Raw genomic sequence first — 57485 nt, 5'->3', positions numbered from 1 at the left:
ATTAAAGTTCTGAAAAGATCTCGGTCTTCTGCCTGCTGAATTGCTGACAGCTTAGTACCTAAAATCTCCACATCATTTTCTTCAAGGACACCTGATTGGGATAATTCAACAGCCAGGTTTAGTGCGGTTTGACCTCCCAATGTCGGAAGAAGCGCATCCGGACGTTCTTTTCGGATTATTTGACTGATAAATTCAACAGTGAGCGGCTCCATATAAACTTTATCTGCAATTTCTGTATCTGTCATAATTGTAGCAGGATTCGAGTTCACTAAAATGACTCTGTATCCTTCTTCCCGAAGCGCCAGACAGGCTTGAGTACCTGCATAGTCAAATTCTGCTGCCTGACCGATAATAATAGGTCCTGATCCGATAACAAGAATGGTTTTAATGTCTGTTCGTTTAGGCATGAATGGCTTCCTCCTTTGTAAACTGTTCCATCATCATCATAAATTGATCAAATAATCCATTTGCATCGTCAGGTCCCGGTGAAGCCTCAGGATGATACTGTACGGAAAATGCAGGTGCTGTTTTATGCTGCAGCCCCTCTACCGTACCGTCGTTTAAAGCGGTATGAGTAATTTCAAGAAATGTGCCATGTAGTGACGCCGGATCCACTGTATATCCGTGATTTTGAGCTGTTATATGAACCGTATTGGTGTGAAGATTTTTTACCGGATGATTCGACCCGCGATGTCCGAATTTCAGTTTAAATGTATCTCCACCACAGGCAAGCGCGAATAACTGATGTCCAAGGCAGATCCCAAACACCGGCACTTTACCGAGCAGACAACGAACCATCTCGATGGATTCCGGGACGTCTTTTGGATCTCCGGGTCCGTTTGACAGCATGACGCCATCCGGATGAAGAGACAGGATTGTATTGACGGATGTATTGTAAGGTACGACGATGACGTCGCAATCCCTCCGGTTCAGTTCTCGTAAGATTCCATGCTTCATACCGAAATCAACGAGCACCACTCTTTTTCCTCTTCCGGGACTCGGATACGGACTGGGAGTCGATACCCTTTTCACTTGATCTCTTGGAAGCACCGTTTCCCGCAGTCCGGTCACAACTTCATCCACGTCCACTTCTAAGGATGTTAATTTCCCTTTTAAAGTTCCGTGCTTTCTGATTAAACGAGTCAGCTTTCGCGTATCAATTCCTGAAAGCCCCGGGATGTTCTTTTCGATCAATAACTCATCAATGGTTGATTCACTGCGAAAGTTGGAAGGAAGATCAGTTGCTTCACGAACGATTAATGCTTTGATTGAAGGCTGAATGGATTCAAAATCATCCCGGTTGATCCCGTAATTTCCGATTAATGGGTAGGTTAGCGTCACCATTTGTCCGCAGTATGAAGGATCTGATAAAATTTCCTGATAACCTGTCATCCCCGTGTTAAAAACGACTTCTCCCACTGTCTCCTCTGCGCTTCCAAACCCTTCTCCTGTAAAGATCGTGCCATCTTCCAAAATTAATTGCCTCTTCATTGTGCATTCTCCTCCCAGACTTTCCGGCCGCCAACGATCGTTGCCACTGGCCATCCTATCGTTTTTAATCCATTGAAAGGTGTATTTTTTCCTTTAGACAAAAATTCGTTTGAATCAATTACTTTCTCTTTTTCCAAATCAATCAGCACCAGATCGGCATCATTCCCTGCCTCTATTTTTCCTGATGAAAGATTGAATGTCTGAGCCGGTTTTATCGTCAGCCAATCCAAGAGCTGAGCAAGCGTCCACCTCTCCGTTTTTACAAAGCGGGTGTGCAGCAGTGTAAAAGCCGTTTCAAGGCCAACAATCCCAAACGGGGCAAGCTGCATGCCTTCCGCTTTTTCCTCCATCGAATGAGGTGCATGGTCAGTTGCAATAAAGTCAATCGTTCCGTCTTCCAATCCTTCTAGTAGAGCTTTTTGATCTTCAATTGAGCGCAGCGGCGGATTCATTTTAAACATTGCATCCGGTTCTGTAATATCCTGCTCATTTAACAGCAGATGATGGGGAGTGACTTCTGCTGTAACTCGAATCCCGGCATTTTTCGCATCACGTATGACTCTGACGGATTCTTTTGTAGATACATGACAGACATGGTAATGACAGCCCGATGCTTCTGCCAGAAGTACATCTCTTGCAATTTGAACGGATTCACATACAGCCGGAATCCCGGGAAGGCCCAGCGCTCTTGATTTTTCTCCCTCGTGCATGCAGCCCCCGTGAATAAGTGTATTTTCTTCACAGTGGGCAACAATGGCTTTATTTACGGCCGCTGCTTTTTTCATCGCCTCAAGCATCATGTCCGCATTTTGCACCCCCACCCCATCATCCGTGAAGGCAAACACACCAAGGTCAGCAAGCGTGCTCATATCCACTAATTCTTGTCCAGTCTGCCGTTCAGTTATGGAAGCATAAGGAAGCACCTTCACAACTGCCGATTCTTCAATCCGTTGAAATAAATTTTCTACATGCTCCACCCGATCCGGAACAGGACGTGTGTTGGGCATCGAACAAATTGTTGTAAAGCCTCCGCGTGCTGCAGATTGTGTGCCTGTTTGAATCGTCTCTTTATGCTCACCGCCTGGTTCTCTTAAATGAACATGTACATCTACAAAGCCTGGAGCTAAAAACAACCCTTTAGCATCCATGACGTCCTCCCCTGTTTCAGACAGAACAGATTGAATTTCATCGATTTTTCCGTTTTTAATTCTTACATCCACGGTTTCTTTCAGGCTTTCTTCTATGTAGACATTTCTAATTAACAAATTCATGTTTGAGTTCCTCCCTTTTTTGTAATACAAATTGGAGCATCGCCATACGGACAAACACACCATTAGTCATTTGCTTAAATATTCTTGATCGCTCGCACTCGACTATTTCGTCTGCTATTTCGACTCCTCTATTCACTGGGGCAGGATGCATAATAATGCTTTTTGATGGCATTCTCTTTACTCGTTCCTCTGTTAATCCATATAAAGCATGGTACTCATTCTTTTCAAAAGACACGCCGAATGTATGTCTTTCATGCTGGACTCTTAACATCATCAGAACATCACTCGTTTCAACTGCCTGATCAAATTCTATATAATTTCCGGTTTCGAGAAGTTCTTCATCCATCCATTCCTTCGGTCCTGAAAACTGGACAATGGCTCCAAGCCTGCGCAATGCTGCGGCGTTGGACCGCGCAACTCTGCTGTGCCTGATATCCCCCACAATGGTAATGGCAAGACCCTCAAAGGAGGTGAACTCCTGCTGAATCGTCATCAAATCGAGCAGACATTGCGAAGGATGATGACCCATTCCATCTCCTCCGTTTATAATGGAGAGCTTAACCCTGCCTGCAAGCTGATCAAAGTACCTATCTTCACCGTGGCGGATCACAACGACATCAACTCCGATAGCTTCGAGCGTTTTCACCGTATCGTATAGTGATTCGCCCTTTTGAATGGAAGCGGTCTGGGCATCAAAAGAGAGAACATCGAGGCCCAGCTTTTTTTGAGCCATTTCAAAGCTGCTTTTCGTTCTTGTACTGTTTTCAAAAAATAAGTTCGCTGCATAACAGGGATCCGTTATTTTTGTAATGGAATGCTGAAAATTCTCTGCCTGACGCAAGATCTGAAGCATTTCTTCATTGGTTAAATCATCCATCGTTAAAATATGCACAGTTTCTGCCTCCTCATAAAAAAACACCTTTTGAGAGAAGCCTCAAAAGGTGTTAAAAGATGGACTGCGCCTGATAGCTGCAGCTTATCTTCCCTTTTGAAAGCCTCTCTGGACTTTGATTAAAAAGGTTTCTTATGCAATTTCTTTTTCTTCATTAAAAAGCGTTTCTTCCTCTTTTTTGCGGCCGGGAAGAATCAGGTTTAACAAAATGCCGACGATCGCAGCAAGAGCCATGCCGGGAAGAGTGAAAGTAGGGGTGAACTCAAGGAATGCCCCTCCGACTCCAATAATCATAATCACGGATGCAATAATTAAATTTCTTTTATATGAAAAATCCACTTTCGCTTCTATCAGCATTCTCAGACCGCTTGAAGCAATTATCCCAAACAACAGGATCGATACGCCTCCCATTACGGCGGTCGGGATCGAGCTGATCAGAGCAGATATTTTCCCTACAAATCCAAAGGAGATCGCAAGTACAGCCGCTCCTCCGATAACAAAAACACTGTACACTCTGGTGATGGCAAGGACTCCGATGTTTTCACCATACGTTGTATTGGGAGGTCCTCCTATCATTGAAGCAATAATCGTTGCCACACCATCTCCAAGAATGGAGCGGTGAAGACCCGGCTTCTCCAAAAAATTTCTGCCGACAACTTTACTGACAACCATTTGATGGCCAGTGTGTTCGGACAGGGTAACGACTGCGATCGGCACCATTAAGGCAAGTGCACCAAGAGAAAAGCCTGGGGTATAATCCACAAACGGGATTAAAAAGTCCGGCATCGCAAACCATTTTGCATCAAGCACAGGCTGGAAATCGACCAGACCTGCAAAGAGCCCCGCAATATAACCGCCTGTAATACCAATTAAAATCGGAATCAGACCAAAGAATTTTTTAAAGTAGATCGAACCGATAATCGTAATAGCCAGTGTGATGAGGGCGACTGTGATATGCCTTATGCTATAAACAAGATCAAGCGGATTTTGAGCAAGCGGATTTTCATACATTGCCATGTTTACCGCGGTTCCGGCCAGACCCAGTCCGATGACAATGATGACTGGTCCCACCACTACTGGAGGCAGAATTCTGGTCAGCCAGTTAATACCAAATTTATAAATAAGAAGTGAAACAAGTCCGTAGGCAAGCCCCGCAAAAAATGCTCCAAACATTGCAGCCTGAGGGCCTCCCAGTTCTGTTGCCGCTATAATAGGTGCGATAAAAGCAAAGGATGATCCAAGATAAGCTGGTATCTGTCCTTTTGTAATCAATAAATAGGCAAGTGTTCCAAGTCCACTCGATATCAGAGCCACTCCCGGACTCAGCCCGACCAGCATCGGGACGAGCACCGTTGCTCCGAACATCGCGAATAAATGCTGAAGACTTAATGTCAACCACTGGTTTGCTTTAGGTACTTCCTGAACATCCAATACCGGTTTCTTAGTTTCTGCTGCCATCGTTTGGCCTCCTTATATACAAAAACCCTCTTCGTTCCAGAGGGATGCAAAGAGGGCATGCAGCGAGGTCTTCGATTCGCTTACAGTTCCTTTGTCAGCCTCTCTGGACTGCTATTAAAAGGGATATTTATTTGTGTATAGATACTAAATCTTTTTTATCTACTTCGATCAATTCCACTTTAATCTGTTCTTCACTGGATGTAGGAATATTTTTCCCAACAAAATCTGCCCGGATGGGAAGCTCCCGGTGTCCCCGGTCTATTAGGACAGCCAGTTGTATTTGTTTGGGTCTTCCCTGATCCATTATGGCGTCCATTGCTGCCCGTACTGTCCTTCCCGTATACAGTACATCATCAATGACAATAACTTTTTTATCGTCAATCGCTTCAGCCAGATCTACTTCATTCACGACTGGTTCTCCGTTTTCATGCTTAGCTTCTAAATCATCCCGGTACATGGTGATATCCAGCTCTCCAACAGGAACATTAACACCTTCGATTGCTTCAATGCGTTCTTTTAACCGGTTCGCGAGGTATATGCCTCTTGTTTTGATTCCAACCAGTACACACTGCTCAACACCTTTATTCCGTTCAATAATTTCATGTGCAATTCTTGTCAGCGCTCTTTTCATCATTTGGTCATCCATTACCGTGTTCTGCTGGCCCATTTTCTGCCCCTCTCCCATGCAAAAACCCTCTCAGTCAGCAGACTGAGAGGGCATAGGTGCACCAAAAAAAGCGCAGCAAGTTCCTTCCCAGCCTCTCTGGACTGATTTAAAGGGTCCGTTCATTTAAGTTGTTTACATTGTATAGCCGAAATCAAATTTTGTCAACGGTCGTTTCGAAGCTGTGTTAAAAGCTCTTCAAAATCTTCAGGAAGCGGTGCTGTAAATTCAATATATTCTTCCGTTCTTGGGTGAATAAAACCAAGCACCCCCGCATGAAGGGCCTGTCCGCCTATATCAAGTGTTTTTCTCGGTCCATACTTTGGATCTCCCGCTAATGGAAAGCCTATATACTTCATATGAACTCTAATCTGATGTGTTCTGCCTGTTTCAAGTTCACATTCCACAAAAGAAAATTCCTTGAAGCGGTCAAGCACCCGAAAATGAGTGACTGCGTTTTTTCCATTGTTAACAATGGCCATACTTTGCCGGTCTTTTTGATCTCTCCCGACAGGAGCATCTATCGTACCGTATTCATGGGGAATTAAGCCATGAACAATGGCACGGTATTTCCGGGTCACCGTTTTATTCACCAGCTGCTGGACAAGTTTTTCATGGGCCATATCATTTTTTGCAACCATCAGCAGACCTGAAGTATCCTTGTCAATCCGGTGAACAATACCCGGCCGCAGAACTCCATTAATGCCTGAAAGATCCCTGCAGTGAGCCATTAGACCATTGACGAGGGTGCCTCTTAAATGACCTGGCGCAGGATGAACCACCATCCCTTTTGGTTTGTTTACTACCAGGACATCCTCATCTTCATAATAAATTTCAAGATTCATTTCTTCTGCTTCAACATCCAGCGGCTCGGGATCGGGAATTTGAATGTCAATTTCATCCCCCAAAGCACTTTTGTAATTTGGTTTTGAGACAGAACCGTTAACGGTTACGATTCCATCCTTAATCCATTGCTGCACTTGTGAACGGGACCAGTCTTCTTTAAGACCCGCTATAACCATATCGAGTCTGTTCCCTTTTTCATTTTCCTGTATGATGTGTTGAATGCTTTCCATTCTTTTTCCTCTTTTCCTGCACTTCTTCCAAAATCATTTGAACAAATAACAGTACTACTCCTAAAGTAAGAGCAGCATCAGCAATATTAAAAATGAAATTAAAGAATGTAAATTGAATAAAGTCCACGACTTCCTGTCTGGTGATCCGGTCTATAAAATTTCCTATTGCTCCGCCGAGCAGAATCATCAGGCTCAAGCTGAACAAATGGTTTCCTTTTGCGTGACGGTAATAATAAAACAGGATCCCGAAAATAACCAGAATTGTTACAATATAAAACAGCCACATTTGGCCTTCAAGCATGCCCCATGCAGCTCCTGTATTACGATGGGAAGTAATGTAAAATACGTTATCGATTACACTGATCGATTCTCCCAGCTCCATGTTTCGAACGACTAGATATTTGGTCAGCTGGTCAAAAACGATAATAAAAAGAGCAATTAAATAATAGATCACAGGTCTACCTCCGAAGTTATGATGCCATACCTTATCGTATTGTAGCATAATTTAAATGGATATACATCAAACCTTTATCAAAGGGCAAAGAAAATCCCGGGAAAGGTTTCGATATTTTCCCGGGATCTTTTTTATTCAGCTGTTAAATGAGTATAGTTTTCCTTTACAACCTGTGCACATCTTGGACACAGAGCCGGATGATCGGAATCTTTACCAACCTCAGGAGAGATAATCCAGCATCTTTCGCATGTTTCACCTTCAGCTTTGGCAACCATTACAGCGTGGCCGTCAAATTGAACTGCTTCAGCTGGCGCATCTGCCTCTCCTTCTCTAATAGTCAACTTCGAGACGATGAATAGCTGCTTTAGGTCTTCATTGATTGAACTTAAGAGAGAATGCGTTTGCTCTCCAGTGTAAATAGTGAGTTCAGCTGCCAGGGATTTCCCAATTGTTTTGGCGTTTCTGGCTTCTTCAAGCGCTTTTAGCACATCATCACGCAAGTCTAAAAAGGCTTCCCATTTTGCTGTTAGTTCCTTATCTTTTTCGTACTCTTTTACCTCAGGCATATCCGTCAGCTGAACACTTTCTTCTTGTACGCCCGGGATAAATGCCCATACTTCATCTGCAGTATGTGAAAGAATGGGTGAAATCAATTTGGTCAGAGAAGTCAGCGTTTCATACATCACAGTCTGCATGGCTCTTCTCGACAGATCATCCTCTGCTTCGATATACAAAATGTCCTTTCCAAAATCCATATAGAAGGAGCTCAGTTCAAATGTACAGAAATTGCTTACTGTATGATAGACATCAGCAAATTCGTACTGATCATAAGCTGCTTTTACGTTGCTGATTACCTGGTTTAAGCGGACCATCATAAATTGATCGACTTCCCGAAGCTCGTTAAATGAAACCGAATGCTTTGCTGGATGGAAGTCCGAAAGATTCGCCAATAAAAAGCGCAGTGTATTACGGATTTTTCTGTAGACTTCAGCTACCTGCTTTAAAATTGGATCAGAAACCCTTACATCTGCCTGATAGTCCACTGAAGCTACCCACAAACGGAGAATATCTGCACCAAGCTGATTGATTACCTTAGAAGGTACGACGACATTGCCAAGGGATTTACTCATTTTACGGCCGTTTCCATCAAGTGCAAATCCGTGGCTCAGCACTCCTTTGTAAGGAGCTTTCCCCGTAACAGCCACTCCTGTAGTCAGGGATGAGTTGAACCAGCCGCGGTATTGATCTGATCCTTCTAAATAAAGATCAGCGGGACGCTGAAGGTCCTCTCTTGCTTCAAGAACAGATTGATGGGATGAGCCGCTGTCAAACCAGACATCCATAATGTCCTGTTCTTTTGTAAAGCGACCATTAGGGCTTCCCTCGTGTTCAAAGCCTTCAGGCAGCAATTCCTTGGCGTCTTTTTCAAACCAGATATTTGAACCGTGTTCTTCAAACAGCGCTGAAACGTGTTCGATCGTTTCTTCTGTTATAATTTCCTGTCCATTTTCAGCATAGAACACGGGGATTGGAACTCCCCAGGCACGCTGACGCGAAATACACCAGTCACCGCGGTCCCTCACCATGTTAAATAATCGGGTTTCTCCCCACACCGGGACCCACTTTGTATCTCGTACTGCCTGCATTAATTCATCCCGGAATTTATCAATGGAAGCAAACCATTGTGCTGTAGCACGGAAAATAATCGGTTTTTTTGTGCGCCAATCGTGAGGATAGCTGTGCGTGAAAAATTCCAGCTTCAGCAGGGCCCCTGCCTCTTCTAATTTCTCTGTAATCGGTTTATTGGCTTTGTCATAGAATAGTCCTTCAAAACCAGGTGCTTCATCGGTGAAAACACCGCGGTCGTCAACCGGACAAAGTACGTCCAGATTATATTTTTTCCCTACCTGGAAGTCATCTTCACCGTGGCCAGGTGCCGTATGGACGCACCCTGTTCCTGCATCAGTTGTAACATGTTCACCTAGTACGACTAGAGAAGACCGGTCGTAAAGAGGATGCTGAGCTTTTATATGTTCAAGCTCTGCTCCTTTGACTTCTTTAACGATTTTTGGAGAAGTCCATTCCATTGTTTCGGTCACTTTTCCGAGAAGTTCTTTAGCTACCACATAGCTGCTGCCCTGTTCTTCAACTACCACGTAATCGAGTTCAGGATGAAGAGCGATGGCTAAATTAGCAGGAATTGTCCAAGGTGTAGTGGTCCAAATAACAAATTTCACTCCCGCATCAAGAACGCCTTTTCCGTCTGTTACATCAAAGCTAACATAAATAGATGCTGATCGTTTATCCTGATATTCAATTTCTGCTTCTGCAAGGGCAGACTCACTTGAAGGAGACCAGTAAACCGGTTTTTTGCCTTTGTAAATATATCCCTTTTTCGCCATTTCACCAAAAACTTTAATCTGCTGTGCTTCGTATTTAGGTTCAAGAGTAATATAGGGGTGATCCCAGTCGCCGCGAACGCCAATTCTTTTAAACTGCTCCCGCTGGCTGTTCACTTGGCTATATGCGTATTCAGCACATTTTTCTCTGAACTGGGCAACTGTCATCTCTTTTCTCTTCACGCCTTTATTCGTCAATGCCTGTTCAATCGGCAATCCATGTGTATCCCAGCCCGGCACATAAGGAGCCTGATAGCCATTCATGGATTTAAAGCGAACAATAAAATCCTTTAGCACTTTATTTAACGCATGGCCCATATGAAGGTCTCCATTTGCATAAGGGGGACCATCATGTAGAACAAATAAAGGCCTGCCTTCCGTACGTTTTTGAACTTGATCATAAATATTCATGTCTTCCCATTTTTGCTGAATTTCCGGCTCGCGGTTAGGCAGGTTGCCCCGCATTGGAAATTCAGTTTTAGGCATTAATAAAGTATTTTTGTATTCCATTGTGTACCTCCCAAAATCTTTTCTGTTACAAAGAGCAAATAGTTGAGTCATCATCTTAAAGTAAGCAGGCTCAAAGCGAAAAAAAGCCCTCCTGTCCCAATAAAAGGGACGAGAGAGCATTGCTTCACGCGGTACCACCCTTATAGAAAAAAAGACTTTTTCCACTCAAAGGAGCCTGTAACGGACGCCAGCCGCTGATGCTTACTTTTTTCAGCATCAGAACTCAAGGATGATGTTCTCCGGCAATTCTTCATCAGGCTTTCACCGTCCCCGACTCGCTGCAAAAAGTGTATTTGCCAGATACTGTTCCCATCAACGTTTATTCCTGCATTTTCATTGTTGATTGTACAAAATATTATATTTTAGTCCCTGTTGTTTCGTCAACTAGTAGTCATTTTCCTTCTCTGGCTGAAGGCTTTTTAAATCAGTTGTATCCAGATCATATTCCATCAGATCATCCCAGTCCCCGTTTGTTATTAATTCAAGCTGAGCTTCAATCAGCATTTTGAAGCGGGTTCGGAACACTTTTGACTGCTTTTTCAGTTCTTCGATTTCAATGGCTATCTTTCTTGCTTTTGTTAATGAATCATTGACGATCCGATCGGCATTCTTTTCTGCTTCCTTAACAATCAGCTTTGATTCTTTGAGAGAATTGCGTCTTACTTCTTCTGCTGCTTCCTGTGCGACCACAATAGACTTATTTAGTGTTTCCTCGATTGTAGTAAAATGACCTAAGCGTTCACTGTTGTTTGACAGCTTTTCTTCAAGCTCTTTTTTCTCCCGAAGCAAAATTTCATAGTCCTTAATAATCTGGTCCAGAAATTCATTTACCTCATCTTCATCATACCCTCGAAACCCGCGATTAAATTCTTTATTATGTATATCCAATGGTGATAGCGGCATACTGGCACCTCCAACCTCTCTTATGCTTTTCATTTCTATTATACTGATGATTACCTATTTTGTGGGCAATTCTCTGTAATTCACATCATTTTTTTTCTAATTTCGTCAAATAGCCGTAAAAATTAATTGCCCATTGAAAAAATGGTCAGACGCCATTTATCTTTTTTTGTTTTGCCTTCAATTTCACCTATCCTCAGTCTTCCATACCCTCTGACGGAAATAATATCCCCTTGCGCGCAATCAAAGGATGGCTGTTCTTCCTCCTTAAAATTCACTTTAATTTTACCAGCCTGAATCAAAAGCTGAGCTTTCTGCCTGGATAATGCAAGCGCTCCTGCAAGTACTGCATCCAGTCGAAGCGAACTTAAAGTAGTAAAACGCTCTTTCCACTGTTCATTTGAAGGTGTGTACTTTTCCCACTCGACCTCATTTATCAATACAGAATGCCTTCCAATATGAGTAAGATTCAGGGTGAAAAATGAGGCAAACTCTTTTGCTGCAACTAAATAGATATGTTCATCTGTAATAATGATATCTCCGAATTTTTCTCTTTTTATCCCAAGGCCCATTAATGAACCCAGCACATGCTTATGTTCAACAGAAATAAATTTAGAAGGGTAGCTGATTTCAAGCAGCTGCAAATCAAAATCCTTTAAATCAGGCTCTAAATAATCAGGGTAAATCAATGCCCTTTTTCTTTCAGCCCCTTCCCCTCCTTCAAAAGACACTTTCACTTCCCCTGCCGTGCCAATTAAAGACTGCACGATAAAAACCTGACGGGGATCCAGAAAATCTGTGAGCTTTGGTGCGTATGATTGCTCCACCTGATCTTTCCAGCTTAATACTCGATCAATAAAGCCCTGTTCTTCTTTTCGAAAATGCTGATATACTGACGTCACTTTCATTCACCTCTTAAGAGAAAATGCCTCTATCCTCTTAGGATAAAGGCAATAATCTGATTTTACGCAATCATAGTCGATAACGTTTGGAGACCATTTCTGGCAATATTCAGCACTAATATGGCTACGAGCGGTGATATATCAATCATGCCCAGAGGAGGGATGATCTTTCGGAATGGTTCAAGATATGGCTCGCAAATCCTGGCCAAAGTCTGACCGAAGCTGCTTTCTTTAGCATTAGGAAACCATGAAAGTAAAATATATATAATCAATGCGTAGCTGTAAAACGTCATGAGAAGACCGATAATATAGAAAATTGTATCTACTAGCATTTATTCTGAACCACCTATCTATCCTTGTTAAGGATTAATCTTCCTGTATAAAATCTGTTATATTTCCGCTCACTTCAATATTGTCCGGAGTGACCAGAAAAATATCTGTACCAACACGCTGAATATCTCCGCCGATTGCATACACTGTGCCGCTAAGGAAATCAACGATCCGTTTTGCCTGGTCTTTGTTAATGCGCTGCAGATTCACGACAACTGCTCTGTGACTTTTCAGGTGATCTGCTATATCCTGGGCTTCAGCATACATTCTCGGTTCAAGTAAAACCATTTTAGAGGACTTTTGAATGCTTTGCAAGCTGACGACATTTTGTTTATTGGGAGTTAGCTTTTTATTTGTACGGATTGTGTCCGTTTCCTCTTTTGGTTCTTCTGTGTATTCTTCGATATACTCCTCTTCATCTTCTACGAAGAAAAAGTTTTTAAATTTTGATTTCATCCCCATGGCATTATACCTCCTTTATTCACCTACGAGTGCCGTGCCGATCCGTATAAAAGTTGAACCTTCTTCAATGGCAATTTCATAATCATTGGACATGCCCATAGAAAGTTCTGTACAAGGAGCATTGGGCATTTGACGTGTATGTATTTTGTTTTGAATTTGAGCTAAATCACTAAAGCATTTTCTTATTATTTCTTCATCCTTTGTATGAGGAGCCATAGTCATTAATCCTTCAATTACTATTTTATCATATTTCGACAGCTGTTCGATAAAATCCAATACTTTTTCAGGCTCAATACCATGTTTTTGTCCTTCTCCTGACACATTTACCTGAATAAAACAACGGATCTTTTTCTCTGCGCGCTTTTGAATTTCCTTTGCCAGGGATATTCTGTCAAGCGAATGAAGATAGTCTATTTTATTTATAACATCCTTCACTTTTCTCGACTGAAGAGAACCAATAAAATGCCATGTTGCTTCACCTTGAAGATATTCCTGTTTTTCAAGCAATCCTTCTAGTCTGTTTTCTCCAAGATGACGATACCCGGCTTGTACTGCTTCTTTAGCCCGCTCGTTAGTTACGTATTTTGTGACCGCCACTACCTGTATGTTGTCAGCTGAACGTCCTGAGCGTTCAGCTGCCTGCTTAATCCTTGATTCAATCGTTTGCGCCTTTTCTGCTACATCCATTAGTTATTCCCTCCACCCTAAAACCGCTGAATTTCTTCCAGTTTTCCCACGATCTCTTCGATGTGAAAAAAACAACTCTTCTTCACACGAGGTACAGCTTGAAGACAGCGAAATTTGATCTTTTTTTATTCCTGCATCAAGCAGGAGTTGTTTATTGAGCTGTTTTAAATCCAGGTTATATTTACCATTCCCCTTGCTTGTCAGACAGCTGTGCTCTTTCCTGTTTAAACAAAACTGGACCTGATCTGCAACTGCGTCGTTGACTTCATAGCAGCATTTTCCGATAGAAGGTCCAATGTAAATCTGAATCTGCGATGGATCCACGTTATTTTCGCTTGCCTGCTGAATCATTTTTCCTGCTATATTCTGAACGGTCCCTTTCCATCCTGCATGAGCAACTCCAATAAATTTAGAATTGGGTTCTGCAAAATAGAGAGGAACACAATCAGCAAAACAAAGGGATAAAAACAAATTCGTTTCGCATGTCCATAATCCGTCAGTACCGGGAATGGCATCGAAGTAATTTGTTGAGCCTCTGCTCTTATCATTGCTAAACACTTTTTTAATGACAGACCCATGGACCTGTTCTGCACAAACCCAGTTTTCGATTGGAGCATGAGCATGTATTCCTAATTTGTTCCTGTTTTGGATTACATGGTTGTCATTATCCTGTACATGCAGTCCGGTATTTAAGGAGGCGAATTCTTTTTCACTGAACCCTCCATTTTTTGTTGAAAAGACAGCCGTCAGTCCGGGTAGTTGCTCTTTCCATTTTTTTATAGACAAAAATGTTTCTGAACGTTCCCTGATCATAGTCAATTGAGGCCCCACCCATACATTTTTTTAAAGTGTATCACATCCCCTGCGATTATGGATAATGAAACTTAAGCTCAAATTGTATCTATGGTCTCCTGAAGAATTTGTCCTCTTACTAAAATGACATCATTGCCAATTTTCACTAAGTCCTTCCATGGGATCGTCACTTCTCCGCCTTTGCTGAACCAGCCCTTCCAATTTCCATTCCCCTGAATAATAATCGCTTCAATCATCCCTGTTTTAACATTGATATCAATATCTGAAATGGGGCCTAGTCTTTTTCCATCAGAAACAGATACAACATCTTTTTGCTGCAATTCCGATATCCTCATGTGAAACGCCTCCTCTATGCACCTATTTTATGCAAAAAAAAGAGAGGAGAACACTTATCTCCCCTCTAATGCACATATCTATTCATTTGTTTAATGGCGCCTTTTTCTAATCTGGAAACCTGAGCCTGTGAAATGCCGATTTCATCTGCAACTTCCATCTGAGTTTTTCCATAAAAGAATCGGTTTTGAATAATCATTTTTTCTCTGTCATTTAAATGGTGCATGCCTTCTTTAATTGAAAGATCTTCCACCCACTGTTCATCGCTCGTACGGTCATCTTTCACCTGATCGAGAACATAAATGGGATCACCACCATCCTGATAAATCGGTTCAAACAGTGAAACCGGGTCCTGAATGGCATCCAGTGCAAAGAGAATATCTTCTTTAGGCATGTCAATCCGTGCTGCTATTTCCTCAATCGTGGGTTCTTTAGAGGTTTCGCTGATTAATTGTTCTTTTGCCTGAAGAGACTTATACGCAATATCCCTTAGCGACCGCGATACACGTATTGGATTGTTGTCTCTTAGGTATCTTCTGATTTCCCCGATAATCATCGGTACTGCATACGTTGAAAATCGGACATTTTGTCCAAGATCAAAGTTATCAATGGACTTTAACAATCCAATGCAGCCAACCTGAAATAAATCATCCGGGTTTTCATTTCTATGAGAAAATCGCTGAATGACACTCAGGACCAGCCGCATATTCCCATACACTAATTTTTCTCTCGCATATTCATTGCCGTTTTGTAAATCTGTAAAAATCTTTCTCATTTCTTCATTTTTATAAATCGGTAATGTTGAGGTATCGACTCCACAAATTAATACTTTATTGCGTGCCATGTTTTTTCCTCCAGTCGGGAGTATGGGTTCTCGTTCAGTATTTCCCCCGGAGAAAAAAATATTCGGTTTTAAAATTACCTGTATTTGGAGGGTATAGATCAGACCATTTTGCTTACTTCTTTTTGCAAACGGCGAATAATTCTTTTTTCAAGTCGTGAAATGTATGATTGCGATATTCCCATTAAATCAGCTACATCTTTTTGCGTGTGTTCCTGCTGCCCATTTAGTCCAAATCTGCATTCAATAATAAATGTTTCCCTCTCATCAAGAATATTCAATGCCTGTTTAAGGAGCACACGGTCCATTCTTGATTCAATATCTTTCACTATCAGATCATTATCTGTTCCTAATACATCGGAAAGCAAAAGCTCATTTCCATCCCAATCTGTGTTTAGGGGTTCATCAAACGATACTTCAGAACGCAATTTATTCGTTCTCCTTAAATACATCAGGATCTCATTTTCAATACATCTCGAGGCGTAGGTCGCGAGCTTTATTTTTTTCTCTAAATCAAAGGTGTTAATGGCTTTAATTAACCCAATGGTACCTATGCTGATTAAATCTTCAATATTGATTCCCGTATTTTCAAATTTTCTTGCGATGTATACGACCAGCCTAAGATTTCGTTCAATTAATGTAGAACGGGCAGCTTCATCCCCCTGGGAAAGCTTTAATAGGACGACCGCTTCTTCTTCTCTGTCTAATGGGGACGGCAGTGCTTCACTTCCCCCAATATAAAAGATGTCTTTTACTTTAATCCCCAGTTTATTTGACGTTTCAATCAACCATAGTTGAACCGTTCTTTTTGCTTGGATAAGTATCATTTTCTTCACTCCCTATATTTGGTGACAAGGCAAGAGCTGCAGAGGATTTAAAAGACAATTGCATTTTTCTTCAAATAGGAGAGATTGATTCGTAAAGACAACCGGCACATTCGTCAATGAGAATTCTTTGCCATTAACAGAGCAAGCTACACGGTCGCATAAAATTCCTGTCATCATCTGACTGCTTGAATGTACCGTTCTGGCTGGAATAAGACGGACTTTTTTCTGCCAGCTTTCAGGCCAGTTCACAAATTGATTACCAGTGAGGGAATGAGCAATAAAATCGGGTAAAAGTTCTGAAGCAACTTTTAAATCAGCAAACACGACTGGCGATTTAGTAAATGGATCAATCACATGATTTCCACTATCCAGGAAACCAAATCCACTCCAGGCTTGTCCGTTCACCTCAATTTCCACTTTGTACGTAAAGCTTTCCTGGATCCGGTTCATTTGTAAAGAAGCTACGACTTTATTCATGCTAATCATTGCTGCTATAAGAATAAGGGAAAGAACAATAAACTGAGAGATGGACTGATGGGAAATGAATACTGTAAGAGATTGATTCAACACCCTCTCTGCTGCATACATGAGACCTCCAGCTAAAGTTGAGCATCCCCATACAATCAGACACGCTCTAAACACATGGGCCATTCCGTTGAGGCGAAACGATACAGCTGCCATCACCGGAGTAAAGAAAAGTAAAAATAGAAGTTCATATACATGAGGCAGATGAAGCAGCATGATGACAACTTGACAAACGGTGCTAAGAGAAGTGACGAATAAAAAGCGTCTCCATCTTGGGGGTTGATTCAGCAGTCGTCCTGCCATCCAAATTATACAAAAGTCCACCCAGGAATTTAACGCCCACAGCGCTTCAACATGAAGCATCTATGGTGTCCCCCCTTTCTTTGAACCAAAGTATAGCGCTTCTAAAAAGAGAAAATTGTCAAAATTAATAATGGAAAGGAATAAATATTTCTTTAAAAACCCTCAAAAAAAGACCTTATATTCCAACTCATAAGTAGTGTGAGGGCAAGTAAATTATTTTTTTTAATCCTCAGCGTTTACAATTCCCTCATTCTTAAACAGGAAGTTGTCTTCTGTTATTGTTTTCTGTTGGCTGATTTTGCTTTACCTTATATTTTAATGTTTCGACACCGGACGCTTCTTTGCCGAGCCTGGATGGATTCATCTTCTTTTTTAGACAAAAAAGAGACTAAGCTCCAAAAGGAACTCAGTCTCCTGCTGTTTACTAATTAGTTTCTTCTGCGATTACGGTTGCGCAGAAATGTCGGAATGTCCAGCGTATCTTCTACAGGCTGCTGAGAAGGACGTGATGGCTGATCATGAGAGGATGCTTCATCTCTGTCACGATTTCTGTCACGGTCTCTTTCTCTGTCTCTGTCACGGGAAGTTTCGCGGTCGAGATCCCGTTCTCTTTTCGGTGCCATTGAAGCTGGCTGCTGTCTTACCTGTCCACCCATTTGCGGACGCGATGGCTTTTGCTGCTGGTTCAGGTTTTCACTGAAACCAGTAGCAATTACTGTAACAAGAATTTCTTCTTTTAAGTCTTCCCGGATTACAGAACCAAAAATCATATTGACTTCCTGATCTGAAGCACTTGCAACAATATCAGCCGCTTCCTGAACTTCATAAAGGCTGAGATTATTCCCGCCTGTAATGTTCATTAATACACCTTGTGCTCCATCAATGGACGTTTCAAGAAGTGGACTTGAAATTGCCTTTTTAGCCGCTTCTGATGCCCTGTTTTCTCCTGAGGCCACACCAATTCCCATTAGGGCAGAACCTTTATTGGACATAATAGTCTTAACATCTGCAAAGTCCAGATTAATTAGACCTGGCACAGCAATTAAGTCTGATATGCCTTGTACCCCCTGGCGCAGAACATTATCCGCTTCACGAAATGCTTCAAGCATCGGTGTGCTCTTGTCTACAATTTCCAAAAGACGGTCATTTGGAATCACAATCAATGTATCTACTGCTTCTTTCATGGCGCCTATACCACCGCCAGCCTGGTTAGCACGTTTACGACCTTCGAAGGTAAATGGACGTGTGACCACACCTACAGTAAGACTGCCCAATTCACGTGCAATCTGCGCAATGACTGGTGCTGCTCCGGTTCCTGTACCGCCGCCCATACCTGCAGTGACAAATACCATATCAGCGCCTTTAATTGCTTCTTCAATCTGTTCGCGGCTTTCTTCTGCAGCCTTTTTTCCTACTTCAGGATTTGCTCCGGCTCCCAGACCACGGGTCAGCTTGCCTCCAATTTGCATTTTAATTTCTGCTTTGGACAGGTTTAATGCCTGAGCATCCGTATTCACAGCGATAAACTCTACACCCTGTACCCCGTGCTCAATCATTCGATTGACGGCATTGTTCCCGCCGCCTCCTACACCGATGACTTTTATGGTTGCCAAGGAATCTACATTCGTATCAAAATCCAACATCATAAGTCCTCCTAATTCATCCAAATTACTTTTTGTGAAAGGTTATTCAAAAAAGTATCCTAAGAGCTTCTTGAATTTTCCTTCTTCGGTCTTTTGTTTCGGTTTCGGCTGTTTTGGTCTTGAGTCCGGTTGTTTTTTTGACGAATGATCACCGGCACCTTCGTATTCGGATGCAGAAGGCTGCTTATCGAGCCTTCCCTGCAGCTTGGCGTGCTTATGAGCATATTTTATTAAGCCTACAGCTGTTGTATATTGTGGTTCTCTAACACCAATATAATCTGGAATCGCTACACGCACCTGATTCTGCAGTACTGCTTGTCCAAGTTCAAGGATTCCCTGCATGTTTGCTACGCCTCCGGATAAAACAAATCCTCCCGGAAGAGAGTGAACATTTAATCTCTTTAATTCGTTTACTACCAAATCAAACATTTCTTCTAATCTTACTTCAATAATATCAGAAATTTCAAGCTGATTGAATTGCTGATGCTGATCACTTCCAATGATTGGAACACTGAAAACTTCCTCTTCAGAAGCATAATCATAGAATGCATGACCATGTTTTATTTTTATAGACTCTGCATCATCTGTTGTCGTTCTCAGCCCTATTGAAAGGTCTTTAGTGATATGTTCACCGCCAACAGGCACAATTGAAGTAGCAACGAGATTCCCCTGTTCAAAAACAGCTATGCTCGTTGATCCTCCTCCAATGTCAATGATGGCTGTACCAAGGCTCTGTTCATCTTTTGATAATGCTATCGTGCCCGCAGCTAGAGGCTGAAGGAAGATATCTGCAATTTCAAGTCCTGCGCGCTCCACACATCTAAGAATATTATGGAGCATCGTTTTTGATCCGGTGACCACTGTGCCTTCCATTTCAAGCCGGACCCCAATCATTCCTCTTGGATCTTTAATTTCATCAAGCCCATCAACTATAAATTGCCTTGGAACAATATTTATAATTTCTCTTTCCGGAGAAATTGGCATGACTTGTGCGGCATCTATAACACGTGCCACATCTTCATCTCTGATTTCCTTATCTTCAGTTGACACTGCCACTACTCCGTGGCAGGGCTGCAGAGTTACATGATTTCCCGGAATCCCGACTATCACATTATGTATATCAAGACCTGTCATTCTTTCAGCCTGATCTACAGCTTTTTGGATGGATCTGACTGTTTCGTCAATATCTACGATGGATCCTTTTCGGATCCCTTCAGATTGCACATTGCCCACTCCGATGATATTGAGAGAGTCATGTACTAATTCTGCGATAATGACTTTTACGTTAGATGTTCCGATATCCAAACTTACAAAATACTCATTATTATTCATCCTGTGGCACCTCCCTCAAAAGCAATTCAAATTATTTACTACTCGAATTTTTAATTATTTGTTTTATTCTGCTAAAAAGCCTTTAGGCTTTAAAAATCTGTATCTGTTAAAGGTTTCTTCCTGACCACTTATGTGAAAAGCATTCAGCAAAAAACAGCAATATGCTGTAAACCACACTCTGAATGTAAAAATGGCTGTTACTAACAAGTCTACACCAAGATGAACGGCTAGAAAAGCCAAACTTGCAGCGAGTATGATTTTTAAAAAAATTCTGTCGATAAAAACCTGATCATCCTGTTCCGCTGCCAAAGACATAAGTCCCTTGCAGCGGAGTTTAAGAGGAACGTAAAAGCTCAGTTTGATAGCACTCTGTTTATTTTTCAATAGTAAAAGATCGGTAAATAAGCCTACTTAAATACCAGCAATTCATACTGAGATCAGCTTTGTTCCTGCCAAATCTGCGACAACCTGCATCGAATCCTAAGCAGCAGATTTACTATCATTTGAGCTATATTATCTGCATACCCGCATAACGGAAATCGTCTCTAAAAGTATTATTATTGGCCTTCTTCTGCTGCTTCTGCTTCCTCACCTTCAGCTGATTCAGCCTCTTCATATGAAGTATCATAAGCGCGGAAATAGGAACCAACCTCAAGATCAATTATACCTTTAACATCCGGGTCAAGCTGCGTAATAATAGATGGGTAATGTTCCATTTTTTCGGCAAACGTGTCGATAATGGCTGAAACTTCAAAGCCGTCATTCATATAGACACTGATATGACCAGCATCCGTATCATCTGGGGTTAAGTGGACTTCTGAGACCGACTGCTGTACTTCTGCGGGCAGTTTGGCCAACGCAGCTGCCATCTCTTTTAATAAAGAGTCCGAAGTAAACCCAAACAATAGCGGCGCATGCCCTGGCAGTTCATTAGACGGTACCGCATCCATTAACGCACCGTTTTCAAGAACAGGAACAAATTGCTGATCCTGCTGAATAAAAGCAACTTGATCATATTCATTAATGTTGATGTTGAATGTTGTAGGAAACTTTTTTGTGACTTCCGCTGATTCTACTTCCAATTGTGCAAGAAGGCTTTCTTCTACTGCTTCTGCATCTGTAGTCCAGTAGGAATCGCCAATTTTTACACCGGTAGCCTCTATGACTTTTTCATCGCTATGCCACTCCGTTCCTTCAATGGAAAAATGCTGCACTTTGCTGAAGGAAGATTGGAAATACAGGATGATAAGAATTATGAATACAAATAACATCACCACAGCTAACATCCGTCGATTTGCTTTTTTTCTTCTGCGCTGTTTTAACTGCGGGACTCGATCTTCAAGTGAAACGACTGGCTTTCTGCCCATCGATTCAACACTCCCCTTTTTAGAACAAACCACAATCTATATCCGTCCATTTCTGAACGTTAACAAGTCAGGTTTTATGAATCAAGTTTGTCTGTAAATGGTGCTTCTTCTCCAACCCACTCAACTTCTGTTTCAATTTCAACCCCGTTGGCATCCAGGATGGTGTGTTTGATGTGCTGAATTAAATCCTGAACATCTTTAGAAGTGGCTCCACCAGCGTTCACGATAAAGTTGCCATGAAGCTCTGATACCTGTGCACCGCCTATTTGAAACCCTTTTAACCCTGCACTCTGAATAAGCTGTCCTGCATATTCAGGCAGAGGATTTCGAAAGATGCTTCCTGAGCAAGGATGGTTCCAGGGCTGAGTTTCTTTTCTGTAATCTTTGTATTTTTTCATTTCAGCTTTAATTTCTTCCGGTTTTGCTTCTGTGAGCTTAAACTCTGCTTCTATAACAATACCGGGACGTTCTTCCTGAAGGATTGAAGTACGATAAGAAAACTTCATCTCTTCATTTGTAAGCCATTCCATTTTTCCATCAGGAAACAGGATATGCGCTCTCGTTAATACTTTTGATATATCGGATCCGTGAGCACCGGCATTCATATAGACGGAACCTCCAACCGATCCAGGAATCCCGCTGGAAAATTGTAGACCGCTAAGTCCCTCCCGCGCCATTTTTGTTGCCAAAACGATAATTGAGAAACCGCCGCCGGCTCTGATGGTCGTCCCATCTACTTGAAGATGATCCAGCCCTTTACCAAGCTTTATGACTACTCCGCGGATTCCATTATCGCTTACTAACAAATTCGAACCCCGGCCGATTACCCGCCAGTCTATATTATACTGGTTAATGAGCTTCATAAGTGTTTGTAATTTTTCAATAGAAGCAGGCTCAACGAAAATTTCTGCCGGGCCTCCAACTTTCATCGTTGTATGATTAGTTAAATGTTCGTCTGAAGAAATCTTCCCTATTTCTGCAGCTGTTATTTCGTTAATAAACTTCTCCATACTTTCTCTCCTTAAAGCATCAGATATTCGCAGTGTACAGCTTTGGCTATAAAGACCACGAGTATGTTCTTTCCCTATACTACACTATTCTAATCAAAGAAAATATAACTGAAAACCCTTCGTCATTAAAATGTAAAATAAATCAGTCTATAAAAACAATTTATAGGGCATTGACTGCTTAATATCTGAGCATATATTTATACTAGTAAATGAAAGTCCTTGAATGGTTGTGCCGGTTATGGCCATCTTGACATTTTGTGTTTTTCGACACACTCAATCTAAAAACAGTCATTTCACACTTGTATTGAGTCTGCATAATAATTTAGACGCAAAGAAAGCAGCTTGAGTTACACCTCAAACTGCTAATAAAATGGTATGCTATAACGTTTTTCTGTTCTTGCTGATATTCAGCAGAATTCCGCAGGAAAGCAAAACCAAAACCAGAGAAGAGCCTCCGTAGCTCATGAAAGGAAGAGTAATTCCCGTAACAGGAATCAGTCCGATCACAACGGCTACATTGATCATAACCTGTATCCCGATCATGAGAACAATTCCTCCTGCAAGCAGCTGTCCGAATTGATCAGGTGCATGCAAAGCGATTATGATGCCCCTCCAAACAATTGCACTGAACATCAGCAGAAGAAGGACTCCTCCAAAAAAACCCAGTTCTTCTCCGACAATGGCAAAAATAAAATCGTTTTGAGGTTCGGGGAGATAAAAGTACTTCTGTCTGCTTTCCCCCAGTCCAAATCCGAATAATGCACCTGGGCCAATCGCATACAATGACTGAATCATCTGAAACCCTGCTCCAAGAGGATCTTCCCACGGGTCGAGATAGGAAACGATTCGCTGAAGCCTGTATGGCGCTGAAATAATTAATGCAGCAAAACCTGCAATGCCCAAGAAAATCAGGCCAGCAAAAAACCGGTACGGGGCTCCCGCTAAAAAAAGCAATGCCAGTCCAGTACCTAAAATGACCGTACCCGTTCCCAAATCGGGCTGCAGCATGACGATGCCAAAGGGTAAAAGCAGTAACAACAAATGAGGCGCCATTCCTTTGCGAAATTGGGTAACCGGATGCCGGCTTTCCTCTAAATTCTTAGCCAGCAGCAGCAAAACACCTATTTTTGCAAATTCAGATGGCTGCAGCGACAAAGGGCCGACTCCCAGCCAGCTCTGCGAACCGTTTCGCACGAGACCCACACCAGGGATCAATACCAGGATCAAAAGCAGGATACCTCCACCGTATACAAACCATGCATACTTTTTCCATTGCCAATAATTATAATTAGCTAAAAATAACATCAGGAAAATTCCAGCCACCGCAAAGACAGCTTGTCTCTTCGAAAAAAAATGGGCATCTCCAAAACGATCAAGCGCCCATACAGAACTTGCGCTATCAATCATGACAATCCCAAACGCCACACAGGAACAGACAAGAGCAACGAGCCATCGGTCCATAACCTTTTAGCCTCACAGTGAAAGATTGAGCAGGTAAACGCCCTATTACAGCTTATTCACCCCGTCAATAAATATGTCACCTCTTACTTCAAAGGTCGCATGCTGGTCCCAGCTGGCACATGCTGGAGACAGCAGAACAATGTCACCTGGCACAGCAATTTCTGCAGCTTTGACAACACTATCTTCTACGCCGCTGACAGACCAGAGCTCTTTTATGCCTGCCCTTTTTCCTAGCTCCAGCATCTTTTCGCCCGTTTGACCGAATGCAACCATTGCTTTGACATTTGTCAGAAATGGCAGCAGATCGTCAAAATCATTGCCGCGGTCCAGTCCACCGCAAAGGAGAATTGTTGGATGTGCAAACGCATTTAGCGCACTTTTGGTTGCAAGCGAATTGGTGGCCTTTGAATCGTTGTAAAACTTCACGCCGTTCCATTCCCTGACAAATTGCGTCCGGTGCCGAACACCAGTAAAAGTCGACAAAACTTGCTCGATTGCTTGGTGACTGACACCTGAAAGCTTTGCAGCTCCGATTGCACATAGGATGTTCTCAAGATTATGGGCACCAGGAAGCACAATGTCCGACAGTGAGATGATGAATTCATCTTTGAAATAAATGCCGTTATCCATTACGTAGAGCCCGCCGCTTACTTTATTTTTGGTGGAAAAAGGGAGCAGCTGCGCCTTGGAGGTGCGGATCAGGTCCATTAATTCGGGCTGATCTGCATTAACAATTAGATAGTCATCTGCTGTCTGATTGCGCGTGATTGCTGCTTTTGCTTGAGCATACTCATGTACCGAGGAATGGTAATCCAAATGAGCTTCATATAGATTTGTAATAATAGCAATAGAAGGCTTGAATGTGGTAATACCCATTAACTGGAAAGAAGACAATTCTACTACCATCGTATCGTTTTCTTCCGCTTCCTGAGCGACTTCACATGCCACCGTTCCTATATTTCCAGCCATGAAAACATTTTTCTTTTCCGCCTCAAGCATATGATGCACGAGGGTGGTCGTCGTTGTTTTTCCGTTCGTCCCCGTTATTCCAATCATTTGTGCATCACTAATTTGATAAGCCAGCTCCACCTCTGTAATGACAGGGAGCCCTTTTTCAATCGCCCCTTTAATCAGATCATTCGTATAGGGTATCCCGGGGTTTTTAACGATCAATTCAAATCCTTCATCCAGCAGTTCAACCGGATGACTTCCGCACACAACCTTAATCCCCGCATCTAAGAGAGATTGCGCCTCTTTATTTTCGGACAGAGGCTTCCAGTCATTTACGGTTACGAAAGCGCCCAGACGGTGAAGGAGCAAAGATGCTGCAACCCCGCTTTTTGCCAGACCTACTACTAATATTTTTTTATTTTGATATGACGTGATCTTTTTCATCAGCCAGACACTCCTATCCATACGCCCAATATTCCTACTGCAAGTCCTGCCGTCCAGAAAACAGTTACAACTTTCCATTCCGACCAGCCCACAAGCTCAAAATGATGATGCAGAGGACTCATTTTAAAGATTCGTTTGCCTGTCAATTTAAACGAAGTAACCTGCATAATGACAGATAACGTTTCAAGGACAAAAACAAGGCCGATCAACAGAAGCAGAACCTCCTGCTTGGCAAGTAAAGAAACGGTTCCGATTGCTCCTCCAAGCGCAAGTGATCCAGTGTCCCCCATAAATACTTTGGCAGGGTGGGCATTAAATACCAGAAATCCAAGTACAGCCCCTACAACCGCCATACAGAAAACTGTTAATGCAATTTGTTCCTGCTGCCACGCTATTATCGCAAACGCACTAAAAGCAATCGCCGCTGTTCCTGAAACTAAACCGTCAAGACCGTCTGTTAAGTTGACTGCATTTGAAAATCCGACAAGCCAGAAAATCACAAACCCAACATAAATGACGCCTAAATTAAATTCGACGTTCGTAAAAGGAATGGTGATAACGGATGAAAATCCGTTGGCTTGAAAAATAAAATAAAAGATGACGGCAATAACAATCTGCCCGATTAGTTTTTGAAGAGAAGTTAATCCGAGATTTCTTTTCATTACTACTTTAATAAAATCGTCCAAAAATCCCAGGATTCCGAATGTGATGGTGACCATTAACAATAAAAACATTGTGATATTAAGAATATCCCACAAGGCTCCAACTGCTAATGTCGTAATTAAAATAGAGAAGAGTATAATGATTCCGCCCATTGTAGGGGTTCCGGATTTTTTCTGATGAGATTCCGGTCCTTCTTCACGTATGCTCTGACCGAATTTTAATCTTCTTAAATAAGGAATAAAAAGTGGTGACACTGCTACTGTTACAAAAAAAGCTCCAAACAAAGCAGCAAAAATTGCCCAAATTGACATGCCTGATCCTCCTAACAAAATTCAACACCTATGTATCATTTTACAGATAGTTTACCATGTTCTGACCCTTTACGTATGATCAGAACTCCCCATATTATAATAGTAGTGAATTGACTGAACGTAAAGAATTTTTTCTTTGCCATCTCAATCAAGAAATTAAAAAACACCTGTCAAATACTCCTTTTTAAAGTGCCGGCACTTTATGTAAAGGAAGATCATTGATCAGATGCTCTATTTTGCAGTCTTTTAAGAAGAGGCCCCTTTAACGAGTTCATAAGCGACCTGCTTGTCATCAAAAGGAATCAGCGTTTCTCCAACGATCTGAACCTTCTCATGCCCCTTTCCCGCAATAAGAATAATATCATCTTCAGCTGCCTGGCTGATTGCATAGGCAATCGCCTCTTTACGGTCAGGGATTACGGTATACGTATGACCCGCGACGCCCTCTTCCATGTCTCTAATTATTTCAAGCGGTGATTCTGATCGAGGATTGTCTGAAGTAAAAATTACATCGGTTGCATAACCGCAGGCCACTTTAGCCATTAAAGGCCTTTTACTCCTATCCCTGTCACCTCCGCAGCCCACCACCACAAATGTTCTGGCGGCTTTCATTTTGACGATCGCCTGCAGCACATTTTCAAGGCTGTCAGGTGTATGGGCGTAATCCACTATAATGGTATACGGCTGTTCTGCTTCCACTATTTCAAATCTGCCCGGCACACTCTGCATTTGCTCAAGGCCCTTTGCAGCAAGCGCCAAAGGAATTCTCCTGGCGAAAGTAGCAGCTATCGATGCCAGTGCATTATAAACATTAAAGATCCCTACAACAGGTATTGTAATCGTTTTTGACTCCACAGGAGTATGGGCGGTAAATTCAGTCGAATGCCTCCCATACTTGATATTGCTTGCATAGACGTCTGACCTGTCATGCAAACCGTAGGAGATAATATGAGCGGAAGTCGCCTGGCGCACCATTTCTGAAAAAGGATCATCGTCGTTAACGATCGCAAATTTTGGCAGTCCATTGTAGTGCTGATGTCCCAGCTGAGAAAATAAAAGGCTTTTTGACCATCGGTAATGGTCCATCGAGCCATGATAATCTAAATGATCCTGAGTTAAATTAGTAAAGACCGCTATATCAATATCGCAGCCGAACAGCCTTCCCTGAGCCAATCCATGGGACGACACTTCAATAATGGACGTAGTCACTTTTTTTTCTAAGAATCCACATAGTGTTTGCTGCAGCAGAAGGCTGTCCGGCGTTGTATTTACAGCTATCTTTGATTCTGTTCCCTGTTTCATATAAAGCGTTCCTATAACTCCTGTATGCTCACCGGCCATCTCAATAATAGCCTGAATCATATGGGACACGGTCGTCTTGCCATTCGTCCCGGTTACACCGATAACATTCATCTTAAAGCTTGGATAGCCGTAAAATAAATTAACGATTTGAGCCAGCGCATGCCTTGGGTTCCTAACTTGTACCACAGGAATAGACAGCGTCATTTCCTGATCACAAATGACTGCAGCTGCTCCATTTAAAACTGCCTGCTGGATAAAATCCTTGCCATCCCTGTGCTCTCCCCTCATTGCAATAAAAAGTGTTCCTTTTTTAACATTTTTATGGTGATGTGAAATCGCCTGTATATCTGGATCAGAAGTTGGTCCTTTCATATCATAAAATGGGAGGCAGCTAACCAGCTCTGAAAGTCTCATTTTTTCACTCCTTACTCCGTCACATTCGCATGTTTTTATTGTAGCTTACTTTGCATTGGAGTTCCATACATCTTATTCTCCCCCGCCCATCATAACCCGGACGGTTGTCCCCTCGTTTACGGTGACATTTGCTTTCGGAGATTGTTCAATGACTTTTGGACCAGTCCCTTCCACTTCCAGCTTAAGAGGAAGAAGCATATCCTTTAATTCTTTCGTTGTAACACCGATCAAATCAGGTACTTTATACGTGACCGGATCAAGCCAGCGCACTGATTTTTCAACCTGGGTTTTTCTAGGTTCCACCCCAAGCGTTCTCAAGCCGTCTTCAAGAATATTACCGACAATTGGCGCTGCTACGACTCCTCCGAACTGAACCGTATTTTTTGGATGATCGATGGCAATATAGACAATTAATTCTGGATCGTCGCTTGGAGCAAAACCAATAAATGAAACGATATAGCTGTCTTCCATGTATCTTCCATCTTTAACTTTTTGAGCTGTTCCTGTTTTCCCGCCAACTCTGTAATTTTCAACATAAGCTCCCCTTCCTGTACCTTGTGCCACCACTGTTTCAAGAGCTTCCCTTACTTTTTTCGATGTTTCTTCTGATATGACCTGTCTTTTAATTTCGGGTTCAACTTCTTTAATCACCTCACCTGTATCTCCGTTAACCCATTTTTTCGCAATATGAGGTGTCGGCAAATGTCCGCCGTTAATCGCTGCTGAAACCGCTGTAATCTGCTGAATCGGCGTTACGGAGACTCCTTGACCAAAGGCTGTGGTGGCAAGCTCCAACGGGCCTACATTGTCAAGTGAAAATAAAATACCGCTCGCTTCACCCTGAAGATCAACCCCCGTTTTCTCCCCAAATCCGAAATTATGAATATATTCAAATAGTGTTTCTTTCCCAAGACGATTTCCTAACTCAATAAAGCCGGGATTGCATGAGTTTTGAACCACTTCCAGAAAAGTCTGCTGGCCATGCCCCTCTCTTTTCCAGCAATGCAAGTGTGTACCTGCAATTTCAACAGAGCCTGAATCATAAAATTGTTCATTTTCAAGATCCACTTTACCTTCTTCCAAAGCGGCTGCAAGCGTAATTATCTTAAATGTTGACCCTGGCTCATAGGTACTCCATACAGGTAAAATGCGATTATAAATGTCTGGATTAGCTTCCTGATACGTCAAAGGATGAAAATCCGGTCTGCTGGCCATTCCTAAGATTTCACCAGTTTTTGGATTCATGGCAACAGCAAGCATTTGATCAGGCTCATACTGAATTTGTGCATTCGTTAGTTCGCGTTCCAGAATGGATTGAATATCTTGATCGATCGTTAAATAAAGATCATTCCCTTTTTCAGGCTGATTATAATTTGCACTCATATCTTCCATATCTCTGCCTTTTGCATCTGTGTAAAGCTCAATTGCCCCCTTTTCGCCATTCAGCATCTTATCATGCATAAGTTCAAGTCCTGATAACCCCTGGTTGTCCACTCCAATAAAACCAAGAACATGAGCAAGGGAACGTCCATTAGGGTACTGCCTTTCGAAATCATCTGCGATATAAATACCTTTTAATTCGGCTTCTTCTATCTTTCTGACTTGTTCAAATGATAATTTTCTTCCTTCAGGATGAAGTTTTTCCATTGAACCTTTTCTTTCTACAAACTCCACTGCTTTTTCTAGCGGCATGTCCAGAACTTCAGCAAGCATTTCCGCCGCTTCTTTCCGGTCTTCTATCTGTCTCGGGATAATAAACAAGCTTGGCGCCAGTTTATTCGTCACAATTGGCTCGCCATTCCGGTCGTAAATTAATCCTCTTTCCGCTTCCATCGGCAGTTCTCTGCTCCAGCTGCTTAATGCTTTTGTTAATAAAGTGTCATGGGAGATAAACTGAACAATAAACATACGTCCTGATAAAATGATGATTCCAGTTAAAAAGAGCAGAAGAGCCAGTGCCAGTCTTTTTCTAACCATTCGATTTGTGATCTTTTTCAAGGAGCACAATCCTCCATTTTCGTAATACTTAATGTATATGAATGGTGTAGAAAGTAATGACAAAAAAGAGCTTGAGACAAAAGTGTCTCAAGCTCTTTGACCGGTTCGCTGCGCTTCAGGGGCTCGCTTTCCACAGGGACGGGGGGTTGAGCCTCTCCAGGCCCTTGCCCTGTATAGTCTCAAACAACCGTCAAATCCTGCAGTCGCCACCTTCCGCTCCTCTCTCCTCTTACTATTCATAAAAACTTTTTCATTTCTTTAAATTCTTTTGAGTTTTATCCCAGCCTCTTTTTGAGAGGTACACTAAGCTTTCAGGCGGTGTGCTTTCTGTGAGTGGCGGTGGGTTGAACTTTTCTTCGCTGTGCCCCGAAAAGTCTCAAGCAGCCGTCAAATCCTGATGAAGTCACCGCTCTCCTCATTCTTTTAGACCTTTTGAGGTTTGTCCCAACCTTTTTGTTGTATTGAGACCAGCTTAGTTTTCTAAATTATTCAGTTAATCCTGCACAAGGTCTTCTTCTTCTTCTGCTTCACTGCTTTGCTGCTGGTCATTTGTGCCAAATGAAACAATGAGCGGCTCATCGCCAGAGATGGGTGTGTCCGGCTTAATGCTTTGTTTTTGCGCATAACCGGAGCCCGCCGTGTTAACCTCCAATTTAGCCAGACTGGCCATTTTGATTACGTCTCTCACGGACCATCCGCTTACATCAGGTATTGTCAGGTCGCCGTCTGTCAGCAGGATGAATTTTTCACCAGCCAGCAGCGAAGTATCTTTTGACGACTGTCCAACGACTGTCTTGCCATTTCCTAAAAGCACGGTTTCAATACCTTGTTCTCCCAATTTTTCTTTTATCTCTTTTGCGTTCTCGCCCTCATAATCTTCAATGGCAACAGCCTTAGCCGAAGGCGCTTGTGCCGGTTCAATGTTTAAGTATTTCAGGCTGTTGAGCATAACCGGGTTAAACACTTTTGAAACCGGATCTGATCCGATCTCAGAATTACTGATAGACGGCTGTTGAATGGCTACATACACAATCAGCTCAGGATCATCTGCCGGGGCCATCCCCATGAAAGAAAACAGATAATTGTTTCTCCCCTGCATGTACTTTCCGGTAGATGAATCAGGTATTTGGGCAGTCCCTGACTTTCCGGACACTTCATAGCCGGGAATGGCAAAAGGCTGTCCTGTTCCGTTCTCAGATGAAATGGTGGTAGCCAAATATTCTCTTACCTTAGCTGCTGTTTCAGCAGAAATCGGTTCGCCGGACACCTCCGGCTCTCCTTCAAGAACCGTTTTATCTGTATTTGAGTCAACAATTTTTGAAATAACATATGGGGTCATCATCTTCCCATCGTTTGCAATGGCGGTTTGCGCCTGAATCATCTGCAAAGGCGTGACAGTCGTTCCCTGACCGAAAACAGTAGTCACTTTTTCTATCGGCCATTCATAAAGGATATTTCCTCCAGCTTCATTAGGCAAATCTATGCCGGTTGGAGCCCCGAATCCAAATGCTTCTAGATAGCTTTCAAAACGTTCTTCTCCCATTGATTTAAGGAGTTTGGCAAACGCTACGTTCGAAGAGCGCTGCACCCCTTCAAGATAACTGATTTCTCCCCAGCCGGCTCCGTTGTTATGGTCGCCTATAACCGTTCCTAAAACATCATAAGTTCCTGACTGATAAGTGGCATTGGGATTAAATACGCCTTCTTCCACAGCAGCAGCAAGAGAAAATGCTTTAAAGGTTGACCCCGGCTCAAAGGTACTTTCAACAATTTGGTTTAACCAGTTGTCTGAAAGGCCTTCCCTAGAATCAGGATCAAATGTCGGCCGCTGGCTCATCGCAAGAATTTCACCTGTTTTTGGATCCGCAACAACCCCATACATTTGTTTCGGGCTGTATTCTTCTGCAACCTGACTCATTGCATCCTCAAGAAATGTCTGAACTTTTTTATCGAGAGTTAAATAAACATCGTTTCCGTCTTTAGCTTTTTGTATTGTTTCCTCTCCGGAAGGAAGGAAAAATTCTCTTGCGTCTACTTCGTATTCCATTTTCCCATTTTTACCTTGAAGATATTTGTTTAGATTTTTCTCGATTCCCATTTGACCAACTGCATCAACTGTTCCGTCTTCCTGTTCCTCAGGACGGGCGAATCCGACCAAATGAGAGGAGAAGATTCCATTTGGATAAAATCTTTTTAAATCCTCCAAAAAGAAAATACCAGGCAATTCAAGATCCTCGAGAGCACTTTTAATCTCTAAAGGAATATCTTTTCCTTCAGGACCAAATTCTACCTGAAAACGCTCATTCGCAATCCCCTGTTCAAGGGTCTCAAGAATTTCTGATTTTTCAATTGAAAGATGTTCAGCCAAAATCTCAGCCGTTTGTTCGGGATCCTCTACATAATTTGGATCTCCTGCACTTGTTTTCATTTCTTCATTAAGTACAGCAACAATTTTATAAGCAGATGTGTCTTCAGCTATGACTTCTCCATGTCTGTCTACAATTTTGCCTCTTTCTGCTTCAAGCGTGCGTTCTCTGGCATATTGTGCCTCCGCCTGAGCAGCTAAATCGCGGCCTTCTGCTTCACCAGTGATCTGAAGGGTTAAGAACCTTGTAAGTAAAATAAAAAAGAGAGCACCAAATACCAAAAATAATAGGTAGGCGCCCCAATTTTTTTTTACTGTTTTCAAAGCCGATTTCATGGCTGCTGAACAACCTTCACATTTGCTTCATCAAGTGTCAATCCAAGCTCTTTTGCCTTTTCCCATACACGCTCATATGTACTCATCTGGCTGATTTGAATAGATAAGTCATCATTGATGTTCTGCTGGCTCACGATCGTTGTTTCCAGATTTTGAATTTCTTTGTTAGTATTGTATATTTCCGCTTGAGCTGTAATGATTTGCAGACTCGCTATGCAGATAAAAGCAACAAAAACCATGGCAATTACTTTTTCACCTAAGGTAAAAGGAGAGGTTCTCTGCTTCACTACTCTGACTTTTTTTACTTGTTCCGCTGATTGATATTCTTTGTACTGCCTTGCAGTATTTGCCATTCTAATTCCCCCCATCAATTTTTTATGTGTTTTTCTCTACAATTCTGAGTTTTGCCGATCTGGAACGATTATTTACTTCAAGTTCTTCAGTGCTTGCTACGATAGGCTTGCGTGTAATCAGTTTAAGCATTGGTTTGAATTCTTCCGGTATCACCGGAAATCCCGGCGGAAGTTCCGGCCCTTGTGAGGCTTTTTTAAACATGGTTTTACAAATTCTGTCTTCGAGTGAATGGAAGGTAATGACGCTGATCCGTCCGCCCGGTTTTAAGATCTCCATGGCCTGTTCCAATGATTCTTCTACTACACCTAATTCATCATTGACCGCAATCCTGATTGCCTGAAACACCCGTTTTGCTGGATGCCCGCCCTTCCGTCTGGCTGGTGCAGGGATTCCATCCTTAATTAATTCAACTAATTCGCCAGTGGTTTCAATCTCTTTGCCTTCTCTTGCAGCTTCGATTTTGCGAGCAATTTGCTTAGAGAATTTCTCTTCTCCATATCTGTAGAAAATTCTCACCAAATCTTCAAACGCCCATTCATTGACAACCGTTTTGGCTGTCAATGAAGCCGACTGATCCATTCTCATGTCCAGCGGAGCATCATTATGGTAGCTGAACCCTCGCTCCGGAGTATCAAGCTGCGGGGATGACACGCCTAGATCGTACAAGATTCCGTCCACTTCATGAACATCTAACAGAGCTAGTTCCTCTTTTAAAAAACGGAAATTTGCTTTAATGAACGTAACCTGCCCTGCATAAGGCTCTAATTTCTTACGGGCATTATCAATGGCTGTCTGATCCTGATCAAAGCAAAATAATCGCCCTTTTTCAGACAGCTTGGACAAAAGATATTCACTGTGTCCGGCGCCTCCAAGTGTACAGTCCACGTACACTCCATCAGGTTTTACAGCCAGACCATCCACCGTTTCTTTTAACAGTACAGTCGTGTGATCGAACATTTCGGGGTCACCTCAATATTTCTTTGCGTTTATAAATCAAAATCAATCAGATTCTCTGCAATTTCTGCAAAAGAGTCTTCCTGCTCATCCAAATAATTTTCCCAAATGGATTTCCCCCAAATTTCAATCCTGCTTGACACTCCAAGAATCATACATTCTTTTTCGATTTTCGCGTAATCAAGTAAGTTTTTAGGAAGGTTTATACGGCCCTGCTTATCAATTTCACACTCTACAGCTCCAGAAAAGAAAAACCTCGCAAATGCACGGGCATCCTTTTTTGTTACAGGAAGGGAACGAACTTTTTCTTCAAGGCGGCGCCATTCATTCATAGGATAGCCGAAAAGACATTGATCAAGTCCTCGGGTAATGACAAAGACGTCTTCCACATATTCACGGTATTTAGCAGGAACAATAATTCTGCCTTTGGTATCAATATTATGTTGATATTCTCCCATGAACATGCGTCTTTCCCACCTCTCCACCTAAATGTACCACAGTCCCCCACTTCGTACCACTTCTTTCTTTACATTCTAACACAACTGTAATCTGGGAAATAGAAAAGGATAAAATTTTTAATTTAAAAATTTTTGAATTATAAGAATATTTTCCTTTTGTCTTGAAAAATTCTATGTTTCTTTGTGTAATTGAGAAAAATACAATAAAAAAGAGACCGGGACAAAGTGTCTCAGTCTCTTTCAACGGTTCTCTGAACTTCAGGCGTACGATTTCCGCAGGAACGGGGGCTTGAGCCTTTTCAGAATTTTTTCCTGTAAAGTCTCAAGCATCCGTCATCTTCTGCTGGAGTCGCCACCTTCTGCGAAGCTCACCTCTTACTAATAATAATTACTGTTTCTTTTTTTAACTTTATTGATTTTTGTCCCAGCCTCTTTAACCGGTTCGATTCGTTTTTATGCGGACTTTTCATCCCGCAAATTCTAAAGCAGCTGTCATCCACTGGTTGAGCCGCCAACTCAAGATCCGTTTTTCTCTTACTGTTGACGAATACTTCCTCATTTTAAAACTTTTATAAGTTTAAAAATGATTATACATATACGACCTTATGGTTATGATCAAATTGAAAATCGAGCTGGACTAATTCAGAAACAAACTCGATGCCATATTTGTTCATAAAATAAAAGACATTCCAAATGCGCTCCTGTGGACCATCATCAGGTCTGAGTCTGCTTTCAACCTGATCATATTTTAAAAGCTCCACCTGATGTTTAAAGGCTATATAGTCATTTGCTTTCCGCTTAAGATACGTTAATTGCTTTTCATGAATAGCCAGGTTCTTTTCAACGATGTCAGGCAGTCCTGGGTGCAGATCCTGTGCTTTTTGTTTCATTTTGCGATATTGATCCAGAATCATGTTTTGTGTTTCTTCTATATACTTTTCGATTGTTTCATCTTTTACTTCAGCCCAAAACTGCTGTTTTTCTTTTTTTATTCCGCTTGATAAAACTTTATCGATGGAGAGATTTAATTCAGAGAGTTTTTGCTGAATATCTCTTTCCACAATGGTCATGTTCAATCTTGGCATGATTGGAGGAATTGTCATATCAAGCTTTTCAAAAGCACTTTTTAATTCAGCCCAATAAGCAATTTCTCCAGGACCCGCTATGAAAGAAAGGGAAGGAAACAGCCATTCCTGCATAAGAGGACGGGTCACTACGTTATTACTGAATAAGTGAGGAGATTTCTTTATAAGCTCTTCCAGTTCATCATGAGTAAACTTGTTTCCTCCGTTTTTGTCCTGATATCCTTCAGATGTCTTAACGAGTAAAATGCGTTCTCCATTCACATTTACAAACAGATTAACAGCATTGTTTGCAATATCAATTAAGGGATGATACCCATTTTCTTTCAACATCTCCTGCTGCTTTAAAACCGATGTCGTTATGGAATCGCTATGCTCAAAAAGCTTTTGAAAAAACGGCTGTTCAATATTTCTGAGCCCTTTATCAGCTGAATCAATAACTAACAATCCTTCTTCTTTAAAAAGCGACATAATAATAAACGCAAACAGCGACGTCATAGAGTCCGATGTTTCAATAGCCTCATCCAGCAATTCCATTAAATCAGCTGTATGGGAAGTTTCACCGAACTCTCTAAGAATAGATCTAACCCATTTTTTCATAGACGTTTTCTCAAATGGCGTATCTGAAGCCATCCTTTTATCCAGTACACGCTCTGAGTAGCCTTTTTTGTCCAGCTTCCCGTCTCTTTCCACGTAAACATGATTTATTTCCATAAAATCATGGTCTTCTCCGGCTATCCAAAAAACCGGTATTACAGGGACATTCAGTTCTTGAGACTGCACTTTTGCTAAATGGATGGTGGAAATCACCTTATGTATGGAATAAAGCGGTCCAGTTAATAAACCCGCCTGCTGACCGCCTATAACGACAACACCTTCTGACCGCAAATCAGCAAGTGATTGTTCGACTGCCTCGCTCGATGGGAATGGTTTCATATACGCTTCTATACAATCAGCAAGCTCTGCCCGCATAAAGGAGCGTTCCTGCAATTCTTTTAACCGCTTAGCATAGGCTTCCTGGCCATCGTACGTGTAGTGAAAATTTGAGAGGACGTTCTCATCCTTTTTCAGATAACGAGAGGCGAACGGCTGGATAGCCGGAAGTGATATATTTTTAAATAGCATAGCTTAAAACCCCTTTTTTCGGACATTCTTCTTAAAGAGTATAGCACTTGGGGTCTTAAATACGAAAGAAGATGCTTCAGGAAAATCAACCTGGGTAAGCTGATAAAATTTATAAGGAAATGAAAAAACGCCAATGTGTTTACCAAGCTCTGAAATCATACTATTCTTGTTAACTATTTGACCTGAATACACTGTACACTAATCCAAAAACGATCAGGATTCCGTAAACCAGTGTAAAAAGAGCAAAATTCATTCTCCAAAAACCACGATAGATTTTCTGCCAATCAAAATCATCATTATTCTTCCAAATATAAAAAGCTAAATAAATGCCAATTAAAGCCATAAGAATCAAAATCAGCCACAAGAAAGACTGTTTCCAGATGGCAAGCATTAAAAAGTAGACTGAACCTATAACAAATGGTGTTGCACAGTAGACAGCTAGATTCACTGCGTACTTATGATTACCAGTGAGCCATTTTGCAAACGAAAAAAGCAGGAGATAAACTAAAAAGGGCATAATAATAAATATTGAGAGTACAAACGCAATCGCGTTGGTCAATTCCTGATCCCCTTTCTATATTCAATCGCAAGTATACTTTCATAAACAAAGGCTGTCACCGGCAGACTGCACCCCTCCGCTCTTCCTTTTTGAAGGCCAAATCCAATAATCGCATCCACTTCAGTAGGTCTGTTTAATCTTAGATCCGTTCTCATAGAAGAGCTGTTCTCGGCTGTCTTTTTGCAAAGTGATTCAATTTCGGCAAAAGAAGGGGGATCCGTCAGATCAGAAAAAACCATCAGCACTTCATGATAAAGAGCATGCAGGAGCTTGTGCAGGTGCGGGTTGCTGATTAACTCCCCATTTTTCACATCAAACAAAGCAGTTAGTGAGTTGATGACTATATTTTTCATTACTTTTTCTGCCAGTAAAGGGTAATAGTCCAAATAAAATTGAGTCGGGAATGTATGATCTTTACCACTCATAAGAGAAGAAAGAACATCTGTATGACCCTTCACCGGTGCAAGTCTCCAATTCCCTATTCCATTGTGACGAACTTCTCTTTCTGATATTTTTTCTGCTCCATGTTCAACCGTACTAACAAAAATATGGTGCTGCGGAAGATTTTCAATCAATTTCAAGTGCGACATCCCATTTTGGGTAAAAATAATAGGTACAGAAGCAGGGAGAGAGGATAAAAATGGAACTAACGCCTCTAAGTGATATTGTTTAACCGTTACAATATAACAATCATGATCTTTTTTGTGCTTCAATAAGTGACTTGAAGATACCTTCACTACATCTGTGTTCGTTCCGTTGTACAGTTTAATTCCATGAGAGGAAAGCTCATCACTTTGATTTTGTTGACGAGTAATAATATGTATGTCATGACCAAGTTTAGTTAGTTTTGCTGCAAACAGCAGACCGATTGAACCTGCTCCGATGATTGTGATTTTCATAGACTCACCTTCTTTAGTACCAGTTTAGCAAATTTTAATGTGTGTATGTATATTCGTAAGATTGTTTAGATCCTGATAATTATTTATTTTTTGCCGGCTGCTCTTTCATATGAGATGCAGTGTCTTACAGCCATGCGATCCATTTAAAAAAGAACTTTACACCTCTGACGAATAATTCGACAGGAGGGTGTAAAGTTCCTTGCTGTTTTAAGGTAATTAAACAGGATTAACTGATCTTTTTTTAGGTGCAGGTGCAATTCTTTTGGTCGAGAAATAGTCAAAACGTGTGATTAATTCGTTTCTTAGCTGATCCGGCTCTACAATGTCATCAATAATCAGCTCTGAGGCCAGTTTGTAAACATCAATTTCTTCTTTGTATTCCTGATGCTTTTGCTGAACATAGGCAATGCGCTCTTTAGGATCTTCAATTGCCTGGATTTTATTTGAGTAGACCGCATTTACTGCTGCTTCAGGTCCCATCACGGCAATTTGAGCTGTAGGAAGAGCTAAGCAGCAGTCCGGTTCAAACGCAGGCCCGGACATGGCATATAGGCCTGCACCGTATGCTTTTCTGACCACAACCGAGATTTTAGGCACAGTAGCAGAACTCATCGCTGCAATCAGCTTAGCTCCATGCCTGATAATCCCTGCTCTTTCTACTTTAGTTCCAATCATAAACCCTGGAACATCTGCTAAAAAGAGCAGGGGAATATTGAACGCATCACATAATTGAATAAATTTAGCTCCTTTGTCAGCTGAATCCACGAAAAGAACGCCGCCTTTTACCTTTGGCTGGTTTGCCACAATTCCCACAGACTTTCCGTCCAACCTGGCAAAGCCTGTTATCAATTCAGGTGCAAATAACCCTTTAATTTCAAAGAAGCTTTTTCCATCTGCAAGAGATTCTATCGCATCGTACATATTGAATGGAGCATTTTGATTTTGCGGGATCAGCTCTGACAATTTTTTATCTGAAGCTGGTTTGCTATTCTCCCACACTGGTACAGCAGAGCTGAAATTGGATGGAATGTAGCTTAAATAGTCCTGAGCCTGTTTTATTGCCTCTTCTTCATTTGCCGCTAAAATATCTCCGCAGCCGCTGACGGAACAATGCATTCGTGCGCCGCCCATTTCTTCAAGGGACACTTTTTCTCCAATCACTTTTTCAGCCATTCTTGGAGATCCGAGATACATCGAGGCGTTCCCTTCTACCATGATGACAACATCACAAAAAGCAGGTATGTATGCACCGCCTGCTGCGGATGGGCCAAACAGCAGACAAACCTGTGGAATTGAGCCGGATAACCGGACCTGGTTATGAAAAATTCTGCCGGCTCCTCTGCGATTTGGGAACATATCAAGCTGGTCTGTAATTCTTGCTCCAGCCGAATCCACTAGATAAAGCAAAGGAATCATCAGTTTTTCAGCGGTTTCCTGAATGCGGATGATTTTCTCAACCGTTCTTGCGCCCCACGAACCCGCTTTTACAGTCGAATCATTCGCCATAAAGCAAACTGGTCTTCCGCTTATTTTCCCTGTTCCGGTCACAACGCCGTCTGCAGGTAAATCGCCTGCTGTCTGGTTAGCAAATAGCCCATCCTCCTGAAGAGAGCCCTCATCTAAGAGCAATTCCAGACGCTTTCTTACAAAAAGCTTTCCGGCTGCCGCCTGTTTTTCATGATATTTTTCATGGCCGCCTTTTTTTATAGCACGGGTAACCTCTTCAAATCTGCTTTGATTTTCTGTTTGTTTGTTCATGACGATTTCCCCCTTTTACAAACTAAGCTAATACGGCTAAGATATCCCCTTCGTTGACGAAATCTCCTACAGCTACCTTTATTTCTTTCAAGGTCCCGTCATGCTCCGAATCCACAGGAATCTCCATTTTCATTGATTCAAGGACCAGAACGGTTTGTCCTTTTGATACTGTATCTCCTTCTCCCGCTATTACCTGAAATACAGTTCCTGCCATTGATGAATAAATCTCTTTCATATTAATTCTCTCCTTTTTTTAGCTGTTCTAGTGTCTGAGTATGATAATTTCCCCGTTTAAATGCCTCAGATTTGAGCACATGCTGAAACAGCGGGATATTTGTTTTAACTCCTTCAATTTGAATCTCAGTTAATGCATGTTCAGCCTTCATTAAACAGGCTTCTCTTGTCTGATCGCTAAAAATAATTTTCGCAATCATAGGGTCATAATAGGGTGTAATTTTATTCCCCTGTTCGTATCCTAAATCGATTCTAACTCCTTCTCCTTCAGGAAAGATTGCTGTTTTCATTTCTCCTGGTGAAGGATAAAATGTTACCGGATCCTCTGCGTACACTCTGAATTCAACTGCGTGGCCAATTTCCTGAATCTGATGCTGATCCGATACCGGTACAGGAATATTTTGCGCAGTAAGAATTTGCCATTCTACCAAATCAATCCCCGTAATCATTTCTGTGACCGGATGCTCTACCTGCAGCCTGGTATTCATCTCGAGAAAATACGCGTTTTCATTTTCATCAACAATCATTTCAATCGTACCTGCATTCCTGTAGTTAACGGCTTTTGCCGCCTGAATCGCCACTTTAAAAATATGCGCTCTGGCATCGTCTGACAGATTAGGAGAGGGTGATTCTTCAATAATTTTCTGGTTTCTTCTCTGAATCGAACAGTTTCTTTCAAATAAATGATAAATTTCCCCACTAGCACTCCCAAAAATTTGTACTTCGATATGCCTGGCGTTTGGTATGTATTTTTCAATAAAGAGATCACCTGAGCCAAAGTAGGATTCAGAGCGCTTTTTTGTGCTTTCAAAGTGCTGAGTGAGCGCTTGCTCATCTTTGCAGTGAACCATTCCAACCCCGCCGCCTCCGTTGCTTGCTTTCAGCATCACAGGAAATCCTGCTTTTTTGGCGAATGTCAGTGCAGATTCAAGATCAGCAGATTTGCTTTCCTGACCTGGAACCACCGGTACTCCCGCTTCAATCATTGTGTTTCTGGCTTTGATCTTATCTCCCATGCTCGCAATGACAGCAGAATCTGGTCCAATAAACCTGATGCCTGCATCCTCTGTCATTTTAGCAAATTTAGCATTTTCAGATAATAGACCATAGCCGGGATGGATGGCATCAGCTCCTTCTTTTATCGCAATATCCAAAATCTCCTGTGCTTTTAAATAGGATTGAGCAACAGGAGGCGGACCGATTAAAAAAGCAGAATCTGCTTGCTTAACATACGGCAGATTGGAATCTGCTTCTGAATACACTGCAATGGTTTCAATGTTCATTTTTTTACACGTGCGAATAATGCGCAAGGCAATTTCTCCGCGATTTGCAATCAATATTTTTTTCACCATTGTCTGCCCCTCTCTATTAGACATAGAACCTTTCACTCTTCTATTACAGCAAGTTCTTCTCTTATTGTAAACGCTTTCTATTCAAATGTGCAGAATTTTTTGTTTGATTGTTATATAATAAAGAAAAATATTGTTAAAAGTAATTATTTTTTATGATTATTTTTTAGCATAATGCTTTTAAGGGGTGTGAGGACATGGGATTTAAAGTTGAACATTTGCGCATTAATTACAAAACGCTGGAAGAATTTAATAAATTCAGGGAAGTCGGATTGCAGGAACTCTCCATGAAAGAAGAGCTTGAATCTAATATGGTGGAAAATGACAGCGATTCCCCTTTTTACGGGATTTATTTGGGCAATAAGCTGATTGCCAGAATGAACTTATTCAGGAGAGACGCGAGATTTGATTTTTATTTTGAACCTGCTCAGGACTACTTGGAGCTTTGGAAGCTGGAAGTACTGCCAGATTACCAGAAAAAAGGATACGGAGCTCAAATGGTTGAATTCGCCAAGAGCTTTGGTCTGCCGATAAAAACAAACCCCAGAGTTCAATCGCATGATTTCTGGAAGAAGATGGGCTTTGAAGAAGTCACCTATGACATGGAGCGTGATCGCGGTGAAAATCCCCTTGTTTGGTATCCGGAAGGGGTTACAGAACAGAAGCACTAATTAATTTGTAAAATGAAGAAGCGGAAGCGTTTCATACTGCATAAAAACCCGAAAAAGCCTTTACCTGGCCTTTCCGGGTTTTTATTTGTTTTTCTTTCTTATTATAAATCCGCAGCCTCGCTTTGTTCTGCTCTTACCGGGCTCCGATTCATTCTGAAGAGGTTTCCATTTGGCTCCATTTTAAATACCGGTGCTTCATATGCTTCTTCTTTTCCCTCTTCAACACCAAGTTTTCTTGCTTTTTCTATTAGATACAGCAGCGCCCTGTAGTCCTCTTCAAGTCCCTGAATCTTGATTTCTAGCTTCTCTTTTTCTTTGTTCACATGCTCTAGTGTTTGTTCTGCTTTAACGTATTTTTCTTTCCAGTCTATAGAATGATCGTGGGAAGAAATCCGCTCGATCCAGTTTGAAAGCTGCGTGGTCATTTCTTCTGCTGACCAATTCCTGGATGTTTTTACCGATGCCGCTGGAGTGACTGGAGATGAAGCTTTACGGCTAGCATATCTTTCTTTTTTAGCTTGATCAATTTGCTGCTGGCATTCTTTGCGTATACAAGAGTTCCATCTGAATCCGCAGGCTGCTGGAGTTCGATTCACTTTTTGGGCAATCTCTTCAAAGGCTCTTAATTGAGTGCTGCCATTGCGGATATGTGACAATACCGCATCCTCCAGCCATTTGTCTTCTTCTGCTGTCCAGCCATCTTGTCTAAGTTTTGTCATCTCTTTAACCCCCTAGTAATATTGAATCTACTTTTAGTCTATGCAAGAACAATAGGAAATAGACACAAAAAAAACACGAAATTTTAAGATTTCGTGTTTTTACGAGTGGGAGAGTTTAAGAATCTTTCGACTGCTTCATGGTGAGCCTCTTTTTCCCACAGCAGAGAGCATTCTTCAATTTCCATTTTCATCCTCTCTTGCAAGTCTCCTCTTTTCCATTTTTCAATCAGCATTTTCTTGTATGCTGAAAGAACATGCACATTTTTTAACAGGATTGGCTGCAGCTGCCCGATCGCTGCTTCAAGTGTTTTTTCCTGAACGATATAGTCTATAAATCGTTTATTCATTAATTCCTCTGCACTGTATAATCCTGCAGTTGTCAGAATTTGCAATGCATGGCTGGCCTGTAAGCGTTCATAAAGGAGAGTTCCCCCTCCCCAGCCGGTTGTAATGGCCAAATTTGCTTGAACAAACCCCATCTTAACCCCCGGATAGGCAATGCGAAAATCACAGGCTGCAGCAATCTCGCAGCCCCCGCCTATAGCTGTGCCATTTATTAATGCGACTGTTATTTTTGAAAGAGTCGATAAATCATATACTATTTCTCCCATTTCAGATAGCATACCATGTGCTTCCTTTGAAGTTTTTAATGAGTGAAATGCCTGAACATCTCCCCCTGAACAAAATGCATCATGACCGCTTCCGGTGACTACAAACGCCTTAATTTCGTCATCCTCAGCGGCTTGTCCAATTGCCTTCTTCAATCCACTCATCACTTCATAATTAATTGCGTTTTTTTTCTCAGGACGATGAATTGTAAAAAATAGTACAGCATCCTTTTTTTCAATTTTATAAACCAAGTCCCGCTCCCCCTTTTTACATGTTCTGTGTTATTGTACCATGCAGCACCTAAGGATATAATCGTGCAAAAGGGGGAAATTTGAATTGCATTTTGTTCGTTTATTCCCTGTCAGATGCCATCAAAAGCAAAAAACCTGTACAAGAGCCATGGCCTCTCATACAGGTTTCTTACACGAACTGCTTGCAGTTCAATTATTTGTTTACGATTTCCTTGCCCTTATATTGTCCGCACGCTTTACACACGCGGTGAGAAAGCTTCATTTCTCCGCAGTTAGAGCATTCTACCATACCTGGCACTGACAATTTGAAATGCGTACGACGCTTTCTCTTTGCAGTTTTCGATGTTCTTCTAAATGGTACCGCCATGTTTCCCACCTCCTTATAGAGAGTGATTGTAAAATGAACGATCTGAGAAGGTTCATGTTTTACGTATTTTTGTTTTCGTCGAAAAATTTCGCAAGATCAGCTAAACGTGGATCCTTTTTAGGCTGCTCATTTTGTTCCTTTTCTCTTTCTTCTTCAAGTTCTTCTTCAGAGACAACTTCCCAGCCTTTGCCGTTCAGCATGCCTTCATCTTCCATTGCTTTGTCGCTGAACACCTGCAATGGAACCTGAAGAATAAGAATTTCCTCAATTACAGATTCAAGATTCACTACTTCACCGTCAAGAAAATGTACTTCTTCATGAAGCCCGTCTTCTTCCATATGGGAAGAATTGAGCAGGAAGGTTTCTGTTGTATCAACAGAAACAGGATAAGGAACATCAACAAGCGTTCTCGCACAAGGAAGCGTTAAAATTGCTTCGATGTGTAAATGAAACGTAATTTTAGAAGAGCTAATATCTGCCCGCCCTGTCACATGAACAGGACTTACATCCCTTATCTCAGAATCGCGTTTAGGCAATTCTATTAATTCTATCGTCTCGTCTATTGGGAACGCTTCGTTACGAAATTTTTGTAATTGAATGATTGACCATTTCATATGTCATCACCTCAAGGCACAAAGTTGATTATATTCCCTTGTATAGGGAATGTCAAGATTTTTTCTTTACAACATGTCATAATTAATTATATAGCTTAAAACCTGATTTTATTAAGGTTCATTCACCATGCAGAAAACATTTCTTAATTAAAGCGACCCGCTGCAAAGAGTAATTAATGATAAAGAACGATGCTTCCACCCATCGGCCTCAAATGCTATTATAACCTAAATGAAACCTGCTATAAAGGATAAATTCCTGCAAGGTATGAACAGGGGGATTAAAATGAAAGCTACAGGAATTGTCGTTGAATACAATCCATTCCATAACGGACATTTGCTGCATGCAGCAGAATCACGAAGATCAACAGGGAGCGACGTACTAATTGCGGTAATGAGCGGTCCTTTTCTGCAAAGAGGCGAACCGGCTCTCGCATCAAAATGGTCAAGAACCAGAATGGCGCTCGCATCAGGTGTGGACATAGTAATTGAGCTCCCTTTTCCATTTGCCGTTCAGCATGCTACACACTTTGCTGCAGGAGCTGTGCAGCTCTTGAATTCCATGGGTTGTTCCTCCCTTTGTTTTGGAAGCGAAGACGGGTCTGTGAAAGCCTTTGAAGACACGATTAACTGGAGAAGGGACAACCAGGAAGTACTCGACCGTCAGATCAAGTACTATAGCAAAAAAGGCTGGAGCTACCCTTCAGCTGTTGCGCAAAGCTATGAAGAGTTAAATACCAGCCAAATAGACCGGCTGGATTTATCAAAACCAAATAATATGCTTGGTCTTCAATACATGGAAGCGATTGAGCGATATGCTCCAGCGATCCGTCCTTATACCATCAAACGTCAATCGTCTGATTATCATGACCCCATGCTCCATGAAAATAAAATTTCGAGTGCAACAAGCATCCGCAAAACCATCTCAGAGTCGTCACTTTCTCCTATACAAGATCATGTGCCGATCCCGACCTATAAGGAGTTGTCTGCCTATTATGAGCAAAATGGACAATTCCATTCGTGGTCGCATTACTGGCCCGTCCTGCAGCACTTGATTTTAACGAAATCACCTCAGGAACTGGGCAGTTATTATGAAATGGAAGAAGGTATTCAGTATAGATTGGTGGAAGCGGCAAAAAGCTGCCAGTCTTTCCATTCTTTTATGGAAGCGGTAAAAACGAAGCGGTACACCTGGACACGAATACAAAGAATTTTGACTCACCTTTTAAACGGCTCAAAGAAAGAGGAGATTTACACTCATCTTACCCCTGCCTATCTCCGGCTGCTTGGTATGAATGACACGGGAAGAAAATACTTGCAGCAGCATAAAAAACTATTTTCTTTGCCGTTAATAAGCAGGATCGGAAAAGAAAATGAACAGCTGCTGAGGCTCGATATCAGGGCCGGTTTAGTTTATGCCATGGGAATTCAAAACAGAGAAGCACGGCAGCAATTAATGGACAGTGATTTTACACAGCCGCCTATTATGTTCAGTTAATCTTTTTATTTTTTTCAAACGATTACTGCTCATTAAAGCAGTTAAAAAAAGGAGGCTGGGACAAGTGTCTCAGCCTCTTTGACCGGTTCGCTGCGCTTCATGCGGACGCTTTCTGCAGGGAGTCGCCACCTTCCGCTCCGCTCACCTCTAACTTCACAGAAGATACTTAATCATTTTCTACAATTTTTAATTTATACCCCAGCCTCTATTTGACCCTTTTCGGCGCTTAAGCAGAAAGGTTTTCACTCACCTCATAATGATAGCGGCTGACTCATTAATAAAAATTTTTCGTAATTCCCAAATTTCTCTTTTTGATTACGACTTCACTTCCAGCTCTTCAAGGAAATTAAGAGCATCCTCAAAGGTTTTTACCGGGATAATTTCCATTGACGTTTCAATCTCTTTTGCGGTTTTTGCCGCTGCTTCATAATTGGTAAGGATATCAGGGTTTTCTTCCTTAATTTCATCAGGGATTTCATCATCCGGCGCCAGGAAGTATTCCATTCCCTGTTTATCAGCGGCTACTACTTTTTGATCTATGCCGCCAATTCTCCCCACTACGCCTTCACTTGAAATGGTACCTGTGCCTGCAATGCTGTAGCCTTTGGTCAGGTCCTCTTCAATCAATTGGTCATATATTTCAAGTGAATACATCAGCCCTGCCGAAGGTCCGCCAATATCTTCAGAATTAATATGAACATCAGGATCTGTTTCAATTTTCCGGTCATCCACTAAAGAAATTCCAAGCCCAACCTGTTCCGGTGTTTCAGGAAATGCTTTCAGCGGGAGGGTTTCTTCTATTATCTGTCCGTTCCGATCCACTCTGATCGAAACTTCCTCTCCCTCCTTTTTATCTTTTACGTAGTCAATGAACTCTTCAGATGATTCAAACGCATTCCCGTCAATCATCGTTATTCTGTCTCCTGCACGAAGTACCTCTTCAGCTGGCATAGCAGGAAATACATTTAATATATAAATGCCTCGGTAGGTAAATGAATAGTCTGCCTCTGCTTCCTTAAACGCCACTTCAATGGCCTGAACAGCAGAACTGTCCATAAGATGCAGCTGTCTTACTGAATATTCTTCATCACTTTCATGAGGATTTCTGATTTGATCTACAGGATATACAACCTGGTATTCATCGAATTTTGCCCATAGATAAGCAAATATATTCGCCTGAACCTGGGACACCGTCATAAGAGAAAAATCCCCCTGGCTGCTTGTCCCTTCTTCCACTTCTACAATATCATCAAGTGCAAAGGCGCTGCCTGGTTTTTGAATATAATAAGGAAGTGTATAAAAGCTCGCAGCTGCAAAAACCAGAACCATTACAGTCAGGATCCAAAGCCATACTTTATTTTTCATTTAACATTTGACGCTCCTTCCAATAATCAATTGCCTGATGTATAGCAGGCAATGCTTTTCTTGCTTCCTCTTCGCCAAGGAGGATAATATCAGCAGCCTGTTGAAACGTTTTGCCTCCAAACTGCTCTACTTTGGGACTCATTAAAACGTCTGCTGTTGACAGCTTATATCGTAGCACTTCAGATTGTAAAATATCTATACTTTGCATGATAACATCATAAATTGTACTTATTTCAGCATTTCTTTTGACTTGAGAAACATCTACCCCAATCACAACGTCAGCGCCCATGTCCCTGACGACACTTGATGGAACCCGGTCAATTACTCCTCCGTCTACCAGCAGCCTTCCATCTACTTTCTCAGGTACAAAGATGCCTGGTACTGAGATGCTCGACCTTACAGCCACATCAACTGGACCCTTAGTAAAAACAACCCTCTCTGCTTTTACAATATCTGTTGCTACTATTGAAAGAGGAATGTCCAAATCTTCAATATGTTTTTGGTGGGTGAACAGCTTAATAAATTGTTTTACTTTCTCTCCCGAAATAAAACCCATCCTTGGAATAGTCAAATCCACAAAGAACTTGCTTCTAAATGTGTGAGCAAGCCGGTATAGATCTTCGAGTTCATGGCCTGCGCAATACATTGCCCCTACCAGGGAGCCCATTGAGCTTCCTGCAACCATATGAACAGGGATGTTCTCATCTCGAAGCACTTTCAATACACCAAGATGTGCAAATCCCCTTGCGCCTCCTGAGCCCAGTGCAAGGCCGATTTTCGGTTCCATTTCTTCCCCTCCCAGTTGAACGTTCTAATATGATGGCAAAAACATATTTTATAAAAAAAGCAAAGTATCCATTTTAATTTTGACATTACTTGTTAAGGAACTGCTTTAAAGAGAGGACCTACCCTATGACGCAGCGTCTGTACCCTCATTTGTTTTCAGCAGGAGTCTTTTTTTGCTTGCTTGGTCTTATTGTACACCCTCAGGCGTCACTTGATGCTTCCATTAAAGGATTGGAAATATGGTGGACCATTATTTTTCCTTCTTTACTGCCATTTTTTATAGTAGCTGAACTTCTCCCTCAATCCAATTGGATGTCATGGATTGGCAAACTGGTTCAGCCAGTCATGAAACCGCTCTTTAATGTTTCGGGGAAAGGTGCCATGGTGCTTCTTTTAGGGTTTACGTCAGGTTTTCCCGTAGGCGCTAAACTATCTGTAAAATTATACAATCAGGGTGCCCTTAGTTTATCGGATGCTCAGCGCCTTGTCTGCTTTACAAATGGAGCGAGTCCAATCTTTATTCTTGGCGCAGTGTCTGCCGGTTTATTACATACTCCTCAAGCAGGACTTTTACTATTGATTGCTCATTACGCAGGCAACATCGTAATCGGCATTTTTGCAGGAAGAATGATTAAAGAAAAAAAGAATAAAAATGACATTGTGCTTCCTGTAATAAAAAGCGCTCCTTTATCCTTCGGTACTGCTCTTCAAAACGCTGTGGCCACATCTGTCCAACAGCTGATGGTAATAGGTGGTTTAATTATACTATTTTCAGTAATCAGTACGTTAGTATTAAAATTCAACTTCATGGTCATGCCAGAAATCATTTTGAAGGAACTCAGTTTAACTGCAGGAATTTCATCAGACTGGGTTAACGGATTTTTATTGGGGATTCTTGAAATTTCAAATGGCGCAGCAACTGTCGCTGAGGATGAGAAAAATATCCTGATTAGCTGTTTGGCAGTACTGGCAATTATTTCGTTTGGGGGTTTTTGCATCCATGCACAAATTATCGCCTGCATTCATCAGTCACCGATAAGCTACAAACCATTTTTTCTTGCGAGAATTGTACATCTTTTTATATCTCCGGTCATTTTTATGCTTTTGGTCATCGGGATGAACCGCTCCGCTGCTTGGCTTCCATCCTTCAGTGAAAAGGTATCCACCTTTCAAAGATACCAGGCTTCAGAGGTACTTGACTGGTTTATGGAATTTGGACCTGTTCTCTGTATAGCAAGCATACTCGTTGCTTTTTTTATCATCCTGAGTCAGTTTTATGCTGCCCATAAACGAATATGAGGCCTGCAGTCATATTCTCTTTGAGAGACAAAGGAATTAGTAATTTACATGTGAATATGATTGATGTTATCAACAGAATTTAATATTAAAAGAACCTGGAACAAAAATAGAGGATGGGACTATTTGTCTCACCCTCTTTTTATAGTTTAACTGTATTTTTGCTGTAAAGCTTTCTCAACCTGAGGAGGCACTAATTCCGAAATGTCCCCTCCGTACTTTGCCACTTCTTTAACTATGCTGGAACTCAAAAAAGAATATTGATTATTTGTCATGATAAAAAACGTTTCAAGCTCCTCGTGAAGTACACGGTTCATCGAGGTGATCTGCATTTCATATTCAAAGTCAGAGACCGCTCTCAAGCCTCTGATGATGACGTTTGCTTCAACTTCTCTTGCGTAATTCACTAATAGTCCCTGGTAGGAATCAACCTTTATATTAGGTATATGCGCTGTGACTTCTTTAATTAATTGTATTCTTTCTTCTACTGAAAAGGCGGGTTTTTTTGATGAATTATTCAAGACGACAATCCTTAATTCGTCAAAAACCTTTGCACCTCGTGAAATAATATCCAGATGTCCGTAAGTTATCGGATCAAAACTGCCCGGGCAAACTGCTCTGCTTTTCATCCCGTTACTCCTCCTCATCGTTAAACCCTTGTGTCCTGTAAATGGTTACTGCTGTGACGCCGTAAACTTCCTTGCGGCTGCAAACCAATGTTCCAACCGATTCCGGGAGTTCCACTTCAGAACCGTGTTCACACATAATGATCCCATTCTGCTTTAACAGATTATTTTCTTCTATTTTCTCCAATAGACTCACGAGCTTCTGCAGCCGGTACGGAGGGTCTAAAAAAATGCAGCTGAATTGAAGCTCTCGTTTAGAAACCGCTTTCAGCGCTCTTTCTGCCTCGTTTCTGAAAACCTCTGACTGCTCTGTATAACCCAATCGCTCTATATTATATTTAATCGTATGTATTGCGTCCCGGTCACGATCGATAAACACCACTTTTTCAAGCCCTCTGCTCAGCCCTTCTAAGCCAAGGCTTCCGCTTCCTGCAAAAAGGTCCAGTCCCAAGCCGCCATCAAAGTAGGGGCCGATCATATTAAAGATCGATTCCTTCACTTTATCTGTCGTTGGTCTGGTATTTAAACCTGGCACGGCTTTTAGTTGAATACCTTTTTTTTCACCAGAAATAATTCTCATCTCATCACCACTCAGTCATTATGTCGAACATAATGCTACCATATTTTAAACGGCAAAGCTATTGCGTATTTAAAGAACAGATGTTAAAAAACGATTGCAATGTTAAAATAAAAAAGGTTCGAAAGGATGTGAAAAGATGATTCAACGATTTATCGAATTAGGAGAAGGCTATTCGGATTTATACGAGTTCCTGGAAATTGTTAAAGCAAACACACACCGGATAGAAAGAATTCTTGCTCTTCATACAAATAAAAAGGGAAGATCTGTGACTTCAATAGTTGCTGTTATGAAAAAAACTGACCCTGGCAGCTTCCAGGCAATGTACATTTGCCGGGAAGGGATTCCTAATCCCCATCATACCCCTAATAAACGGTTTGATCTGGTTCGATCAGCAGCTGCTGAGGCCGGGCTGTCTTTGATCGAGATGGAAGTTCAACCATCAGACAGATTCGCAGAGAAAGAACTGTTTTTTCAGTACTTAATCGGAATCTTACGCATGAATCGCTATATCAGTCCACTGTCATAGTCAGTTTATTTTGATCTCAAATGTAAAAAAAATGAGCCTGAGACAAAAGTGTCTCAAACTCTACGACCGGTTCACTTCGCTTCAGACGGACGCTTTCCGCAGGGACGGGGGCTTGAGCCCCTCAGGCTTTGCCTTGCGGGGTCTCAAGCACCGTCATGTCCTGCAGGAGTCGCCACCTTCCGCTCCGCTCAGCTCATACTATTCATAAAAAAGTCCTCAGTTTTTTAACTTTTTTGAGTTTTGTTCCAGCCTCACTAAACCTGTTCAATGCTTTTTACAGTGGCGGGTGCAAAATCCTTCACCTGCTGCAGTGTCCACCATATCTTCAACAAAACTTGCGGTCAGGAACATTAAAGACCCATTTTATAATCATACTCCTTGGCCTTGTCCGGCTTTGCATTTTCATATTCGGTTTTAACAAATGGGCGCTGAGAAACCTCCACTTTTTTTACATACGAATAATTAGACAATTTATCCTCAAGCTTTTCAACTTCATTCTGATTACAGTATAATAGTACATATTTCATCTTTCTGGAAACATAATGAACGTTTCCAAATCTTCTTAATGTCTTCGCATGCTTTAAGCTGTGAAGCCATACGATCAGTCCTTGTCGATCCATTAGCATAGTCATTACCTCACCTGATTTTCTTATGTTAAATTGTAGCATATGTGAACAATGATCGGCAATGATATCAAAAGGAGCATCGGCAATGGATATCAACCTGATATGGGATGATTTTGTACATAGACTCTCAAAAACAGAAGGAATTACAGAGGTGCGGTGGAAAAAAATTGCCGGAATCCCCTTTTTATATATTTCTGCAGACGGGATCGAAACTGAGCAGCTTTATTTTGAAATCAAAAAAAATGCCGGCAGAGCCATGAGAGGCAAGCGGCTTCATGCTGAAACAGTTCCTGTCCGGCAAAATCAAAATGAGTATGTTTTTCGCCACCGCTTTTATGTTCCTCAGGAAAAAATGTTTTGCTGCGGAAATCTCTGCCCTGACTGTATTCGTTTTAAATAACGGGGCAAGTAGGTTACATTTGTTGTGAAGAGGGTAACATGCTACCATTAAGGTAGAAAAGATACATAATGAAACGGGGGATATAATATGGGTAAAAAAACAAATATAGGCCTGGCATTGGCAGCATCCGGAGCAGCTCTGTGGGCTGGCTCCAAGATGGCTTCCAAGCCGGTAAAACGACCAGCAAAAAAATATTTCGAAGGTGAGAAGCCTCGCATATACGCTCACCGTGGCGGGGCTGATTTAGCTCCTGAAAGCTCGATGGCGGCTTTTAAACATGCAGCAGAGCTCGGAGTCAATGGCTTTGAAATTGATGTGAGACTGACAAAAGATGAACAGCTTGTCGTTTTTCATGACAGATTTATTGACCGTACAACGGACGGAGCAGGTAGAGTTGCAGATTACACCCTGGATGAACTGAAAGATTTTGACCTTGGCTTTCATTTCCGTGACTTACAAGGAAAACAGACTTACCGGGGAAAAGGCGAGAAAATTATTACGCTTAAAGAATTACTTGAAGCTTTTCCTGATCACTTAATTAATATTGATATGAAAGAGGATCCGGATACGTACGAAGGAAGCTTGATGCCTTCAAAAGTATGGCGGCTGATTGAAAAAATGGGTGTGGAGGATCGTGTACTTGTCACAAGCTTTTACGATGAACAAATCGATCGTTTTTCTCTTTATGCTCAGGACCGCGTGGCAATCGGGGCTGGAGAAAATGAAGCCAGAAAAGCTTTTTCATTATTTAAAAGCGGTTTTGGCCACCTTTACTATCCAAAAGCTGATGCATTGCAAATTCCAACTAAACACGGAGTCATCCCGCTGGATTCACAATCATTTATTGAATTCCTCGACTCTTTAAATGTTCATGTAGAATATTGGACCGTAAATGATGTGGAAACAATGGATCGCCTGCTCCGTTATGGAGCTCATGGTCTTGTAACGGATCGTCCGGACATTGCTCTTCAGCTTGTTTCTTCAGAATAAATTGATCCCAAAAAACCCCCGCTGCTGTATTAGCAACGGGGGTTTTACTTTGAAATTATGCGGAACAGGAGCAGCCTCCTCCGGATCCACAGCCGCCGCTGCAGCCTGATCCGGAATCGAAAAACGCGTTTCCGGTAGGGATTTTCACATGCTCTGATACAGAATAGCCGATGATTTTACTTACTTCATCCAAAAGACTCTGCACATTGTTTTCAGCAATTCTGAACTCTGCAACGTTAGGGTCCATATCCATTTCCCTTTTTCGTTCCCTGATTTCTTTCATCACTCTCGAGTAATCGGGATGATATCTTCCAAATCGCTGAACTTCCTCATAAAGTTCCTTGAGTTTGGCAAAGCGGTTTATTTTATCCATTGATTCATCAGCTGCACGCAGCTGCTTATATTTAGTTAAATAATTTTGTATGTCTTCTGAAAACAAAATCATTTTGCTTAACTCATCTGCTGAATCCAGTAATTCAATTCCTTCTATGGTAGCAAACATCCTTCCACCTCCGTGAATGTATTTTATCACGAAAGGATAAAAGTTGAAAATTTTTCTTTCTGACTTCAACTGGAGTCTATTTTATTTTATGATGTTCTATTTCCAGTACGTCATATAAGATTCATTTTTAGTACCGGTTGCAGGTCCGCCTTTTTTTGACGACTGTGACTGAAACTGGGACAGCAGTCCTGATACCATTTCCAAAGCATCCTTGCACTGCTCTACATACTGTTCGATTTGGTCGTCGTCCAGTGACTGCAGCTTGGTTTTGATTGAATGAATCCACTGCTTGGAAGTCGCGGATTCGGAGCTGTCTGCTTTCCACCTCTTATCATCTTCACCAAACAAATACCATTCTTCGAATAAATCCTGCCAGGTGCTTTCTTTCTTGCGTACTTTTTGTATAATATGCGGATTCTTCACCAGAAAAGATTTAAATTCCTGCAGGCGTTTTTCTCTTTCTTCCATCCAGATCGCTCTCCTCTCTGCTATTGGGACTCTGACCCGTTGTTAGGCCACCTTTATGCTTTATGATATGATAAGTACGATACATTGGTTAAGGAGGAACAGGAGTTAATGAAAGAGGATGTACGGCATTTAACAAATAAATTATTGACTGACGGTACTCAGGAAGACCTTACCGTTCTTAAACAGATTCTTACTGGACTGAATGATAAAATAAACAAAAAACATACGTCCTTCACAAGTGCCCTGCTGAATATGGAAAGAAATGTGGAAGAAAAGTCATGTAGCATCAAAATGCCTGTTTCAAGCACTTTGCATAATTCCTTGGGCATTGTACATGGTGGAATGTCTGCTACATTGATAGATACAGCGATGGGAGCACTTGCCAACCAGTTAGCTCCTGAAGGCATGGGTGCAGTAACCAGCCAGCTCAATGTGCACTTTGTCCAGCCGATATCCGGCGAAGAAATGACTGCAACAGCCAGCATTCTTCACCAGGGGCGCAAAACGATGGTTCTTGAGGCTTCTATTATGAATCCTGATGGTAAAATAGCCGCTCATGGCACCGGATCATTTTATCTTATTGAAATGAAGTAGAATTTTTCAATCAAAAAAGCTGTCACATGCCTAAGAAGGCAATGTGGCAGCTTTAACGCGTTACGGCTATAGTAGATTCAGCCTAAACCCGGCTTATTCATCTTCCGTTTTTTCATCCGAATCGTATTTAATGAAATCCTGAGTAAAAAATAAATAGTAGACGCCGGCACCAACATGAGTAAATTCTTCTTTCAGCATGGTTTCCCGATGCCCCTCTGAATTCATCCACGCATGAAGAACAGAAAAAGAATGCGTAAAGTTTGATGCACTGTTTTCAGAAGCCTCATCAAATGCTTCTATTCCTTCTGAAAGCCTTTGCTGAAGCGTTCCCTGAGGTGAATCATCCGTAAGTAAGGAATCATCATAAAGCAGTCTGCTTTGTTCCTTAGCAACCCTGGCTAATTGAAAATCAGGCTCGAGCAGGCTTATCCCCCTTTGTTCCCGAATAACATTGGTCATATCAAAAATTTGCTGTTCGGCAGCGGAATCAATTTCATGCTGATTATCCTGTTCAACCGGGACTGCCGGCAGATCTCCTCTATATACCAGTTCATAAGGTCTCTGCTCTAATAGAGTCTCCTTGTCCATAAAATAAACAGCTAATATATTTCCTGTAAATCGATCTATAAAAAGCTGGCCGAACATATCTCCAAATGGAACGAGCAATCGGGTATGAAGGTCCTGTTCACTAAGCTCATATTGATAGGTGCCATTATCATCTTCCACTACAATTTCACTGGTTATCATCGTGAACCGATAAATTTCTTCTAAAGGCTGTCCTATTTTAAAAGGTGAAAGGTCAATATTCTCACCAAGCACATAAATGGCTTTTACTGTCTCATTTTTAACAGCAACCTGTATATACGCCTCAGCTCCTCCCTCATAAATCAGCCATTCTAAGTCGTAATATCCAGGGTCTATGCGGTCAGGCTGCCCCCAATTCGCAATAAACTCTTTAAGAGGTTTGCCTATATAAACAGAGATTCCGGTTTTTGGGCGTGTTAATCCATCCGAAAGGTCAGCAGGTACATTAGTTGTTTTGTCATCTTTAGACAATTTTACAGGCTCATTTTGAAGAAGTTCATTTTCCTGTATTGAAGGACCACTATAGAAGCCGATTAAAAATATGACGACAAGAACCACCAGTATTCTTAAAAATACCTTCATTCCTGTACCTCCTTTCTTAATCATCTTACTTTAATTATACACACACGATGTTTGAATGTGTAGAATGTTTCATTTTCGAGATATTTCAAGAAATCGCCACAAAAAGCGTAATTTTAATTAGGGACATAATTGCAACTTGGTTTTCTTTCGACTATTATAAAATGAGACAAACATTATTTTACTTAAAGTAAGGAATTACAGGAGGGAAATTTTCCATGCGCTTTGAAAACACTGGTTTAGAAACATTGCTTATTGAACTGGATCGACTGGATGAGATCATGAGAAATCATGGCTTAATTCGAGCAGGTCAATGGGATTGGGAAAGAGTTACATACGACCGTAAGTTTGAAATTCGTGAAGGTACATTTTATCTGCGGATATTCGGCTATACTGAAGACGGGGATGTTGGCGCGCACGATGCTGATATCAAATTAATGACCCCGCTTTTAGGCAAGCATTATTACCCTCATGGTGTTGAATACGGAGAAGGTGAAGAATTTCCAGAGCACCTTGTTCAGACTTGTGAAAAAATACTTGTTGCTGTTTACCAGGAACTTTCTTTAATCACTGAATAATAACTATAAAAGAGCCAGTAACGTCTGGCTCTTTTATTCAATTCAATTTGATTCATCCTCTCTGCATGCAGCTGCATCTGCTGAGCAGCCTCCTTCTCTTGCTCCACCCAGCTGCGGGTGAATTTATTTCATCGTTTAAATCACTATTATTCACTCGAACTAAATACAGGAAAGGGGTCCTACATTGTCAAAAGTGTTTACGAAACGAAATGGTTATCTATTATCTCTATTGATAATCGCCATACTCGTTATTTATTTTATATTACCTGTGTCGGTCCCGTTAATAATGGCCCTGATTACGGCACTGATTTTAGAGCCTCTCGTAAAATTTCTTCAAAATCAATTAAAGATTAAGAGAAGATGGTCTGTAGGCGCTGTTTTCATTCTATTTATTGCCTCAATCGGCATTCTTTTATATTTTTCCATAACGCGTCTAGTTGGTCAGGCCATTCAATTTGTTGAAAATTTACCAGATTATGTTAATGAATTAACAGATTGGTGGGGAGAATTTGAGGCCGATCTGACAGTGGCTTTTGCAAGAGTTCCAAAAGAGGTTCTGGATCAGTTAAGCGCAGAAATGGAAAATTTTCTTACAGATTTCAGAACCAGCATTACAGGTTTTATTAATGCGGAAACGGTAACAGGTGCTGTCACCAATATCCCCGAATATCTTGTCAGCTTTATTGTTTACTTAATTGCTTTATTTTTAATCATGATTGATCTGCCAAGAATCAGATCCGGCATATACACC

General features: G+C 41.6%; 60 protein-coding genes and 1 other annotated feature (2 of these 61 running past the window's edge). Of the genes, 9 read left to right on the top strand and 51 right to left on the bottom strand.

The annotated features are described in order from the left end of the window. From carB to ACQCT8_RS03485, 39 genes are all read right to left on the bottom strand, one after another. Positions 1-407, bottom strand: partial view of a carbamoyl-phosphate synthase large subunit gene (gene carB, locus ACQCT8_RS03675; RefSeq protein WP_426868567.1) — the start only. Its footprint begins 2797 nt before the window's first position; 407 of the gene's 3204 nt are visible here — the first part of the coding sequence; its start codon is at positions 405-407; its stop codon lies off the left edge, out of view. Continuing rightward, a complete protein-coding gene (locus ACQCT8_RS03670) occupies positions 400-1491 on the bottom strand; it encodes a carbamoyl phosphate synthase small subunit (protein ID WP_426868565.1) in 1092 nt (363 codons plus the stop codon). Before ACQCT8_RS03670 ends, carB begins: the two co-directional genes overlap by 8 nt. Then, a complete protein-coding gene (locus tag ACQCT8_RS03665; protein WP_426868563.1) occupies positions 1488-2762 on the bottom strand; it encodes a dihydroorotase in 1275 nt (424 codons plus the stop codon). The genes ACQCT8_RS03670 and ACQCT8_RS03665 overlap by 4 nt, the downstream gene beginning before the upstream one ends. Next, positions 2746-3639 (bottom strand): aspartate carbamoyltransferase catalytic subunit, encoded by an 894-nt coding sequence (locus tag ACQCT8_RS03660; RefSeq protein ID WP_426869138.1) that lies wholly within the window; start codon positions 3637-3639, stop codon positions 2746-2748. Before ACQCT8_RS03660 ends, ACQCT8_RS03665 begins: the two co-directional genes overlap by 17 nt. Before the next feature lie 147 nt (positions 3640-3786). After that, positions 3787-5112, bottom strand: coding sequence for a solute carrier family 23 protein (locus tag ACQCT8_RS03655; RefSeq protein WP_426868561.1), 1326 nt, complete (start codon positions 5110-5112; stop codon positions 3787-3789). Positions 5113-5239: 127 nt separating this feature from the next. Continuing rightward, positions 5240-5779 (bottom strand): bifunctional pyr operon transcriptional regulator/uracil phosphoribosyltransferase PyrR, encoded by a 540-nt coding sequence (gene pyrR / locus ACQCT8_RS03650; protein ID WP_426869136.1) that lies wholly within the window; start codon positions 5777-5779, stop codon positions 5240-5242. A 161-nt stretch (positions 5780-5940) separates the two neighbouring features. Continuing rightward, positions 5941-6852 carry an RluA family pseudouridine synthase gene (locus ACQCT8_RS03645; protein WP_426868559.1) on the bottom strand — a complete coding sequence of 304 codons (912 nt, stop codon included), beginning with the start codon at positions 6850-6852 and terminating at the stop codon, positions 5941-5943. Further along, on the bottom strand, positions 6818-7306 hold the full coding sequence (gene lspA / locus ACQCT8_RS03640; protein ID WP_278238939.1) for a signal peptidase II: 489 nt from the start codon (positions 7304-7306) through the stop codon (positions 6818-6820). Before lspA ends, ACQCT8_RS03645 begins: the two co-directional genes overlap by 35 nt. A gap of 131 nt (positions 7307-7437) precedes the next feature. After that, a complete protein-coding gene (gene ileS, locus ACQCT8_RS03635) occupies positions 7438-10215 on the bottom strand; it encodes an isoleucine--tRNA ligase (protein ID WP_426868556.1) in 2778 nt (925 codons plus the stop codon). A 101-nt stretch (positions 10216-10316) separates the two neighbouring features. Continuing rightward, positions 10317-10540, bottom strand: a binding site (T-box leader). 59 nt (positions 10541-10599) lie between these two features. Next, positions 10600-11118 (bottom strand): DivIVA domain-containing protein, encoded by a 519-nt coding sequence (locus tag ACQCT8_RS03630; protein WP_426868554.1) that lies wholly within the window; start codon positions 11116-11118, stop codon positions 10600-10602. 122 nt (positions 11119-11240) lie between these two features. After that, on the bottom strand, positions 11241-12017 hold the full coding sequence (locus ACQCT8_RS03625; RefSeq protein WP_426868553.1) for an RNA-binding protein: 777 nt from the start codon (positions 12015-12017) through the stop codon (positions 11241-11243). A gap of 62 nt (positions 12018-12079) precedes the next feature. Further along, positions 12080-12349, bottom strand: coding sequence for a YggT family protein (locus tag ACQCT8_RS03620; RefSeq protein WP_426868551.1), 270 nt, complete (start codon positions 12347-12349; stop codon positions 12080-12082). Between the two features lie 34 nt (positions 12350-12383). Beyond that, positions 12384-12809, bottom strand: a complete 426-nt coding sequence (locus tag ACQCT8_RS03615) for a cell division protein SepF (protein WP_426868549.1) — start codon at positions 12807-12809, stop codon at positions 12384-12386. A gap of 15 nt (positions 12810-12824) precedes the next feature. After that, positions 12825-13496 carry a YggS family pyridoxal phosphate-dependent enzyme gene (locus ACQCT8_RS03610; RefSeq protein WP_426868547.1) on the bottom strand — a complete coding sequence of 224 codons (672 nt, stop codon included), beginning with the start codon at positions 13494-13496 and terminating at the stop codon, positions 12825-12827. A 3-nt stretch (positions 13497-13499) separates the two neighbouring features. Further along, complete coding sequence (pgeF, locus tag ACQCT8_RS03605) at positions 13500-14309, bottom strand: peptidoglycan editing factor PgeF (protein ID WP_426869134.1); 810 nt, start codon at positions 14307-14309, stop codon at positions 13500-13502. A gap of 77 nt (positions 14310-14386) precedes the next feature. Then, a complete protein-coding gene (locus ACQCT8_RS03600) occupies positions 14387-14644 on the bottom strand; it encodes a YlmC/YmxH family sporulation protein (protein ID WP_426868546.1) in 258 nt (85 codons plus the stop codon). A 65-nt stretch (positions 14645-14709) separates the two neighbouring features. Further along, the gene (sigG, locus tag ACQCT8_RS03595; RefSeq protein WP_426868544.1) at positions 14710-15486 is read right to left on the bottom strand and encodes an RNA polymerase sporulation sigma factor SigG; all 777 of its coding nucleotides are present in this window, start codon (positions 15484-15486) and stop codon (positions 14710-14712) included. Positions 15487-15584: 98 nt separating this feature from the next. Beyond that, positions 15585-16319: an RNA polymerase sporulation sigma factor SigE gene (gene sigE, locus ACQCT8_RS03590; protein ID WP_426868542.1), complete on the bottom strand. Its 735-nt coding sequence runs from the start codon at positions 16317-16319 to the stop codon at positions 15585-15587. Positions 16320-16322: 3 nt separating this feature from the next. Then, positions 16323-17198, bottom strand: a complete 876-nt coding sequence (locus tag ACQCT8_RS03585; RefSeq protein ID WP_426868541.1) for a sigma-E processing peptidase SpoIIGA — start codon at positions 17196-17198, stop codon at positions 16323-16325. Positions 17199-17566: 368 nt separating this feature from the next. After that, entirely contained in the window at positions 17567-18781 is a 1215-nt protein-coding gene (ftsZ, locus tag ACQCT8_RS03580) for a cell division protein FtsZ (RefSeq protein ID WP_426868539.1), read from the bottom strand. A gap of 42 nt (positions 18782-18823) precedes the next feature. Next, positions 18824-20113: a cell division protein FtsA gene (gene ftsA / locus ACQCT8_RS03575; protein WP_426868537.1), complete on the bottom strand. Its 1290-nt coding sequence runs from the start codon at positions 20111-20113 to the stop codon at positions 18824-18826. Between the two features lie 63 nt (positions 20114-20176). After that, complete coding sequence (locus tag ACQCT8_RS03570) at positions 20177-20422, bottom strand: DUF1290 domain-containing protein (RefSeq protein ID WP_426868535.1); 246 nt, start codon at positions 20420-20422, stop codon at positions 20177-20179. A 248-nt stretch (positions 20423-20670) separates the two neighbouring features. Further along, positions 20671-21480 (bottom strand): cell division protein FtsQ/DivIB, encoded by an 810-nt coding sequence (locus ACQCT8_RS03565; protein WP_426868534.1) that lies wholly within the window; start codon positions 21478-21480, stop codon positions 20671-20673. 74 nt (positions 21481-21554) lie between these two features. Beyond that, positions 21555-22490: a UDP-N-acetylmuramate dehydrogenase gene (murB, locus tag ACQCT8_RS03560; RefSeq protein ID WP_426868532.1), complete on the bottom strand. Its 936-nt coding sequence runs from the start codon at positions 22488-22490 to the stop codon at positions 21555-21557. 378 nt (positions 22491-22868) lie between these two features. Then, positions 22869-23951, bottom strand: a complete 1083-nt coding sequence (gene spoVE, locus ACQCT8_RS03555) for a stage V sporulation protein E (protein WP_426868530.1) — start codon at positions 23949-23951, stop codon at positions 22869-22871. A gap of 45 nt (positions 23952-23996) precedes the next feature. Then, positions 23997-25346 (bottom strand): UDP-N-acetylmuramoyl-L-alanine--D-glutamate ligase, encoded by a 1350-nt coding sequence (gene murD / locus ACQCT8_RS03550; protein ID WP_426868529.1) that lies wholly within the window; start codon positions 25344-25346, stop codon positions 23997-23999. Then, complete coding sequence (gene mraY, locus ACQCT8_RS03545; protein WP_426868527.1) at positions 25346-26320, bottom strand: phospho-N-acetylmuramoyl-pentapeptide-transferase; 975 nt, start codon at positions 26318-26320, stop codon at positions 25346-25348. The genes murD and mraY overlap by 1 nt, the downstream gene beginning before the upstream one ends. A 246-nt stretch (positions 26321-26566) precedes the next feature. Beyond that, the gene (locus tag ACQCT8_RS03540) at positions 26567-28036 is read right to left on the bottom strand and encodes a UDP-N-acetylmuramoyl-L-alanyl-D-glutamate--2,6-diaminopimelate ligase (protein ID WP_426868525.1); all 1470 of its coding nucleotides are present in this window, start codon (positions 28034-28036) and stop codon (positions 26567-26569) included. A gap of 72 nt (positions 28037-28108) precedes the next feature. Continuing rightward, a complete protein-coding gene (locus ACQCT8_RS03535; RefSeq protein WP_426869132.1) occupies positions 28109-30013 on the bottom strand; it encodes a stage V sporulation protein D in 1905 nt (634 codons plus the stop codon). 514 nt (positions 30014-30527) lie between these two features. Next, positions 30528-32735, bottom strand: coding sequence for a penicillin-binding transpeptidase domain-containing protein (locus tag ACQCT8_RS03530; protein ID WP_426868523.1), 2208 nt, complete (start codon positions 32733-32735; stop codon positions 30528-30530). Next, positions 32732-33088 (bottom strand): cell division protein FtsL, encoded by a 357-nt coding sequence (gene ftsL / locus ACQCT8_RS03525; RefSeq protein ID WP_426868522.1) that lies wholly within the window; start codon positions 33086-33088, stop codon positions 32732-32734. Before ftsL ends, ACQCT8_RS03530 begins: the two co-directional genes overlap by 4 nt. 22 nt (positions 33089-33110) lie before the next feature. Then, positions 33111-34046 carry a 16S rRNA (cytosine(1402)-N(4))-methyltransferase RsmH gene (gene rsmH / locus ACQCT8_RS03520; RefSeq protein ID WP_426868520.1) on the bottom strand — a complete coding sequence of 312 codons (936 nt, stop codon included), beginning with the start codon at positions 34044-34046 and terminating at the stop codon, positions 33111-33113. Positions 34047-34075: 29 nt separating this feature from the next. Continuing rightward, positions 34076-34507, bottom strand: a complete 432-nt coding sequence (mraZ, locus tag ACQCT8_RS03515; protein WP_426868518.1) for a division/cell wall cluster transcriptional repressor MraZ — start codon at positions 34505-34507, stop codon at positions 34076-34078. A gap of 581 nt (positions 34508-35088) precedes the next feature. Then, positions 35089-36708: a bacillithiol biosynthesis cysteine-adding enzyme BshC gene (gene bshC / locus ACQCT8_RS03510; protein WP_426868516.1), complete on the bottom strand. Its 1620-nt coding sequence runs from the start codon at positions 36706-36708 to the stop codon at positions 35089-35091. A gap of 169 nt (positions 36709-36877) precedes the next feature. Further along, the gene (locus ACQCT8_RS03505; RefSeq protein WP_426868514.1) at positions 36878-37267 is read right to left on the bottom strand and encodes a DUF3397 domain-containing protein; all 390 of its coding nucleotides are present in this window, start codon (positions 37265-37267) and stop codon (positions 36878-36880) included. Further along, complete coding sequence (locus ACQCT8_RS03500; RefSeq protein WP_426868512.1) at positions 37264-38166, bottom strand: 2-dehydropantoate 2-reductase; 903 nt, start codon at positions 38164-38166, stop codon at positions 37264-37266. Before ACQCT8_RS03500 ends, ACQCT8_RS03505 begins: the two co-directional genes overlap by 4 nt. A gap of 216 nt (positions 38167-38382) precedes the next feature. Beyond that, a complete protein-coding gene (locus ACQCT8_RS03495) occupies positions 38383-39924 on the bottom strand; it encodes an acyl-CoA carboxylase subunit beta (protein WP_426868511.1) in 1542 nt (513 codons plus the stop codon). Positions 39925-39946: 22 nt separating this feature from the next. Beyond that, entirely contained in the window at positions 39947-40159 is a 213-nt protein-coding gene (locus ACQCT8_RS03490) for an acetyl-CoA carboxylase biotin carboxyl carrier protein subunit (protein WP_426868509.1), read from the bottom strand. A 1-nt stretch (position 40160) separates the two neighbouring features. Next, positions 40161-41507 (bottom strand): acetyl-CoA carboxylase biotin carboxylase subunit, encoded by a 1347-nt coding sequence (locus ACQCT8_RS03485; protein WP_426869130.1) that lies wholly within the window; start codon positions 41505-41507, stop codon positions 40161-40163. A gap of 197 nt (positions 41508-41704) precedes the next feature. On the opposite strand from ACQCT8_RS03485, the gene ACQCT8_RS03480 reads away from it, so the two are divergent. Continuing rightward, positions 41705-42178, top strand: a complete 474-nt coding sequence (locus tag ACQCT8_RS03480; protein ID WP_278238911.1) for an N-acetyltransferase — start codon at positions 41705-41707, stop codon at positions 42176-42178. A gap of 101 nt (positions 42179-42279) precedes the next feature. Here the strand turns inward: ACQCT8_RS03480 and ACQCT8_RS03475 are convergent, their stop codons facing one another. From ACQCT8_RS03475 to ACQCT8_RS03460, 4 genes are all read right to left on the bottom strand, one after another. Continuing rightward, positions 42280-42897 carry an RsfA family transcriptional regulator gene (locus ACQCT8_RS03475; RefSeq protein ID WP_426868506.1) on the bottom strand — a complete coding sequence of 206 codons (618 nt, stop codon included), beginning with the start codon at positions 42895-42897 and terminating at the stop codon, positions 42280-42282. An 83-nt stretch (positions 42898-42980) separates the two neighbouring features. Further along, a complete protein-coding gene (locus ACQCT8_RS03470; protein ID WP_426868505.1) occupies positions 42981-43757 on the bottom strand; it encodes an enoyl-CoA hydratase/isomerase family protein in 777 nt (258 codons plus the stop codon). Between the two features lie 193 nt (positions 43758-43950). Next, complete coding sequence (rpmF, locus tag ACQCT8_RS03465; RefSeq protein ID WP_278238908.1) at positions 43951-44124, bottom strand: 50S ribosomal protein L32; 174 nt, start codon at positions 44122-44124, stop codon at positions 43951-43953. Positions 44125-44183: 59 nt separating this feature from the next. After that, a complete protein-coding gene (locus ACQCT8_RS03460) occupies positions 44184-44738 on the bottom strand; it encodes a YceD family protein (protein ID WP_426868502.1) in 555 nt (184 codons plus the stop codon). A gap of 283 nt (positions 44739-45021) precedes the next feature. On the opposite strand from ACQCT8_RS03460, the gene ACQCT8_RS03455 reads away from it, so the two are divergent. Then, positions 45022-46233 carry a nucleotidyltransferase gene (locus tag ACQCT8_RS03455; RefSeq protein ID WP_426868501.1) on the top strand — a complete coding sequence of 404 codons (1212 nt, stop codon included), beginning with the start codon at positions 45022-45024 and terminating at the stop codon, positions 46231-46233. A 315-nt stretch (positions 46234-46548) separates the two neighbouring features. On the opposite strand, the gene ACQCT8_RS03450 is transcribed toward ACQCT8_RS03455, so the two are convergent. Next, positions 46549-47598: a SepM family pheromone-processing serine protease gene (locus ACQCT8_RS03450; protein WP_426868499.1), complete on the bottom strand. Its 1050-nt coding sequence runs from the start codon at positions 47596-47598 to the stop codon at positions 46549-46551. Further along, positions 47588-48385: a patatin-like phospholipase family protein gene (locus tag ACQCT8_RS03445; protein WP_426868498.1), complete on the bottom strand. Its 798-nt coding sequence runs from the start codon at positions 48383-48385 to the stop codon at positions 47588-47590. Before ACQCT8_RS03445 ends, ACQCT8_RS03450 begins: the two co-directional genes overlap by 11 nt. A 125-nt stretch (positions 48386-48510) precedes the next feature. Here ACQCT8_RS03445 and ACQCT8_RS03440 point away from each other — a divergent pair, with 125 nt between their 5' ends. Beyond that, a complete protein-coding gene (locus ACQCT8_RS03440; protein WP_426868496.1) occupies positions 48511-49683 on the top strand; it encodes a nucleoside recognition domain-containing protein in 1173 nt (390 codons plus the stop codon). 146 nt (positions 49684-49829) lie between these two features. On the opposite strand, the gene coaD is transcribed toward ACQCT8_RS03440, so the two are convergent. Then, complete coding sequence (coaD, locus tag ACQCT8_RS03435; RefSeq protein WP_278238902.1) at positions 49830-50309, bottom strand: pantetheine-phosphate adenylyltransferase; 480 nt, start codon at positions 50307-50309, stop codon at positions 49830-49832. A gap of 4 nt (positions 50310-50313) precedes the next feature. Continuing rightward, positions 50314-50886 (bottom strand): 16S rRNA (guanine(966)-N(2))-methyltransferase RsmD, encoded by a 573-nt coding sequence (gene rsmD / locus ACQCT8_RS03430; RefSeq protein WP_426868494.1) that lies wholly within the window; start codon positions 50884-50886, stop codon positions 50314-50316. 136 nt (positions 50887-51022) lie between these two features. Here rsmD and ACQCT8_RS03425 point away from each other — a divergent pair, with 136 nt between their 5' ends. After that, positions 51023-51412, top strand: a complete 390-nt coding sequence (locus ACQCT8_RS03425; RefSeq protein ID WP_426868492.1) for a DUF7147 family protein — start codon at positions 51023-51025, stop codon at positions 51410-51412. Positions 51413-51762: 350 nt separating this feature from the next. Here the strand turns inward: ACQCT8_RS03425 and ACQCT8_RS03420 are convergent, their stop codons facing one another. Next, positions 51763-52038 carry a YlbG family protein gene (locus ACQCT8_RS03420; RefSeq protein WP_426868490.1) on the bottom strand — a complete coding sequence of 92 codons (276 nt, stop codon included), beginning with the start codon at positions 52036-52038 and terminating at the stop codon, positions 51763-51765. Positions 52039-52123: 85 nt separating this feature from the next. Between ACQCT8_RS03420 and ACQCT8_RS03415 the strand changes: the two genes are divergently transcribed. Together ACQCT8_RS03415 and ACQCT8_RS03410 are read left to right on the top strand one after the other, a co-directional pair. Then, complete coding sequence (locus tag ACQCT8_RS03415) at positions 52124-52438, top strand: hypothetical protein (protein ID WP_426868488.1); 315 nt, start codon at positions 52124-52126, stop codon at positions 52436-52438. Positions 52439-52525: 87 nt separating this feature from the next. Next, positions 52526-53428 (top strand): glycerophosphodiester phosphodiesterase, encoded by a 903-nt coding sequence (locus ACQCT8_RS03410; protein WP_426868486.1) that lies wholly within the window; start codon positions 52526-52528, stop codon positions 53426-53428. A 55-nt stretch (positions 53429-53483) separates the two neighbouring features. Here ACQCT8_RS03410 and ACQCT8_RS03405 read toward each other — a convergent pair whose 3' ends face one another. Next, the gene (locus ACQCT8_RS03405) at positions 53484-53930 is read right to left on the bottom strand and encodes a YlbF family regulator (RefSeq protein ID WP_426868484.1); all 447 of its coding nucleotides are present in this window, start codon (positions 53928-53930) and stop codon (positions 53484-53486) included. 96 nt (positions 53931-54026) lie between these two features. Further along, positions 54027-54398, bottom strand: coding sequence for a spore coat protein YlbD (ylbD, locus tag ACQCT8_RS03400; protein WP_426868482.1), 372 nt, complete (start codon positions 54396-54398; stop codon positions 54027-54029). A gap of 108 nt (positions 54399-54506) precedes the next feature. Between ylbD and ACQCT8_RS03395 the strand changes: the two genes are divergently transcribed. Then, positions 54507-54992 (top strand): PaaI family thioesterase, encoded by a 486-nt coding sequence (locus ACQCT8_RS03395; RefSeq protein ID WP_426868480.1) that lies wholly within the window; start codon positions 54507-54509, stop codon positions 54990-54992. 93 nt (positions 54993-55085) lie between these two features. On the opposite strand, the gene ACQCT8_RS03390 is transcribed toward ACQCT8_RS03395, so the two are convergent. Beyond that, positions 55086-56159 (bottom strand): CAP domain-containing protein, encoded by a 1074-nt coding sequence (locus ACQCT8_RS03390; RefSeq protein ID WP_426868478.1) that lies wholly within the window; start codon positions 56157-56159, stop codon positions 55086-55088. Between the two features lie 215 nt (positions 56160-56374). Between ACQCT8_RS03390 and ACQCT8_RS03385 the strand changes: the two genes are divergently transcribed. Next, positions 56375-56734: a YugN family protein gene (locus tag ACQCT8_RS03385; RefSeq protein WP_278238892.1), complete on the top strand. Its 360-nt coding sequence runs from the start codon at positions 56375-56377 to the stop codon at positions 56732-56734. Between the two features lie 184 nt (positions 56735-56918). Further along, positions 56919-57485, top strand: partial view of a sporulation integral membrane protein YtvI gene (gene ytvI / locus ACQCT8_RS03380; RefSeq protein ID WP_426868475.1) — the 5' portion only. It continues 492 nt past the right edge of the window; only the first 567 of its 1059 coding nucleotides appear in the window; the start codon lies at positions 56919-56921; the stop codon falls past the right edge of the window.

It is taken from the genome of Jeotgalibacillus proteolyticus (assembly GCF_050107735.1).
GTDB classification, from domain to species: Bacteria; Bacillota; Bacilli; order Bacillales; family Jeotgalibacillaceae; genus Jeotgalibacillus; species Jeotgalibacillus proteolyticus_A.
This window is presented reverse-complemented; position numbering and strand designations above follow the sequence as displayed.

What these genes read in the sequence shown, in the direction of transcription:
- ACQCT8_RS03390 (WP_426868478.1), bottom strand. Translation starts at nt 56,159, where the DNA reads ATGAAGGTATTTTTAAGAATACTGGTGGTTCTTGTCGTCATATTTTTA.
- ACQCT8_RS03530 (WP_426868523.1), bottom strand. Translation starts at nt 32,735, where the DNA reads ATGAAATCGGCTTTGAAAACAGTAAAAAAAAATTGGGGCGCCTACCTA.
- ACQCT8_RS03415 (WP_426868488.1), top strand. Translation starts at nt 52,124, where the DNA reads ATGGATATCAACCTGATATGGGATGATTTTGTACATAGACTCTCAAAA.
- ACQCT8_RS03615 (WP_426868549.1), bottom strand. Translation starts at nt 12,809, where the DNA reads ATGGGGATGAAATCAAAATTTAAAAACTTTTTCTTCGTAGAAGATGAA.
- ACQCT8_RS03495 (WP_426868511.1), bottom strand. Translation starts at nt 39,924, where the DNA reads ATGAACAAACAAACAGAAAATCAAAGCAGATTTGAAGAGGTTACCCGT.
- murD (WP_426868529.1), bottom strand. Translation starts at nt 25,346, where the DNA reads ATGAAAAAGATCACGTCATATCAAAATAAAAAAATATTAGTAGTAGGT.
- ACQCT8_RS03645 (WP_426868559.1), bottom strand. Translation starts at nt 6,852, where the DNA reads ATGGAAAGCATTCAACACATCATACAGGAAAATGAAAAAGGGAACAGA.
- ACQCT8_RS03420 (WP_426868490.1), bottom strand. Translation starts at nt 52,038, where the DNA reads ATGCTAATGGATCGACAAGGACTGATCGTATGGCTTCACAGCTTAAAG.
- ACQCT8_RS03440 (WP_426868496.1), top strand. Translation starts at nt 48,511, where the DNA reads ATGACGCAGCGTCTGTACCCTCATTTGTTTTCAGCAGGAGTCTTTTTT.
- ACQCT8_RS03535 (WP_426869132.1), bottom strand. Translation starts at nt 30,013, where the DNA reads ATGGTTAGAAAAAGACTGGCACTGGCTCTTCTGCTCTTTTTAACTGGA.
- ACQCT8_RS03585 (WP_426868541.1), bottom strand. Translation starts at nt 17,198, where the DNA reads ATGCTTCATGTTGAAGCGCTGTGGGCGTTAAATTCCTGGGTGGACTTT.
- ACQCT8_RS03395 (WP_426868480.1), top strand. Translation starts at nt 54,507, where the DNA reads ATGAAAGAGGATGTACGGCATTTAACAAATAAATTATTGACTGACGGT.
- pyrR (WP_426869136.1), bottom strand. Translation starts at nt 5,779, where the DNA reads ATGGGCCAGCAGAACACGGTAATGGATGACCAAATGATGAAAAGAGCG.
- ACQCT8_RS03480 (WP_278238911.1), top strand. Translation starts at nt 41,705, where the DNA reads ATGGGATTTAAAGTTGAACATTTGCGCATTAATTACAAAACGCTGGAA.
- spoVE (WP_426868530.1), bottom strand. Translation starts at nt 23,951, where the DNA reads ATGGACCGATGGCTCGTTGCTCTTGTCTGTTCCTGTGTGGCGTTTGGG.
- ACQCT8_RS03490 (WP_426868509.1), bottom strand. Translation starts at nt 40,159, where the DNA reads ATGAAAGAGATTTATTCATCAATGGCAGGAACTGTATTTCAGGTAATA.
- ACQCT8_RS03445 (WP_426868498.1), bottom strand. Translation starts at nt 48,385, where the DNA reads ATGGAACCGAAAATCGGCCTTGCACTGGGCTCAGGAGGCGCAAGGGGA.
- coaD (WP_278238902.1), bottom strand. Translation starts at nt 50,309, where the DNA reads ATGAAAAGCAGAGCAGTTTGCCCGGGCAGTTTTGATCCGATAACTTAC.
- ACQCT8_RS03460 (WP_426868502.1), bottom strand. Translation starts at nt 44,738, where the DNA reads ATGAAATGGTCAATCATTCAATTACAAAAATTTCGTAACGAAGCGTTC.
- ACQCT8_RS03600 (WP_426868546.1), bottom strand. Translation starts at nt 14,644, where the DNA reads ATGAGGATATCGGAATTGCAGCAAAAAGATGTTGTATCTGTTTCTGAT.
- ileS (WP_426868556.1), bottom strand. Translation starts at nt 10,215, where the DNA reads ATGGAATACAAAAATACTTTATTAATGCCTAAAACTGAATTTCCAATG.
- ACQCT8_RS03500 (WP_426868512.1), bottom strand. Translation starts at nt 38,166, where the DNA reads ATGAAAATCACAATCATCGGAGCAGGTTCAATCGGTCTGCTGTTTGCA.
- ACQCT8_RS03670 (WP_426868565.1), bottom strand. Translation starts at nt 1,491, where the DNA reads ATGAAGAGGCAATTAATTTTGGAAGATGGCACGATCTTTACAGGAGAA.
- ACQCT8_RS03425 (WP_426868492.1), top strand. Translation starts at nt 51,023, where the DNA reads ATGATTCAACGATTTATCGAATTAGGAGAAGGCTATTCGGATTTATAC.
- ACQCT8_RS03410 (WP_426868486.1), top strand. Translation starts at nt 52,526, where the DNA reads ATGGGTAAAAAAACAAATATAGGCCTGGCATTGGCAGCATCCGGAGCA.
- rpmF (WP_278238908.1), bottom strand. Translation starts at nt 44,124, where the DNA reads ATGGCGGTACCATTTAGAAGAACATCGAAAACTGCAAAGAGAAAGCGT.
- ACQCT8_RS03540 (WP_426868525.1), bottom strand. Translation starts at nt 28,036, where the DNA reads ATGAGACTTTCAGAGCTGGTTAGCTGCCTCCCATTTTATGATATGAAA.
- ftsA (WP_426868537.1), bottom strand. Translation starts at nt 20,113, where the DNA reads ATGAATAATAATGAGTATTTTGTAAGTTTGGATATCGGAACATCTAAC.
- rsmD (WP_426868494.1), bottom strand. Translation starts at nt 50,886, where the DNA reads ATGAGAATTATTTCTGGTGAAAAAAAAGGTATTCAACTAAAAGCCGTG.
- ACQCT8_RS03665 (WP_426868563.1), bottom strand. Translation starts at nt 2,762, where the DNA reads ATGAATTTGTTAATTAGAAATGTCTACATAGAAGAAAGCCTGAAAGAA.
- ftsL (WP_426868522.1), bottom strand. Translation starts at nt 33,088, where the DNA reads ATGGCAAATACTGCAAGGCAGTACAAAGAATATCAATCAGCGGAACAA.
- ACQCT8_RS03475 (WP_426868506.1), bottom strand. Translation starts at nt 42,897, where the DNA reads ATGACAAAACTTAGACAAGATGGCTGGACAGCAGAAGAAGACAAATGG.
- ftsZ (WP_426868539.1), bottom strand. Translation starts at nt 18,781, where the DNA reads ATGTTGGATTTTGATACGAATGTAGATTCCTTGGCAACCATAAAAGTC.
- ACQCT8_RS03565 (WP_426868534.1), bottom strand. Translation starts at nt 21,480, where the DNA reads ATGGGCAGAAAGCCAGTCGTTTCACTTGAAGATCGAGTCCCGCAGTTA.
- mraY (WP_426868527.1), bottom strand. Translation starts at nt 26,320, where the DNA reads ATGTCAATTTGGGCAATTTTTGCTGCTTTGTTTGGAGCTTTTTTTGTA.
- ACQCT8_RS03405 (WP_426868484.1), bottom strand. Translation starts at nt 53,930, where the DNA reads ATGTTTGCTACCATAGAAGGAATTGAATTACTGGATTCAGCAGATGAG.
- sigG (WP_426868544.1), bottom strand. Translation starts at nt 15,486, where the DNA reads ATGGCACGCAATAAAGTATTAATTTGTGGAGTCGATACCTCAACATTA.
- ACQCT8_RS03455 (WP_426868501.1), top strand. Translation starts at nt 45,022, where the DNA reads ATGAAAGCTACAGGAATTGTCGTTGAATACAATCCATTCCATAACGGA.
- ylbD (WP_426868482.1), bottom strand. Translation starts at nt 54,398, where the DNA reads ATGGAAGAAAGAGAAAAACGCCTGCAGGAATTTAAATCTTTTCTGGTG.
- ACQCT8_RS03450 (WP_426868499.1), bottom strand. Translation starts at nt 47,598, where the DNA reads ATGAAAAATAAAGTATGGCTTTGGATCCTGACTGTAATGGTTCTGGTT.
- bshC (WP_426868516.1), bottom strand. Translation starts at nt 36,708, where the DNA reads ATGCTATTTAAAAATATATCACTTCCGGCTATCCAGCCGTTCGCCTCT.
- rsmH (WP_426868520.1), bottom strand. Translation starts at nt 34,046, where the DNA reads ATGTTCGATCACACGACTGTACTGTTAAAAGAAACGGTGGATGGTCTG.
- pgeF (WP_426869134.1), bottom strand. Translation starts at nt 14,309, where the DNA reads ATGATCAGGGAACGTTCAGAAACATTTTTGTCTATAAAAAAATGGAAA.
- ACQCT8_RS03385 (WP_278238892.1), top strand. Translation starts at nt 56,375, where the DNA reads ATGCGCTTTGAAAACACTGGTTTAGAAACATTGCTTATTGAACTGGAT.
- ACQCT8_RS03620 (WP_426868551.1), bottom strand. Translation starts at nt 12,349, where the DNA reads ATGCTAGTAGATACAATTTTCTATATTATCGGTCTTCTCATGACGTTT.
- mraZ (WP_426868518.1), bottom strand. Translation starts at nt 34,507, where the DNA reads ATGTTCATGGGAGAATATCAACATAATATTGATACCAAAGGCAGAATT.
- ACQCT8_RS03660 (WP_426869138.1), bottom strand. Translation starts at nt 3,639, where the DNA reads ATGGATGATTTAACCAATGAAGAAATGCTTCAGATCTTGCGTCAGGCA.
- ACQCT8_RS03655 (WP_426868561.1), bottom strand. Translation starts at nt 5,112, where the DNA reads ATGGCAGCAGAAACTAAGAAACCGGTATTGGATGTTCAGGAAGTACCT.
- ACQCT8_RS03630 (WP_426868554.1), bottom strand. Translation starts at nt 11,118, where the DNA reads ATGCCGCTATCACCATTGGATATACATAATAAAGAATTTAATCGCGGG.
- ACQCT8_RS03610 (WP_426868547.1), bottom strand. Translation starts at nt 13,496, where the DNA reads ATGGATGTAGCAGAAAAGGCGCAAACGATTGAATCAAGGATTAAGCAG.
- murB (WP_426868532.1), bottom strand. Translation starts at nt 22,490, where the DNA reads ATGGAGAAGTTTATTAACGAAATAACAGCTGCAGAAATAGGGAAGATT.